Source organism: Mesorhizobium sp. M1078 (assembly GCF_040318615.1).
Lineage (GTDB): Bacteria > Pseudomonadota > Alphaproteobacteria > Rhizobiales > Rhizobiaceae > Mesorhizobium.
On sequence record NZ_JAMYMP010000012.1, the window covers coordinates 112,381 to 170,051 of the forward strand.

Annotated in this window: 46 protein-coding genes and 1 pseudogene (2 of these 47 only partly in view); 21 read left to right on the plus strand and 26 right to left on the minus strand. The window is 63.6% G+C overall.

All coding sequences use genetic code 11. The features are described from left to right. Positions 1 to 630: the 3' portion of a complex I NDUFA9 subunit family protein gene (locus NKH38_RS17645; RefSeq protein ID WP_352762051.1), read on the plus strand. 351 nt of this gene lie to the left of the window's left edge; the window shows 630 of its 981 coding nt (coding positions 352-981); the start codon falls outside the window, past its left edge; the stop codon is at positions 628 to 630. A 15-nt stretch (positions 631 to 645) separates the two neighbouring features. On the opposite strand, the gene NKH38_RS17650 is transcribed toward NKH38_RS17645, so the two are convergent. Beyond that, entirely contained in the window at positions 646 to 2,016 is a 1,371-nt protein-coding gene (locus NKH38_RS17650; RefSeq protein WP_352762052.1) for a cytochrome P450, read from the minus strand. 217 nt (positions 2,017 to 2,233) lie between these two features. On the opposite strand from NKH38_RS17650, the gene NKH38_RS17655 reads away from it, so the two are divergent. The 4 genes from NKH38_RS17655 (at position 2,234) to NKH38_RS17670 (ending at position 10,764) form a co-directional block, all read left to right on the plus strand. Then, entirely contained in the window at positions 2,234 to 2,803 is a 570-nt protein-coding gene (locus NKH38_RS17655) for an NADPH-dependent FMN reductase (protein ID WP_352762053.1), read from the plus strand. Positions 2,804 to 2,879: 76 nt separating this feature from the next. Beyond that, positions 2,880 to 5,510, plus strand: coding sequence for a caspase family protein (locus NKH38_RS17660; protein ID WP_352762054.1), 2,631 nt, complete (start codon positions 2,880 to 2,882; stop codon positions 5,508 to 5,510). A 145-nt stretch (positions 5,511 to 5,655) separates the two neighbouring features. Beyond that, positions 5,656 to 8,127, plus strand: a complete 2,472-nt coding sequence (gyrB, locus tag NKH38_RS17665; protein WP_352762055.1) for a DNA topoisomerase (ATP-hydrolyzing) subunit B — start codon at positions 5,656 to 5,658, stop codon at positions 8,125 to 8,127. A gap of 1,719 nt (positions 8,128 to 9,846) precedes the next feature. Beyond that, on the plus strand, positions 9,847 to 10,764 hold the full coding sequence (locus NKH38_RS17670; protein ID WP_352538000.1) for a hypothetical protein: 918 nt from the start codon (positions 9,847 to 9,849) through the stop codon (positions 10,762 to 10,764). Positions 10,765 to 10,854: 90 nt separating this feature from the next. Here NKH38_RS17670 and NKH38_RS17675 read toward each other — a convergent pair whose 3' ends face one another. The 10 genes from NKH38_RS17675 to NKH38_RS17720 all read right to left on the minus strand — a co-directional run bounded on the left by NKH38_RS17675 (position 10,855) and on the right by NKH38_RS17720 (position 23,146). Continuing rightward, complete coding sequence (locus tag NKH38_RS17675; protein ID WP_023671337.1) at positions 10,855 to 12,252, minus strand: NAD(P)(+) transhydrogenase (Re/Si-specific) subunit beta; 1,398 nt, start codon at positions 12,250 to 12,252, stop codon at positions 10,855 to 10,857. Positions 12,253 to 12,258: 6 nt separating this feature from the next. Next, positions 12,259 to 12,684, minus strand: coding sequence for a proton-translocating transhydrogenase family protein (locus NKH38_RS17680; RefSeq protein WP_502896607.1), 426 nt, complete (start codon positions 12,682 to 12,684; stop codon positions 12,259 to 12,261). Continuing rightward, positions 12,684 to 13,961 (minus strand): Re/Si-specific NAD(P)(+) transhydrogenase subunit alpha, encoded by a 1,278-nt coding sequence (locus NKH38_RS17685; RefSeq protein ID WP_352762057.1) that lies wholly within the window; start codon positions 13,959 to 13,961, stop codon positions 12,684 to 12,686. Before NKH38_RS17685 ends, NKH38_RS17680 begins: the two co-directional genes overlap by 1 nt. A gap of 83 nt (positions 13,962 to 14,044) precedes the next feature. Beyond that, on the minus strand, positions 14,045 to 14,269 hold the full coding sequence (locus tag NKH38_RS17690; RefSeq protein WP_023671340.1) for an aa3-type cytochrome c oxidase subunit IV: 225 nt from the start codon (positions 14,267 to 14,269) through the stop codon (positions 14,045 to 14,047). A gap of 165 nt (positions 14,270 to 14,434) precedes the next feature. Beyond that, entirely contained in the window at positions 14,435 to 14,584 is a 150-nt protein-coding gene (locus NKH38_RS17695; RefSeq protein WP_023729728.1) for a DUF3096 domain-containing protein, read from the minus strand. A 126-nt stretch (positions 14,585 to 14,710) separates the two neighbouring features. Beyond that, positions 14,711 to 15,481: an N-acyl amino acid synthase FeeM domain-containing protein gene (locus tag NKH38_RS17700; RefSeq protein WP_031238378.1), complete on the minus strand. Its 771-nt coding sequence runs from the start codon at positions 15,479 to 15,481 to the stop codon at positions 14,711 to 14,713. A 382-nt stretch (positions 15,482 to 15,863) separates the two neighbouring features. Next, positions 15,864 to 18,179, minus strand: a complete 2,316-nt coding sequence (locus NKH38_RS17705) for a putative bifunctional diguanylate cyclase/phosphodiesterase (RefSeq protein ID WP_352762058.1) — start codon at positions 18,177 to 18,179, stop codon at positions 15,864 to 15,866. Between the two features lie 141 nt (positions 18,180 to 18,320). After that, complete coding sequence (locus NKH38_RS17710) at positions 18,321 to 21,791, minus strand: indolepyruvate ferredoxin oxidoreductase family protein (RefSeq protein ID WP_352762059.1); 3,471 nt, start codon at positions 21,789 to 21,791, stop codon at positions 18,321 to 18,323. A gap of 220 nt (positions 21,792 to 22,011) precedes the next feature. Then, entirely contained in the window at positions 22,012 to 22,542 is a 531-nt protein-coding gene (locus NKH38_RS17715; RefSeq protein WP_352762060.1) for a hypothetical protein, read from the minus strand. Next, positions 22,535 to 23,146, minus strand: coding sequence for a CGNR zinc finger domain-containing protein (locus NKH38_RS17720; protein ID WP_352762061.1), 612 nt, complete (start codon positions 23,144 to 23,146; stop codon positions 22,535 to 22,537). Before NKH38_RS17720 ends, NKH38_RS17715 begins: the two co-directional genes overlap by 8 nt. 89 nt (positions 23,147 to 23,235) lie before the next feature. Between NKH38_RS17720 and NKH38_RS17725 the strand changes: the two genes are divergently transcribed. The 4 genes from NKH38_RS17725 to NKH38_RS17740 all read left to right on the plus strand — a co-directional run bounded on the left by NKH38_RS17725 (position 23,236) and on the right by NKH38_RS17740 (position 27,778). Further along, positions 23,236 to 24,141 carry a branched-chain amino acid ABC transporter permease gene (locus NKH38_RS17725; protein WP_023695936.1) on the plus strand — a complete coding sequence of 302 codons (906 nt, stop codon included), beginning with the start codon at positions 23,236 to 23,238 and terminating at the stop codon, positions 24,139 to 24,141. A gap of 197 nt (positions 24,142 to 24,338) precedes the next feature. Continuing rightward, positions 24,339 to 24,944, plus strand: coding sequence for a TRAP transporter small permease subunit (locus tag NKH38_RS17730; RefSeq protein ID WP_023683517.1), 606 nt, complete (start codon positions 24,339 to 24,341; stop codon positions 24,942 to 24,944). Continuing rightward, entirely contained in the window at positions 24,941 to 26,719 is a 1,779-nt protein-coding gene (locus tag NKH38_RS17735) for a TRAP transporter large permease (RefSeq protein ID WP_352510590.1), read from the plus strand. Before NKH38_RS17730 ends, NKH38_RS17735 begins: the two co-directional genes overlap by 4 nt. A gap of 33 nt (positions 26,720 to 26,752) precedes the next feature. After that, on the plus strand, positions 26,753 to 27,778 hold the full coding sequence (locus NKH38_RS17740; RefSeq protein ID WP_352762062.1) for a zinc-dependent alcohol dehydrogenase family protein: 1,026 nt from the start codon (positions 26,753 to 26,755) through the stop codon (positions 27,776 to 27,778). Between the two features lie 251 nt (positions 27,779 to 28,029). On the opposite strand, the gene NKH38_RS17745 is transcribed toward NKH38_RS17740, so the two are convergent. After that, entirely contained in the window at positions 28,030 to 29,139 is a 1,110-nt protein-coding gene (locus NKH38_RS17745; protein WP_352762063.1) for a TRAP transporter substrate-binding protein, read from the minus strand. Between the two features lie 295 nt (positions 29,140 to 29,434). Between NKH38_RS17745 and NKH38_RS17750 the strand changes: the two genes are divergently transcribed. Next, positions 29,435 to 30,208 carry a gamma-glutamyl-gamma-aminobutyrate hydrolase family protein gene (locus NKH38_RS17750; protein WP_352762064.1) on the plus strand — a complete coding sequence of 258 codons (774 nt, stop codon included), beginning with the start codon at positions 29,435 to 29,437 and terminating at the stop codon, positions 30,206 to 30,208. A 10-nt stretch (positions 30,209 to 30,218) separates the two neighbouring features. On the opposite strand, the gene NKH38_RS17755 is transcribed toward NKH38_RS17750, so the two are convergent. The 5 genes from NKH38_RS17755 to NKH38_RS17775 all read right to left on the minus strand — a co-directional run bounded on the left by NKH38_RS17755 (position 30,219) and on the right by NKH38_RS17775 (position 34,785). Beyond that, positions 30,219 to 30,629: a hypothetical protein gene (locus tag NKH38_RS17755; protein ID WP_023671353.1), complete on the minus strand. Its 411-nt coding sequence runs from the start codon at positions 30,627 to 30,629 to the stop codon at positions 30,219 to 30,221. 82 nt (positions 30,630 to 30,711) lie between these two features. Beyond that, positions 30,712 to 31,692 (minus strand): 2-hydroxyacid dehydrogenase, encoded by a 981-nt coding sequence (locus NKH38_RS17760; protein WP_023703659.1) that lies wholly within the window; start codon positions 31,690 to 31,692, stop codon positions 30,712 to 30,714. Beyond that, on the minus strand, positions 31,689 to 32,711 hold the full coding sequence (locus NKH38_RS17765; protein ID WP_023671355.1) for a LacI family DNA-binding transcriptional regulator: 1,023 nt from the start codon (positions 32,709 to 32,711) through the stop codon (positions 31,689 to 31,691). Before NKH38_RS17765 ends, NKH38_RS17760 begins: the two co-directional genes overlap by 4 nt. 65 nt (positions 32,712 to 32,776) lie before the next feature. Then, positions 32,777 to 33,661, minus strand: coding sequence for a DMT family transporter (locus NKH38_RS17770; RefSeq protein ID WP_352447225.1), 885 nt, complete (start codon positions 33,659 to 33,661; stop codon positions 32,777 to 32,779). 182 nt (positions 33,662 to 33,843) lie between these two features. Then, positions 33,844 to 34,785, minus strand: coding sequence for a LysR family transcriptional regulator (locus NKH38_RS17775; protein ID WP_352762065.1), 942 nt, complete (start codon positions 34,783 to 34,785; stop codon positions 33,844 to 33,846). A gap of 128 nt (positions 34,786 to 34,913) precedes the next feature. Here NKH38_RS17775 and NKH38_RS17780 point away from each other — a divergent pair, with 128 nt between their 5' ends. Further along, on the plus strand, positions 34,914 to 35,702 hold the full coding sequence (locus NKH38_RS17780) for an alpha/beta fold hydrolase (protein WP_023683512.1): 789 nt from the start codon (positions 34,914 to 34,916) through the stop codon (positions 35,700 to 35,702). Here the strand turns inward: NKH38_RS17780 and NKH38_RS17785 are convergent. Then, complete coding sequence (locus NKH38_RS17785) at positions 35,699 to 36,106, minus strand: DUF2000 family protein (RefSeq protein ID WP_023725929.1); 408 nt, start codon at positions 36,104 to 36,106, stop codon at positions 35,699 to 35,701. The two genes, NKH38_RS17780 and NKH38_RS17785, sit on opposite strands and share 4 nt — an antisense overlap. A 46-nt stretch (positions 36,107 to 36,152) precedes the next feature. Here NKH38_RS17785 and NKH38_RS17790 point away from each other — a divergent pair, with 46 nt between their 5' ends. Beyond that, on the plus strand, positions 36,153 to 37,016 hold the full coding sequence (locus tag NKH38_RS17790; protein ID WP_023703657.1) for an AraC family transcriptional regulator: 864 nt from the start codon (positions 36,153 to 36,155) through the stop codon (positions 37,014 to 37,016). A 26-nt stretch (positions 37,017 to 37,042) separates the two neighbouring features. Here NKH38_RS17790 and NKH38_RS17795 read toward each other — a convergent pair whose 3' ends face one another. Next, positions 37,043 to 37,513 (minus strand): MarR family winged helix-turn-helix transcriptional regulator, encoded by a 471-nt coding sequence (locus tag NKH38_RS17795; RefSeq protein ID WP_023694717.1) that lies wholly within the window; start codon positions 37,511 to 37,513, stop codon positions 37,043 to 37,045. A 421-nt stretch (positions 37,514 to 37,934) separates the two neighbouring features. On the opposite strand from NKH38_RS17795, the gene NKH38_RS17800 reads away from it, so the two are divergent. Together NKH38_RS17800 and NKH38_RS17805 are read left to right on the plus strand one after the other, a co-directional pair. Further along, complete coding sequence (locus NKH38_RS17800; protein WP_023703656.1) at positions 37,935 to 38,987, plus strand: CobW family GTP-binding protein; 1,053 nt, start codon at positions 37,935 to 37,937, stop codon at positions 38,985 to 38,987. 249 nt (positions 38,988 to 39,236) lie between these two features. Beyond that, positions 39,237 to 40,211, plus strand: a complete 975-nt coding sequence (locus NKH38_RS17805; RefSeq protein WP_352762066.1) for a WD40 repeat domain-containing protein — start codon at positions 39,237 to 39,239, stop codon at positions 40,209 to 40,211. A 1-nt stretch (position 40,212) separates the two neighbouring features. Here the strand turns inward: NKH38_RS17805 and NKH38_RS17810 are convergent, their stop codons facing one another. Beyond that, complete coding sequence (locus NKH38_RS17810; protein WP_245264500.1) at positions 40,213 to 40,572, minus strand: hypothetical protein; 360 nt, start codon at positions 40,570 to 40,572, stop codon at positions 40,213 to 40,215. Between the two features lie 247 nt (positions 40,573 to 40,819). Here NKH38_RS17810 and NKH38_RS17815 point away from each other — a divergent pair, with 247 nt between their 5' ends. The 4 genes from NKH38_RS17815 to NKH38_RS17830 all read left to right on the plus strand — a co-directional run bounded on the left by NKH38_RS17815 (position 40,820) and on the right by NKH38_RS17830 (position 46,562). After that, positions 40,820 to 42,202 (plus strand): aspartate aminotransferase family protein, encoded by a 1,383-nt coding sequence (locus NKH38_RS17815; RefSeq protein WP_352762067.1) that lies wholly within the window; start codon positions 40,820 to 40,822, stop codon positions 42,200 to 42,202. 35 nt (positions 42,203 to 42,237) lie between these two features. Then, the gene (locus tag NKH38_RS17820; RefSeq protein WP_023822078.1) at positions 42,238 to 43,623 is read left to right on the plus strand and encodes a glutamine synthetase family protein; all 1,386 of its coding nucleotides are present in this window, start codon (positions 42,238 to 42,240) and stop codon (positions 43,621 to 43,623) included. A 231-nt stretch (positions 43,624 to 43,854) separates the two neighbouring features. Further along, on the plus strand, positions 43,855 to 45,090 hold the full coding sequence (locus NKH38_RS17825; protein ID WP_023683504.1) for a putative DNA modification/repair radical SAM protein: 1,236 nt from the start codon (positions 43,855 to 43,857) through the stop codon (positions 45,088 to 45,090). A 2-nt stretch (positions 45,091 to 45,092) separates the two neighbouring features. Beyond that, positions 45,093 to 46,562, plus strand: coding sequence for a UdgX family uracil-DNA binding protein (locus NKH38_RS17830; RefSeq protein ID WP_352762068.1), 1,470 nt, complete (start codon positions 45,093 to 45,095; stop codon positions 46,560 to 46,562). A gap of 138 nt (positions 46,563 to 46,700) precedes the next feature. On the opposite strand, the gene NKH38_RS17835 is transcribed toward NKH38_RS17830, so the two are convergent. The 4 genes from NKH38_RS17835 to NKH38_RS17850 all read right to left on the minus strand — a co-directional run bounded on the left by NKH38_RS17835 (position 46,701) and on the right by NKH38_RS17850 (position 51,360). Beyond that, a complete protein-coding gene (locus NKH38_RS17835) occupies positions 46,701 to 47,981 on the minus strand; it encodes a glycerate kinase type-2 family protein (protein ID WP_031209106.1) in 1,281 nt (426 codons plus the stop codon). 159 nt (positions 47,982 to 48,140) lie between these two features. Then, the gene (locus NKH38_RS17840; RefSeq protein ID WP_352594976.1) at positions 48,141 to 48,647 is read right to left on the minus strand and encodes a heme-degrading domain-containing protein; all 507 of its coding nucleotides are present in this window, start codon (positions 48,645 to 48,647) and stop codon (positions 48,141 to 48,143) included. Between the two features lie 176 nt (positions 48,648 to 48,823). Next, the gene (gene guaD, locus NKH38_RS17845) at positions 48,824 to 50,140 is read right to left on the minus strand and encodes a guanine deaminase (RefSeq protein ID WP_352460337.1); all 1,317 of its coding nucleotides are present in this window, start codon (positions 50,138 to 50,140) and stop codon (positions 48,824 to 48,826) included. Positions 50,141 to 50,142: 2 nt separating this feature from the next. Further along, the gene (locus tag NKH38_RS17850) at positions 50,143 to 51,360 is read right to left on the minus strand and encodes a urate hydroxylase PuuD (protein ID WP_023742584.1); all 1,218 of its coding nucleotides are present in this window, start codon (positions 51,358 to 51,360) and stop codon (positions 50,143 to 50,145) included. Between the two features lie 135 nt (positions 51,361 to 51,495). Here NKH38_RS17850 and NKH38_RS17855 point away from each other — a divergent pair, with 135 nt between their 5' ends. The 3 genes from NKH38_RS17855 to NKH38_RS17865 all read left to right on the plus strand — a co-directional run bounded on the left by NKH38_RS17855 (position 51,496) and on the right by NKH38_RS17865 (position 54,721). Then, positions 51,496 to 52,416 (plus strand): LysR family transcriptional regulator, encoded by a 921-nt coding sequence (locus NKH38_RS17855; RefSeq protein ID WP_023703648.1) that lies wholly within the window; start codon positions 51,496 to 51,498, stop codon positions 52,414 to 52,416. 107 nt (positions 52,417 to 52,523) lie between these two features. Then, entirely contained in the window at positions 52,524 to 53,465 is a 942-nt protein-coding gene (locus NKH38_RS17860) for an LLM class flavin-dependent oxidoreductase (protein ID WP_352762069.1), read from the plus strand. Then, positions 53,462 to 54,721 (plus strand): LLM class flavin-dependent oxidoreductase, encoded by a 1,260-nt coding sequence (locus NKH38_RS17865; RefSeq protein WP_352762070.1) that lies wholly within the window; start codon positions 53,462 to 53,464, stop codon positions 54,719 to 54,721. Before NKH38_RS17860 ends, NKH38_RS17865 begins: the two co-directional genes overlap by 4 nt. Here the strand turns inward: NKH38_RS17865 and xdhC are convergent. After that, positions 54,718 to 55,826, minus strand: a pseudogene (gene xdhC, locus NKH38_RS17870) (xanthine dehydrogenase accessory protein XdhC). The gene NKH38_RS17865 and the pseudogene xdhC sit on opposite strands and share 4 nt — an antisense overlap. Before the next feature lie 74 nt (positions 55,827 to 55,900). Then, positions 55,901 to 57,671 carry the 3' portion of a xanthine dehydrogenase molybdopterin binding subunit gene (gene xdhB, locus NKH38_RS17875; RefSeq protein WP_023694732.1) on the minus strand. The gene runs 596 nt beyond the window's last position, so 1,771 of the gene's 2,367 nt are visible here — the last part of the coding sequence; its start codon lies beyond the right edge, outside the window; its stop codon occupies positions 55,901 to 55,903.

Sequence of the window (57,671 nt, forward strand, 5' to 3'; positions counted from 1 at the left end):
ACCCACATCTCGGCGCTGGGCGCCGACCTCAACGCCGAATCCGACTATGCCCGCACCAAGGCGCTCGGCGAAAAGGCCGTCCTGGAGACGATCCCGGACGCCGTCATCTTCCGTCCGTCGATCAATTTCGGACCCGAGGACAGTTTCTTCAACCGCTTCGCCGACATGGCGCGCTATTCGCCGGTGCTGCCGCTAATCGGCGGCGGCCAGACCAAGTTCCAGCCGGTCTATGTCGGCGATGTCGCCGAAGCGGTGGCGCGTTCGGTCGAGGGGAAGATCAAGGGCGGCCAGATCTATGAACTCGGCGGGCCGCAAGTGCTCACCTTCAAGCAGTGCATGGAAGAGCTGCTCACCGTCATCGAGCGCAAGCGGCTCCTGGTCCCGGTGCCGTGGTGGATGGCCAATCTGCAGGCCTCGATCCTCGGCCTGCTGCCCAACCCGTTGCTGACCAAGGACCAGGTGCTGCTGCTGCGCCAGCCCAACATCGTGTCGGAGGAGGCCAACAAGGCCAACCGGAACCTTGCCGGCCTCGACATCCAGCCGCAGTCTATCGGCACAATCCTGCCCAGCTATCTCTGGCGCTTCCGCGCCGCAGGCCAATTCCAGCGCAAGCCCGCCGGCATCGCGTAACAAGGCGTTGCGCCGTTAAACGCGCCGCGTCACCTGCATCGGCAGGCCGCCTTGCGGCTGTGTCGTCAGTTTCTGCACCGGCCACGGCTTGGTCTCGGCCGTCACGTCGAAGCGGAAGCGCGACAGCATGATGGCCAGCGCAATGATCGCCTCCTGCATGGCGAAGCTGGCGCCGATGCAGATGCGCGGACCGGCGCCGAACGGCAGATACTGGAAGCGGTCGATCTTCTCGCGGTTTCCCGGATGGAAGCGTTCGGGCATGAAGGCGTCGGGCATGTCCCACAGTTTTCTGTGGCGGTGTACGACCCAAGGCATCACCAGTACGGCCGCGCGCTTGGGGAGCACCAGATCGTTCCAGGTCTCCGTCTCGATCGGCTCGCGGTTGATGGACGGCGCCGGCGGATAAAGCCGCAGCGCCTCCTCGAAGGCGGCGCGGGTGAACGGCATTGCGTCGAGCCATTTCGTCGGGTCGGGTTCGCGCGCCAGCACGGCATCGATCTCGCGCTCGACCTTTTCGCGCTCCCACGGCGCTTCGGCGAGGCAGTAGATCGTCCAGCCCAGCGCCCGCGCGGTGGTCTCGTGGCCGGCGCCGATGAAGGTGATGATGTTGTCCTCGACTTCCGCCCGCGTCAGCCCGTCGGGGCCTTCGGCGCGCAGCAGAAGCGTCAGGAAATCCTGCGGCGCGGTGTCGGGGTCGCGCTTCAGCCGCTCCTCGCGCATCTTGACTGTATCGGTGACGATCTTGCGGAAATACGCCATGGTCTTGCGGCCGCGGATGCGGGTCAGCCGCGGCAGCCATTCGGGCGCGCGCAACAGGTCGAGCGGATCGACACGGCCCATGGTTTCGAACAGGCGGTCGATCTCCTGCGCGAAACTGCCGGGCTGGCCCGCAATCTCGCCCGAAAACAGCGTCTCGGCCAGGATATCGTAGGTGAGCAGCGTCATGTCATGGGCGACATCGGTCATGCCGCCTTCGTCATAGCGGGCGACGAACTGCATCGTGCGGCGCAGCATCGGCTCGGCGAAGCCGAAGATATGCCGCGGCGTGAACACCGGTGCCATCGCCTTGCGCGAGCGCTTCCACACCTCGCCTTCGGCGGTCAACAGCCCGTCGCGCAAGATCGGTCGCAGGATCATCTGGCGCACCGTCGCCATCTTGTAGTTCTTGGCGTTGTCGATCAGCACGTGGCGGATAAGGCCGGGATCGTTGGCGACGATCAGATGCCCGCCGACGCCATTCGCCGAAATCCAGGGCTCGTTGTAGGTGTGCTCGCCCCACAGTTCGAGCGGGTTGCGGTAGACGATCCGCATCATCTCCAGCGTCGAAGGCGGCGTCGTGCGCGGCCTGGGCGCCGGCGGCACGAAGGGGACGGGCTGCGTGTCCATGAGGTGCTCCGCTGATAGCTCAGATGTAGTGGCTGGCAATCCGGGCGTCCATGTGACCGAACGGCAAACTGAAACGCTGCAGCGCCCGGTGTGCCCGACAGACGGTGTGTTCATCGGATCGTGACCGCCGGTGAAACGGTTGCGGCTTGTCCGGTTGGACACTCTGCCATAGGTGACAGTTACCAACAGCTACTGCCAATCGCCCAGGAGAGTCCGCTTGAAGCACAAGCTGAACATCATCATCGGCAGCACGCGGCCGGGCCGCGCCGGGCCGGTCTTCGCCCACTGGCTGGAGGATTTTGCCCGCGAGCACGGCAAATTCGAACCGGTGCTGACCGACATTGACACGTTCCATCTGCCGGTTTTGGACGAGCCGCATCACCCCAGGCTCGGCAATTACCAGAACGACCACACCAAAGCCTGGTCGAAGGTCATTGATGCCGCCGACGCCTTCGTGTTCGTGGCGCCGGAGTACAATTATTTCGTGGCGCCTGCGATCGTCAACGCCATCGACTACCTTGCGCGCGAATGGAAATACAAGCCAGCCGCCATCTTCAGCTATGGCGGCGTTTCCGGAGGCCTGCGCGCCGCGCAGGCGCTGAAGCCGCTGCTGACCGCGGTGGGCGTCATGCCCATCTCGGAAGGCGTCGCGCTGCCGATGTATCAGAAACTGCTGGAGAGCGACGGCTCCTTCCAGGCTAGTGAGCAGGTAGAGGGTGGGACCAAGACCATGCTGGACGAGCTCTCGCGCTGGAGCGGGGCGCTGAAGCCGATGCGGGCTACGTAACGCAGCCGGCCCCGGCTTGCTCATGCCATAAAGAGGTGGAATGGTCGGCAGGTGACTGAGCCGGGGGCGGTTCGATTTGCGCCTGTTGTTTGCCTTGCTGTTGATGCTTGCGACCACCGCCACAGCGGTGGCGGAGCGGCGCGTGGCGTTGGTCATTGCCGAGGACGACTACCGGCTGGTGCGGCCGCTGGCCAATCCTGTCAATGACGGCGAGGTGATGGAAGTGGCGCTGAAGAAGCTCGGCTTCGAGGTCGTGGTCGAGACCAATCGTGATCTCAGGCGCATGCGCCGGGCTCTCGACGATTTTCGCGAGGACGCCAAGGGCGCCGACGTGGCGCTGGTGTATTTCTCCGGCCATGGCGTCGAAATCTCCGGCGACAACCGTCTTCTGCCGGTCGATGCCGATGCCTCCTCGCTGGACCGGCTGGAGAAGACCAGCCTGCCGCTGGAGGAAGTGCGCGGTGCGGTTGCCGCCACGGCGAAGGTCGGGCTGATCGTGCTCGACGCCTGCCGCAGCGATCCGTTCACAGGCGGCAGCGGCGACGGACGCGGCGCGACATCGCTGATCAAGGACCTTGTGGACAAGATCAAGCCGGGCCTCGGACGCGTCGGCAAGGCGGAAAACATCCTGTTCGCCTTTTCGGCGGCGCCCGGCGAGACGGCTGCCGACGGAACCGGGGCCAATTCGCCTTTTACGGCGGCGCTGACCAAATATCTCGGCACCGACGGGCTCGAAATCCGCTCGGTGCTGACGCTGGTGCAGCAGGAGGTCTACGACCTTTCGCGCGGGAAACAGCTGCCCTACGTCGAGAGCGGGCTGCCGAAGCTGTTCTTCGCCTCGGCGGCCAAGGAACAATTGCCCGAGCGGGAGCGGCTGTTGCTCGCCATGGCCGATGTGACGCCGGAAATGCGCGGCGCGGTCGAGCGTGTCGCCAGCGATGCCGACATGCCGCTGGCGCCGCTCTATGGCGCGCTGATCAGTTCCGACACCAGCCATCTCTCCGGCGAAAGCCTGGACGCCAAGCTGCGCGAGGCAGCCGACGCCTTCGTCAAGGTGCGCGGCGAGATGAAGACGCTGGCCGCCGACGACCCGCAGGTGACCGAACTGCGCCGCCAGGCCGAGGAACAGTTGGCGCTCGGCGCTTTCGATGGTGCACGCGTGATCCTCGCCAAGGCCGCCGACGTTGACAATGTCTCGCGCCAGGCGTTGAAGGCCAATTTCGTCAGCCGCACCCTGTCCGAAGCCGCGACGCGGTTTCTCTCGGGCGGCGCGGCGCGCGCCACCCTGGACTATGCCACCGCCATCAAGGACTATGAAACGGTGCTGGCGCTCTATGGCGAAGCCGGACAGACCTCGCTTAGCCTGGAACAGGCCGACCGCCAAAGCCGCACGCTGGAAGAGCTCGGCATCCTCTACACAACGATTGGCAAAACCGACGCCGCCGGCCGCGCCTTTGCGGCGCTGGTCGCCAATCTTGAGCAGCGAGCGCGTCAAGAAACCGATCCGAGCGTCAAGCGCGACCTCGCCATCGGCCATATCAAGTTCGCCAACATCAAGATGGCGCAAGGCGATCTGCCGGCCTCCCTGCAAAACTATGAGGCGGCCAGGGACATGTTGCAAGGCCTGACCACAGACGTGCCGGACAAGAAGGACTGGCTCGGCGATCTCGCCATGGCCCATGATAAGATCGGCAATGTGCTGGCCACGCAAGGCGACGTGGGTGCGGCAGCCCAGGCCTACCAGCAAAGCCTGTCCATCAAGCAGCAATTGGCCGATGCCGAGCCGAACAGCGTCTATCTGCTGCGCGACCTGACCATTACCTACGACGAAATCGGCGGCCTTGCCCGCACCGCCGGCCAGCTGGATGGCGCCCAGACTGCATTCGAAGAGAGCCTGAGAATTCGGCTGGCGCTGGCGCAGAACAACCCCGACGACCCCAGGCATCAGCGCGCCGTCTCCGTCAGCTACACAAGGATCGGCGACGTCCTGCGCGAGCGTGGCGACGCTGCGGGCGCGCTCGACGCCTACAACAAGAGCCAAATAATCGCCGAAGCGCTGGTGCGCCGCGACTCAAACGACACCGATTTGAAGCGCGACCTGTCGGTCGGTTACGCCAAGATCGGCAATGCTTACGGCGACCAGAAGGACTGGCCACTCGCGTTGGAGGCCTACCAGCAGGCGCTGGCCACGGCGCGAGACCTTGCCGCCAGCGACCCAGGCAACACCGATTGGCAGCGCGACCTATCGGTCTGTTTGGAAAAAATTGCCGGCGTGTTTGATGCCCAGGGCAATATCGCCGGTGCTTTGCAGAACTATCAGGACAGTCTCGTTATTGCCAACCGGTTGGCAAATCTCGACCCGGGCAATTCCGACTGGCAGCGCGACCTGTCGATCACGTTCGAGGAAATAGGCCTGCTGGAGACCAAGCAGCGCCACTATGAGGGCTCGAAGAAGGCCTTCGAAGCCAGCCTGGCCATCCGCCAGCGGTTGGCCCTGTCCGATCCGGACAATGCGATCTGGCAATTCGATCTGGTACAGGCCTACATCAACTATGCCTATGTGGCGAAGAATCCGAAGGCTGTGTTGTCCCAGGCGTTAGACCTGACGCTGGAGCTTGACCGCACAGGCAAACTGGCGCCGAGGGACAAACCCACGATCAAATATCTGCGCGGTCTTCTGGCCAAATTGAAAGCCGCGAAAAAATAGCCGGCTGCCAGCTCGGGATGCAGCCCTGAAATGCCCGCAAACCTTGGAAAAACCGCCTTTTGCGCCTATATCTAGGACATCAAAGCGGCGTGATTCGAAGCCATTTTTTCGCGCTGAGCATGCGGCATCAATCAGACAGGTTTTCATGAGCGATCAAAGCGACAACGCCAACGGCGCTGAGGCCGAATACGGTGCCGATTCCATCAAGGTTTTGAAGGGGTTGGACGCTGTCCGCAAGCGGCCGGGCATGTATATCGGCGATACCGACGACGGCTCGGGCCTGCATCACATGGTCTATGAGGTGGTCGACAACGCCATCGACGAGGCGCTGGCCGGCCATGCCGACCTCGTCACGGTGACGCTTAATCCCGACGGTTCGGTCACCGTTATCGACAATGGCCGCGGGATTCCGACCGATATCCACACCGGAGAAGGCATTTCGGCGGCCGAAGTGATCATGACGCAGCTGCATGCCGGCGGCAAATTCGACCAGAATTCCTACAAGGTGTCCGGCGGCCTGCACGGCGTCGGTGTCTCGGTGGTCAATGCGTTGTCGGCCTGGCTGAAGCTGAAAATCCGCCGCAACGGCCAGATTTTCGAGATGAGCTTCACGCATGGCAATGCCGATGCGCCGCTCAAGGCCACTGGCAGCTATGAGCAGGACAAGCAGCCCGGCACCTATGAGGGCCGCAGCGGTTCCGAGATCACCTTCTTTCCGTCGTCCGAAACCTTCACCATGGTCGAGTTCGACTTCGGCACGCTGGAGCACCGGCTGCGCGAACTCGCCTTCCTGAATTCCGGCGTACGCATCATCTTGACCGATGCCCGCCATGCCGATCTCGTGCGCCACGAACTGCACTATGATGGCGGCCTGGAAGAGTTCGTCAAATATCTCGACCGGGTCAAGAAGCCGCTGATCGACAAGCCGATCGCCATCAAGGCCGAGCGCGACGGCATCACCGTCGAAGTGGCGATGTGGTGGAACGACAGCTACCACGAGAACGTGCTGGCCTTCACCAACAACATCCCGCAGCGCGATGGCGGCACCCATCTGGCCGGCTTCCGTGGCGCGCTGACGCGCCAGATAACCGGCTATGGCGAATCGTCGGGCCTGACCAAGAAGGAAAAGGTGGCGCTGATCGGCGACGACTGCCGCGAAGGCCTGACGGCGGTGCTGTCGGTCAAGGTTCCCGACCCGAAATTCTCTTCGCAGACCAAGGACAAGCTGGTCTCGTCGGAAGTCCGCCCGGTGGTCGAAGGCCTGGTCAACGAGGCGCTTGGCACATGGCTGGAAGAACACCCGACCGAGGGCAAGGTGGTCATCGACAAGGTGATCCAGGCGGCCGCGGCGCGTGAAGCCGCGCGCAAGGCCCGCGACATCACCCGCAAAAGCTCGCTCGGCGTCACCTCTCTGCCCGGCAAGCTTGCCGACTGCCAGGAACGCGACCCGGCGAAATCCGAAATCTTCATCGTCGAGGGTGACTCGGCCGGCGGCTCCGCCAAGGGCGGCCGTTCGCGCCAGAACCAGGCGATCCTGCCGCTGCGCGGCAAGATCCTCAATGTCGAGCGCGCCCGCTTCGACCGCATGCTCGGCTCCGAGATGATCGGCACGCTGATCACCGCGCTCGGCACCTCGATCGGCAAGGACGAGTTCAACGCCGACAAATTGCGCTACCACAAGATCATCCTGATGACCGACGCCGACGTCGACGGCGCCCATATCAGGACCTTGCTGTTGACCTTCTTCTTCCGGCAGATGCCGGAGTTGATCGAGCGCGGCCATCTCTACATCGCCCAGCCGCCGCTCTACAAAGTGACGCGCGGAAAAAGCTCGCAATACATCAAGGACGAAAGCGCCTTCGAGGAGTTCCTGATCGGCTCCGGGCTGGAAGAAGCGTCGCTGACGCTTGCCTCCGGGGAAGCGCGGGCCGGACAGGATCTGCGCGGCTCCATCGACGACGCGCTGGCGGTGCGCCAGCTGATCAACGGGCTGCACACGCGCTACAACAGGGGCGTGGTCGAACAGGCGGCGATTGCCGGCGCGCTCAATGCCGATGTGCTCAACGACCTCGGCCGCGCCAACGCCATGGCCGAACGCGTCGCCCAGCGCCTCGACATCATCGCCGAGGACACCGAGCGCGGCTGGACCGGCCGGCTGTCGACCTCCAATGAAGGCGTCGGCGGCTACGTGTTCGAACGCACGGTGCGCAGCGTCAAGGAATTCGCGCAGCTCGATGCCGGGCTGATAAATTCAGCCGACGCACGCCAGCTCGACCGCTATGCCCCGCGCCTCATGGAGGTTTATGGCGAGCCGCCGGTGCTGCGCCGCAAGGATGTATCCGAAACCATTTCGGGGCCGCTGGCGCTGCTCAACGCGGTGTTTGCGACCGGCCGCAAGGGCCTGACTATGCAGCGCTACAAGGGCCTCGGCGAGATGAACGCCGAGCAGCTCTGGGAAACCACGCTCGACCCGAATGTGCGCTCGCTGCTGCAGGTCAAGGTGAATGACGCAACCGATGCTGACAGCTTGTTCTCGCGGCTGATGGGCGACGAGGTCGAGCCGCGGCGCGAATTCATCCAGGACAATGCGCTGTCGGTGGCCAATCTGGACATTTGATGGCGGGGGCCTTGCCGCCGAAGCTCCACTCCGGGGTCAACGCCGTTTGCCGTCGATGACCAATAAAGCGTGTGCGTGAAGATACGGCCAAGTGAGCTGCGAAGCTCGATCTGGATGTTCTCCACACCGGGGCCGAAGTTTTCCGTCATCGGACCGGAAATCGGATCGCCTGTCGCCCAGCCATTGCCGCGGTCGTAGACGTTGGTCCAGCGCGTTGCCGCAAACACCGCGCCATGATGCACTGCGCGCTGCGCCTTGCCTTGGCTGTGTCCTTCCCGGTAAAGCACGGTGCCGCCGGGGCGCCCGTCATCGGCAATCGGCGGGCAGGCCGAGAACAGGCGCTCGGCAAGGCCACGCCTGAATTCCGCGAGATTGTAGGTCACCAGGAATTCGCTGTGGGAGAGCGGACTGCCAAGCGTGACGAAATCGCTGATCTTCCAGGGCAGCGGGTGGTCGGCGTCCTTGGCCCGAAGCTGCTGGTAGAGCGCCCATTGGCCGCGCCGGAACCCGGCGAGGTCTTCAAGGTTCTTTGGCCACGCTGATCCATCAGAGCCGAGCGTTGCCTTGTCGATGGCCTCGACCGCCGCCAGTTTGGCCTCGTCGCGGACCGCTTCCAGCCTTCGCGGCCGGAACTCGGCCCACAGGATCTGCAGCAAATCATAGGCGATGATCGACCCCAGGCTGTGCGAGACTAGCACGATGCGGTCGTAAGCATCGTCCTTCATCAGCGTCTTGAGCAACGTCAGGCCGCGGTCGCGGATCAGCGCACGCTTCTCGATCGTCGCCGCCTCGGCGCGCACATAAGCGGCGACGTCACCGAAATAGGGCAGGGCGAACTGATCCACCGCCCAGATGACAAAAGAAGCGAGGGTGGTGATCATCAGGCCGGTCGTCAAGGTAACGGCCTGTTGCCAGACCGATGTTGCCAGCACGAGTGCTGCGCCCAGAATGTCGATAACGATCAGAAGTGTGGCGACGTAAAGCTTGCGGGCGTCGAGCGGAATGTCGGCGGGCTTGCGCCACAACAGGTTCGTAACCCAGGCGGCCAGCCGGCCGCGCGTCGTGCCTTGCGTGATGTCGGCCCAATAAAGCTCGTAGAAATCGGTACGGCGGCCATCGACGTCGTAGGGCGTGGTGATGCGGCGCAGCTCGTGTGACTTGGTCCGGCTGTCGGGCGTGATCCAGCTCTGGTTGATCGTGGCGCCGGAAACGGCCGGATCGGGAATCTGGGCGTAGGGTGGAGCACGGGTGGGATCGCTGCTCCAGACCGCCTGGACGAATCCCCTCAGCGTACCCATCGGCCGCTGCTCGCCCATGCCGTGCACGATCACCACCGCCTGGCCGGGCTGCGCCTTTTTGTAAGCCAGCGATGCGACAGTCTTGGGCATCAGCGTCTCCGTTGACGACATCCGACGGCGGGATCGCTCATGCTACCCCCGGCTCACCGAGCCAACAATACACGGCAGCCCATGTGGAACTCCGTGAACCAATCCACAGTTTCGCAGTCGTGCCTCGGGCCGCGCGGAAAATGGTTCCGTTCCCGGCAAGCAAATCATTTCATTGCCCTTCGGAACGGAAATCGCTCAGGAACATTGTGACGACATCGATCAATTTCTCGCAGGGAGGCTCTTTATGGGACGCGGTATTTTGCTCTGGTTGCTCGGTATTCCGATCCCGATCATCATTCTCATCATGCTGTTCGTACGGTAGGAGGCGTCGATGCAGTCCACCGTATCGGCTGTCGACGTATCCGCCTCAACAGAATCCTCCGCCCCGGCCGTCAGCTGGGGTCCGATCATCGCCGGCGCCTTCGCGGCCTCGACGCTGACCTTCATCCTCATGCTGCTCGGTTCGGGGCTGGGGCTGACCATGGTCTCGCCGTGGTCCGGCGCCAGTGCCTCGCTGACCACCTTCGCGGTGTCCGGCGCCATCTGGCTCATCATCGTGCAATGGCTGTCCTCCGGGGTCGGTGGCTATCTTGCCGGACGCCTGCGCACCAAATGGGTCGGCATCCACACCGACGAGGTCTATTTCCGTGACACCGCGCACGGCCTCCTCGCCTGGGCGCTGGCGACATTGCTGGTCGTCGGCATTCTCGGGTCGGCGCTGTCGGCAGTGCTTGGTTCAGGCGTGCAGGCGGCTTCTACTGTTGCCTCGGGCGCCGCCATGGGTGCTTCGGCCAGCGCGTCCGCCAATGCCGGCAGCGCACCGGCCGACAATGCGACATCCTATCTCGTGGATACGCTGTTCCGTCCGGCTGATGCCGCCAGGCTCGCGGCGGCCAATCCGGACAGCGATGCGGCTGCGGCCGGGCAGGCTTCGCGCATCCTCATCGCCAGTGCGGCGGCAGGCGAAATTTCGGCTGACGACAAGACCTATCTGTCGCAGCTCGTCGCCGCCCGCACCGGGCTTTCCGAGGCTGACGCCAAGGCGCGTGTCGACGCCCTGGTGGCCAGGGTCGAGGACGCCAAGGTCAAGGCCAAGCAGGCCGCCGACGCCGCCCGGAAAGGCAGCGCCACCTTCGCACTGCTTGGCGCCCTGTCGCTGGTTATCGGCGCCTTCATCGCCAGCGCTGCGGCAGCACTGGGCGGCAGGCAGCGCGACGACGAGGAAGCGGTTTTCCTGACCAGCCGCTGAACCGGTCTTCAACATAGAAAAGCCCGGTCGAACCGGGCTTTTTTGTTTCCGATGATGGACCAAACCTTCCAGTGGAAGGTTGCGGCGGGATCAGTGATCCATCGCCTTGACGATTTCCTCGGTCATCTTCTTGGCGTCGCCGAGCAGCATCATGGTGCCGTCCTTGTAGAACAGCGTGTTGTCGATGCCGGCATAGCCGGAGCCGAGCGAGCGCTTGACGAACAGGCAGGTGCGGGCCTTGTCGACGTCGAGGATCGGCATGCCGTAGATCGGCGACGACTTGTCGTCGCGGGCGGACGGATTGGTGACGTCGTTGGCGCCGATGACATAGGCGACATCGGCCTGCGCGAACTCGGAGTTGATGTCTTCCAGTTCGAACACTTCGTCATAGGGAACATTGGCTTCGGCGAGCAGCACGTTCATGTGGCCGGGCATGCGGCCGGCCACGGGGTGGATGGCGTATTTGACATCCACGCCATTGGCCTTGAGCTTGTCGGCCATTTCGCGCAGCGCGTGCTGGGCCTGGGCGACCGCCATGCCGTAGCCCGGCACGATGATGACCTTCTGTGCGTTCATCATCAGATAGGCAGCGTCGTCGGCCGAGCCCTGCTTGACCGTGCGTTCGATGCCGTCATCGGCAACCGCCGCGGTCTCGCCGCCGAAGCCGCCGAGGATGACCGAGATGAACGACCGGTTCATGCCCTTGCACATGATGTAGGACAGGATGGCGCCGGACGAGCCGACCAGAGCGCCGGTGATGATCAGCGCCAGATTGCCAAGCGTGAAGCCGAGTGCGGCCGCCGCCCAGCCGGAATAGGAATTCAGCATCGAGACGACGACCGGCATGTCGGCGCCGCCGATCGGGATGATCAAGAGGACGCCGAGCGCCAGCGACGCCGCGACGATCAGCCAGAACACCAGCTTGGCCTCGGTGGTGACCAGAAGCACGATCAGCACGATCAGCGCGATGCCGAGGACCGCGTTGATGATGTGACGGCCGCCGATCATGATCGGCTTGCCCGACATGCGGCCATCGAGCTTGAGGAAGGCGATGACGGAGCCGGTGAAAGTGATGGCGCCGATGGCAACGCCAAGGCTCATCTCGATCAGCGCCTGGGCGTGGATGTCGCCATTCGTGCCGATGCCGAAACTTTCCGGCGCGTAGATGGCGGCTGCCGCGACCATGACGGCGGCAAGGCCGACCAGCGAGTGGAAGGCGGCGACCAGCTGCGGCATCGACGTCATGGCGATGCGGCGCGCTGTAACGGCGCCGACGCCGCCGCCGATGGCTAGACCAAGCACGATCAGGCCGAAGCGCCCGGCGGACGGAGTCGCCAGCGCCAGCGTGGTGGCGATGGCAATGCCCATGCCGATCATGCCGTAGAGATTGCCTTGGCGGCTGGTGGTCGGATGAGATAGGCCGCGAAGCGCCATGATGAACAGGACGCCGGAGACCAGGTAGAGGAAGGACGCGAAGTTGGCGTTCATGGCGCTCTACCGGTCCTTCTTCTTGTACATGGCCAGCATGCGCTGGGTGACCAGGAAGCCGCCAAAGATGTTGACCGAGACCAGCATCAGCGCGACGAAGCCGAAGCCGGTGGCAATGCCGGAGGCCGAGATGCCGACGGCCAGCAGCGCGCCGACGACGATGACCGAGGAGATGGCGTTGGTGACCGCCATCAGCGGCGTGTGCAGCGCCGGCGTCACCGACCAGACGACGTAGTATCCGACGAAGATCGCAAGTACGAAGATGGCGAAGCGGAAGACGAAGGGATCGATGGCGCCGCCGGACAGTGCGTGCGCGGCATCGCCCGCCGCATCGGCGCCACCGGGCGCGTTGGCCAGGTTCTGCACAGCCAGCCGGACGTCGGCACTTGCCTGGTCGAGCTGATCGAGGGCTTTCTGCAAGGTCTGATCCATCACGCGATCCCCTTCGGCTTGGCGGCGGACTTGCCGGCAGTGGCTTTGTCGGACGCCTTTTTCGGTGCAGCCTTCTTCGGCGTGGCATCAGCCACCATGGTCTCCGCCGGAATGGCCGCCGGTTCGACATGGGGCTGTTCCGCCGCCTTGGCGAAGGCCGGATGCACCACGCGGCCAGCGTCGGTCAGCATCGTCGCCTTGACCAGATCGTCTTCGCGGTTGATGGCGAGCGTCTTGCTGGTCTTGTCGACCAGCGTCTCGAGGAAGGCGAACAGGTTCCTGGCGTAGAGCAGCGAGGCCGATGCGGCGACGCGGCCGGGCACGTTGAGGTGGCCGACGATCTTAACGTTGTTGGCCGTCGTCACCACCTGACCCGCAACCGCGCCTTCGACATTGCCGCCGCGCTCGACGGCGAGGTCGACGATCACCGAACCCGGCTTCATCGAGGCGACCATCGCCGCCGACACCAGCTTCGGCGCCGGCCGGCCGGGGATCAGCGCCGTGGTGATGACGATGTCCTGCTTGGCGATGTGCTCAGCGGTGAGCGCTGCCTGCTTGGCCTGGTACTCCTTCGACATTTCCTTGGCGTAGCCGCCGGCGGTCTCGGCCGCCTTGAACTCCTCGTCCTCGACGGCGAGGAACTTTGCGCCGAGCGACGCCACCTGTTCCTTGGCGGCGGGACGAACGTCCGTGGCGGTGACGACAGCGCCGAGACGGCGCGCCGTGGCGATCGCCTGCAGGCCGGCAACGCCGACGCCCATGATGAAGATCTTCGCCGCCGGCACGGTGCCGGCCGCAGTCATCATCATCGGCAGCGCGCGGTCATACTCCGATGCGCCGTCAATCACGGCCTGGTAGCCGGCGAGATTGGCCTGCGACGACAGCACATCCATCGACTGGGCGCGGGTGATGCGCGGCATGAATTCCATCGAGAAGGCGGTGACCCCAGCCTCGGCAAGCGCCGCGACCGCGGCATCATTGCCGTAGGGATCCATGATGGCGATGACCGCCGCACCCGATTTGTAGCCCTTCATCTCGGCGTCGGTCGGCCGGCGCACCTTCAGCACCACATCCGCCCGGCTCGCATCCGAAGCCTTGCCGATCGCGGCACCCGCCTTGGCGAACTCCTCATCGGGAATGCGCGACCTGGTGCCGGCGCCCGTCTCGACGGTGACGTCGAAGCCCAGCGCCGCCAGCCGCTTCACGGTATCGGGCGAGGCCGCGACACGAGGCTCGCTGGCATCGAGCTCGCGAGGGATGAAAACCGTCTGTCCCACCGCATGATCCTTTCGGCTGGAACCTGTTTGCGCAAGAGTGCGGCCGGATATCCGGCTACGCCCTGGCAAGGGGTCTGTATAGACTATCGGAGAATGAAGGCGCCGAGGGCGAGGATCAGCACGAACAGGATGGTCGCGGAGAAGAAGCCGCCTGCGAAGAAGCCGAAAGCCATGGCCAGGAGCAGGGCGCCGCAGAACAGCGAGCCGTATTTGGCCAGCGCCAGAAAGCCATGATAGGTGCGGTCATGTTCGGCATAGTCCATCTTCGCGCCCAGTTCGACAGGACCGGTCGGCGTGTGATCAGCCATAGGAATACCCCTTCGAAGACATCTTTGAGGCACATAGCGAAAAGCCGGGCCAAGAGCAATGGCGCTATTGCCGCACGACCAGTGACGATAGCCTCAAAGGAATGTTGAAAGCCGGCGGTATGGGCTTGTCGCCGGCCTGGCGTCCAACGTTGAGGGTTTTGCGTTTCAACCGGCCAGATGCGGGAACAGCCCGAGCAGTCCGACGACGATCAGATAGAGCGCGACGATGTAATTAAGGAGCCGCGGCATCACCAGGATCAGCACACCGGCGATCAGGGAGATGAGCGGGGTAAGCGCGAGAGAGTGGATAGTCATGTCGGCATGCTTTCGCGTGAACAATTCGGAGGTACCGCAGGGCTACGGCAGCACCAGGAATGCGGCGCGGCAACCGATAACGACGAAGCCAGCGGAAAGATCCATGGCGCGAGAATGAACATCCGTTCAGGCGGCGTCGCGGTAGTATTTCGCCGTTGGCAGAATGGACAAAGGTGTCAGCCGGTTGATAGCCGGATTGCCAAACATCAGCCTTTGCTCCGTTGCTGTCGATCTGAAGAACGGCAACCGGTGGAGTATCCGTTGAACATTCTCTTCATTACCGGGAATTTCGAACAATGCGAGCGGAGGGAGAACGCCCGGAAACGCCTTGCCCGCGGTCCTCTGCGTGGCGCTGAAGAAGCGGGCATAAAAAGCGGAATGCTCCAACTTAATCGGGATAAACATCGCGGTCTGGCGAAAATAACAGTAGGCCGCCATGCAAATCCTGAGCGTCAGGAAAGGCAGCACTCCGGGCGCCGGCGCGCTGTCCGGATCTGTCGCGAAGCGAGTTCCGTCGATGAACGTTTCCCCGCGGGCAAGCCGGGGAAGCAATACTTCGGGATAGGCGTCGACCGAAGGCGAGTACGGCTGGTCTGTGGAAATATAGTGGAGGCGCACTGTACTGACCAACTCGCCGTAGCAGTAGACACCGAACCGATAGGAATTAGGCAGATTGTCCCAGCGATCCTCGAACATGCCGCTGGCGATCGGGCTGCACATACCTGAGCGCAGATAGGACTTATAGCGGAGTCGGTAGATCGCCTCCAGATCTTCGCCCCCGGTAATGAGACGATATTCGACATGATCCAGCAATTGCATCATGGATCGGTTGAGAGCCGAGTCGATCCTCGCGCTGGCCTCAGCCGACGCACTCTTCATCGCAGTATTCATTGCCATTCCTCGAATTCCGCCTGGAAGTAGGCTATTCGAGTTGAAATGAGACACAAGCTGAAAATTCGACATTGCTTGTTTACCGCTTGTTAACCTTAATGAGCGCGGTCGTTCACCGGTCTTACACGAGAAAACAGACGGCGCAGCGGGTGGTTGCCTGATCCGGTCTGGCGGCGGTCATCGAAATGATTCTGAAGTCAGATCTTGAAAGCGCCAAGACGTCGCGGGCTTGAACGACGCCTGAGCGGTCATCATTTCATCAAGTGAACAATTGCTGCGTGTTTTTAAATGCAATTCAAGTGGAGAACCGCTCGCACTTTTCCTGGATTGCTTTTGCTCAGGCGCGATTCCGACGGAAAACCGCTTCGCATTTTTCCTGGGATTGCGTTTAGCTGGCTGTCCGTTTGCCGGCGATATGCAGGTCAGCGGCGAACGGCCATGTGACGCTCGACATCGTCTCGATGCCCGATGCGCTGAGCGCGGCGCCGAACAGGAAGCCCTGCACGAAGTCCGGCTTGACCAAATGGACCAGCGTCTTCAGCTGCTCGAAGGTCTCGACCCCTTCGATGGTGACCGAAAGGCCCAATGTCCGGGACAGGCCGACGATGCCCTTGAGTAGGTCGAGCGACCGCCGGCTCTGGTTCACATCGACCAGGAATGAGCGGTCGATCTTGATCTTGTCGAGCGGCAGCTTGTGCAGATAGCTCAGACTGGAGTAGCCGGTCCCGAAATCGTCAAGCGCGATGCGCGCGCCGAGTGCCTTCAATTCCTCGATCGACTCGCGCGTCAGCGACTTGTCGTCGAGCAGGGCGGTCTCGGTGACCTCGATTTCGAGCCGGTGCGCCGCAAGGCCCGACTTGGCCAAGGCATTTCTGACCTTCTCGACGATATCGCGATTGCGGAAGTCCTTGGCCGAAAGGTTGACCGACACGCTGGTCTGGGTCGGCCATTTCGAGCATTCGGCGCACGCGGCCTCCAACACGAAAGTGCTTATGTCGGAAACAATACCCATCTCCTCGGCCAGTGGGATGAAGACACTGGGTGAGATCGGGCCGAGATCCGGGTGGTCCCAACGGCAGAGCGCCTCGCAGCTGGCGATGCGCATGGTGTTTACAGCCACGATCGGCTGATAGACGACGCGTAATTCCCTGGCCTGCACGGCGTTGCGCAGATCGGCCTTCATCATCTGGCGATTGCGGAAGGCGGCGTCCATTGCCGCCTCAAACAGCCTCCAACTGTTCTTGCCGAGCTCCTTGGCCTTGTAGAGGGCAAGGTCGGCTTTGACGATCATTGCATCAACTTCTGTGTCCTTGACCTTGGACAGCACCGCACCGCCGCTGGCCTGGATGCGCAGGTCGTGGCCGGCGACGTCCACCTCACCCTGCAGGTTCGCGAATATATGGTCGAGGAGAGGGCTGAGATGGCTCTCGTCCTCGACACGGTCGAAGAAGATCATGAACTCGTCGCCGCCGAAGCGGCTGACCGTGATGCCAGGTCCGGCAATCGCCGCGAGACGTTCTGCCACGGCGTAGATCAACCCGTCGCCCACAGGATGGCCGAGGGTGTCGTTGACGCTCTTGAAGTCGTCGAGATCGAGCACCGCCAGACCGCAGAGCCGCTCCTGCTCGCCGGAGGCCATGGCTTCACGGACAAGTTCGTGGAAATAGGCGCGGTTCGGCAGGCCGGTCAGACTGTCGTAGCGCGCCATAAAGCGGATCTTTTCCTCCGCCTCGACGCGGGCCGTCACGTCCTCGAATGTAATGACGCCCAGTTCCTGGCTGCCTTCACGGGCGGAGAATTCGTAGTGCTGGCCGTTGGCGAGTGAGACCAGTACCTTGCGGTCGCGGCCTTCGCGCAGGGCGCGCGTCAGTTGTGCCTCGATGTAGCGGCAGTCCTTCGGGGCCAGCATGCCGCCGGCAACGCCGCGCATCAAGAGGCCGTGGATCGACCGCCCCAGCAGCGTGCCCGGCGATTTCAATGACATCAAATGTGCTGCCTCGGCGTTGGCGACGACCACCTTCTCGTTCGAGTCGAGCATGACAAGGCCATGCGACATGGTATTTAGTGCCCGATCGAACTTTTGCGCCAACTCCTTCGCCTGCCTGTGACCGATGACCGCCGAGAACAGAACGTTGCGGACATGGTCGGCGCTGCTGATGGTGACGATTGTCGTCGGGATGATCATCAGCCCGAGGACGAAGTCGGGGACGCCCATGCGCAGGAAGAGCGCAAGTGCTGCTGGCCCAATGAGGGTCACGGAAAAAATCTGCACCATGCGCCTGGATCCGTAGCTTCGGCCGACAACCGTGAGCAGGGTGGTCAATGCCAACGACACAGACGCCACTTCGGCGAAGTCATCGGGACGCAGGTAGATCGACACGAAACACAACGACCCCAACGCGAGGCCCTGCGCACTGCCTTTCAGAATGTAACCGCGTTCCCACGCCTCTGCCTTTTCGACAGTGGTTATAGGGCTGCCTCCCCTGTGGAAGCTGCGGATGCTGAAGTAACGCCAAAGGCTGATCGACAACAGAAGGAACGCGAAGCCAAGATACAGCGGATCGTGCGTCCGCAGGTAGATCGTCAATCCGAGGATCCAGTAGCATACGCCGCCGACCACCAGCATGTAGGCGTTGTCGGATAACGCCCGCACAAACTGGATATAAACATCCGCCGGGATGTCTTCGGTCTTTGCTCTGTCCATACCGTTGGCCCAACGCTAAGCCTTGTCATGCCACACCAGCCTTAAGAAAGGCTTAGAACAGCGGTTTTGGCCCGTTTGCCGAGGGCGGGCGAATGCAGTGCAGATTGGGAAATCAAGCTTCAGGTAAACAAGGCGTATCGATCACTCGGCGGCCTGAAGTTCAGGCCGCGCCGGCGTGTTGGCCAGCCGCTCGACAAGTCTTGTGCGCTCGCCCTCTGCCTTTTCGGCGCTGGCCTGCCTCACATGGCCGTAGCCGCGAATGAGCGCCGGCACCGAGGCAAGGGCGATGGCGGCCTCGATCCTGCCTGGCGCAAGTGCCTTGGCGACAAGCTCCAGATCGGCCTCATAGCGGGCCAGAAGCTGCCGCTCCATGCGCCGCTCGGCGCTGTAGCCGAACACGTCGAAGGCCGTGCCGCGCAGGCTTTTCAGCGCCGCCAGCAGGCGAAAACCCTTCATCATCCACGGGCCGAAGCTCGATTTCCTCGGCTTGCCGTCATTGCCGCGCCTGCCCATGATCGGTGGCGCCAGATGAAATTCGAGTTTGTCGTAGCTCTGGAATTGTTTTGAGAGCTCCATAGCGAAGGAGCCGTCGGTGTAGAGCCGCGCCACCTCATATTCGTCCTTGATCGCCATCAGCTTGAACAGGTTTCTGGCGGCGGCCTCGGTCACCGCGGTCGAGCCAGGCACGGCCTTGGCCTCGGCAGCACGCAAAACCGCCAGCTTCTCGACATAGCGCCTGCCATAGGCGGCATTCTGATAGGCAGAGAGGAAAGCGACGCGGCGGGCGATGATATCGTCCAGCGTCTCGGCGATCTCAGTGGCCTTGCCCGGTTGCGCGATGAGGCCGCGCACAAAGTCCGGCTGATGCGCGGCGCGCCGGCCCCAGCGGAAGGCGGCGATGTTCATCGCCACCGCCTCGCCGTTCAATTCAATCGCTCTTTCAACGGCTTGCGCCGACAGCGGCAGCCCGCCATGCTGGAAAGCGAAGCCGAGCATGAACATGTTGGCGCCGAGTGAATTGCCGAACAATTGGGTGGCGGTGCGCGTGGCGTCGAAGAAATGCGTCTTGTCTTCGCCGGCGGCAGCACGGATCGCCTTCTTCAGGCGCTCGATCGGCAGCGAGAAATCGGCCGAACGGGCGAATTCGCCGGGCATGATCTCGGCGGTGTTGGCGAGGAAGATGGTATGGCCTTCGCGCACTGCGGCCAGCACCTTCTTGGCGCCCGAGACGACGAGGTCGCAGCCGAGCACCAGGTCCGCCTTGCCGGCCGAAACGCGGATCGCGTGGATGTCGTCCGGAGTGCGGGCGATGCGGACATGGGTGAACACCGAGCCGCCCTTCTGGGCGAGGCCGGCCATGTCAATCATGCCGCAGCCCTTGTCCTCGAGATGGGCGGCCATACCGAGCACAGCACCTATGGTGACGACGCCGGTGCCGCCGACGCCGTCGATGATCGCCGCCCAACCCTCGCTGCCGAGCGGGAATTCGGCTGGCACCGGCACGCCGTCAAGCGGGTCGGAGCGCCCGGCAATGCCTTCGGCCTTCCTGATCTTGGCGCCGTGCACGGTGACGAAGGACGGGCAGAAGCCGTTGACGCAGGAGAAGTCCTTGTTGCAGCTCGACTGGTCTATTCTGCGCTTGCGGCCGAACTCGGTTTCGACCGGCTGGATCGAGACGCAGTTCGATTGCACCCCGCAATCGCCGCAGCCCTCGCAGACCAGTTCGTTGATGAAGACCCGCTTGTCGGGATCCGGGAAGGTGCCGCGCTTGCGGCGGCGGCGCTTTTCGGCCGCGCAGGTCTGGTCGTAGAGCAGCACCGAGACGCCCTTGACGTCGCGCAGCTCGCGCTGGACGAGGTCGAGGTCGTCGCGGTGGTGGATGGTGGCGCCGGAGGGGAATTCGGCCTTCCCCGCATATTTGTCCGGCTCGTCGGTGACGATGGCGATGCGCTCGACGCCTTCGGCGCGCACCTGCCTGGCGATCATGTCGACAGTCAGGCCGCCCTCATGCGGCTGGCCGCCGGTCATGGCGACGGCGTCGTTGTAGAGGATCTTGTAGGTGATGTTGGCATCGGTCGACAGCGCGAAGCGGATCGCCAGCGTGCCGGAGTGATTGTAGGTCCCGTCGCCGAGATTCTGGAAGATGTGGCCGCGCTTGGAGAATGGCGCCTGACCGACCCATTGTGCGCCCTCGCCGCCCATGGCGGTGAAGCCGACCGTGTTGCGGTCCATCCACAGCGCCATGAAATGGCAGCCGATACCGGCGGCGGCGATCGAGCCGTCCGGCACCTTGGTCGAGGAATTGTGCGGGCAGCCGGAGCAGAAGAACGGCGTGCGCGAACCGATATCGCTGGTGTCGGCAAGCATCGCCTGGAACTGGCGCAGCTTTGCCACCTTGGCAGTGATCTCTTCCGAAGGGCCGATTGTGCGCAGGATGCGCTCGCCCAGCGCAATGGCGATCTCGTTGGGGTCGAGCGCGCCCTTGGCCGGGAACAGCCAGTCGCCGCGCTCGTCCTTCTTGCCGACGATCGTCGGCTGGGTGGCGGTGCCGTAGAGGTTTTCGCGCAGCTGCACCTCGATCAGCGAGCGCTTCTCCTCGACGACGACGATGGTGTCGAGGCCGCGGGCGAATTCTGAGATATGCTGCAGGTCGAGCGGCCACGGGCAGCCGACCTTGAACAGGCGGATGCCGATGCGGTTGGCGGCGGCCTCGTCGACGCCGATGTCTTCCAGCGCCTGGCGGACATCGAGATAGCTCTTGCCGAGCGTGATGATACCGAGCTTCGGCGCCCGGCCGCCCGAATAGACGATGCGGTTCAGGCCGTTGGCATGGATGAAGGCGGACGCAGCGGCGCGCTTGTATTCATGCAGGCGCTCCTCCTGGCCGAGCATGTCGATCTCGTCGCGGATGTTGAGGCCGCCGGGCGGCATATCGAACTCCGGCACGACGATGTTCAGGCGCTCGAGCGCGGCATCGACCGAGGCCGTCGATTCGATGTTGTCCTTGACGCATTTGATAGCCGCCCAGGTGCCGGCGAAGCGCGACATGGCAAAGCCGTAGAGGCCGTAGTCGATGATCTCCTGAACGCCGGCCGGGTTGAGGATCGGCACCATGGTGTCGACGAACAGGAATTCGGTGGCGTGCGCATTGGTCGAGGATTCGGCCATATGGTCGTCGCCCATCAGCGCAAGCACGCCGCCATGCTTCGACGATCCCGCGAGGTTGGCGTGGCGGAAAACGTCGCCGGAGCGGTCGACGCCCGGCCCCTTGCCGTACCAGACCGAAAACACGCCGTCATGCGTGCCTTCACCCAGCAATCCCGTCTGCTGAGAGCCCCAGCAGGCGGTGGCGGCAAGCTCCTCGTTGAGGCCGGGCTGGAAGACGATGTCGGCCTGCGCCAGCTGCTTTTTCGCCCGCAACAGCTGCATATCGAGGCCGCCGAGCGGCGAGCCGCGATAACCGGACACGAAGCCGGCCGTGTTGAGGCCGGCCCGGCGGTCGCGTTCGCGCTGCATCAAAAGCATGCGGATGACCGCCTGTGCGCCGGACAGGAAGATGCGCTCCTTACCAAGATCGAACTTGTCGTCGAGCGCGACGTCGTGCAGCGTCATCAGGCATTTCCTCTGCGGAGACAGCACCGGGGCGCGCAGCCAACGTAGGAGTGAGATGGCGCAGTCTTTCTCCGCTTGCAAGGCAGGTCAAACGAAATCGAAAGTGCCAGGCAAAGCGCAACGAACGATCCGCTGCCGTCGCGTATCTGGCACGAAATCGGTCCGCGGCGGTTGTCCGGCGACCAAAAATTTCCACGCAGTCGCGCCGGGCAAAGACGCGTCAGCCTTTCGAGCAATCCGGCTTCGGCTCACCCGGCAGCTTGCCGTCGGGATGGCCGGCAAGATCGGGATTGGCCGTATAGAGCTGGTCGACCACCAGCGGCCGGTCGGGAAGGATCGACTGGTCCTCGCTCGACATCAGCGTCGTGTCGATCTTCTGCAGGAACGTGCCGTCAGGACCCCTGATGCTGATCGAAATCGCATAGGGCTTGTCCTTGACGATACAGGTCAGCGCCGGGCTTTCCAGGCTGACCTTGTCGAGCTTCGGCCAGACCTTCTGCTCGATCACCAGGGGAGGGCCGCCGGCAGGATTCTGGAAGCTGGCGACCGCCACCTGGCCTTCACCCATCGGCTGCAGGGGCCGCAGCGTCACGACATAGGTTGCCCGGGCGAGGCGATAATTGAAGACGACGACCTTGCCGGAAACCTCGAACAGCTTGCCGTCGCCGCTGGTGTCGCGGCAGGCGCCAAGCGCTACGGCTGCGATGAGCGCCGCACCGACAAGGATCGAACGAAAAACACCGCTAGGCATTGTTGACCTCATGGGGCGCCGTGCGGCGGCGGCGATAGTGACGGCTTGCTTTCTGGCGGTTGCCGCACACAGCCATATCGCACCAAAGGCGGCTGGAATTGCGGCTCCTGTCGACGAACAGCCAGCTGCAACTAGGACAGATCCTGAGCCTGGCGACCGTGTCGTCGCGCAGCAGCGACAAGGCCGAAACCGCCAGCGCCGCCTCGAACGCGATCGGCGTCGATGGGTCGCCGAACGGTCTACCCGGTGCGCCGATTTCGGCCGGGCTCCGATCGAGGCCGTTGGCGCAGGCCTTGAGAAAAGCGGCGAGGTCGCCGGCGGCAAGCGCACCTTTCGACACCGCGCCGCGAAACAGGCGGTCGGTCGTCTCGCGGATCGCCAGCACCACCGGGGCGATCCTGTCCGGCGAGGTCGCCTCCAGCGGTCTGCCGCCAAGCTCGGCACCGCGAAAGCCGCTTGCGGCATCGGCGAAGCGCGCGATCTCGGCCGGATCGTCAAAACGGTCGAAGGTCTTTTCCGGATCGTTGCGCAACACCACGGTGTTGGCCGTATCGAGCGCAAGAATGCCGCCGGTGAAGCGATGCGGGGTCCAAGATACCGTCATATCAGAAATCTAACCGATAAACCGCATTTGACAAGTTAGATTTTACGATGCAAACATTGGCGCGGGCTCCAGCGCCCGGAAAGCTGTCTATGCTCTATTTCTTCCAGCAGGTGCTGAACGGGCTGCATTCCGGCGCGCTCTATGCGCTGCTTGCCTTCGGCTACGTGCTGACCAACGGCATCCTGCACCGGACCAATCTCGCCTATGGCGCGCTGTTCGCCTTTTGCGGCCAGACGATGATCCTGACCGTGGCCTTCGGCTATCAGGTATTGTGGCTGACCTTGCTGGCGGCAGTGGTGCTCGGCGTCGTCACGGCTTTCCTTTATGCCGCGCTGATCGGCCACGTGCTGTCGCGCAGCGTCTTCGAACCGCTGGCCGACCGCACGCCCAATGCCATTGTGGTGACGACGCTCGGCATCCTGCTGGTGCTGTCGGAAGCAAGCCGTATCGCCGCCGACACGCATGACTGGTGGCTGCCGCCTATGCTGGCGCAACCCATTGTCTTCGCTCAGGATGCCGGCTTCCAGGCGACGCTGACGCTGATCCAGCTCATCGATTGCGCGGTGGTTCTGGCGGCAATCATGCTCGCCGCATGGGCGTTCGCCCGCTCGGGCTTCGGCCGCCGCTGGCGAGCCGTCTCCGACGATCCCAAAGCGGCTGCCATGTGCGGCGTGGACGTGCGCGCAGTGTTCCGGCATGCGGTGTTGTTTGGCGGTTTCTGCGCCGCGCTGGCCGGAATCATGGCCGCCCTTTACTACGGCAATGTCAGCTTCGGCTCGGGCCTCGTTTACGGGCTGAAAATCCTGTTCGTGACGGCGGTGGGCGGCTATCTCTCGCCGCCTCGGGCCGCGCTCGGTGCGGCCGCCTTCGGCATGGCCGAATCGCTATGGGCCGGCTATTTCCCGATCGAATGGCGCGATGGCTGGATGTATCTGTTCCTGGTCGCGGCACTTGTGCTGATCGGTCCCGGCCGCGACCAGCAGAAGATCGCCTGATCGCCGCATCCGCTGTCAGACTTTGGTTGCATGACGCAGCAGCCGGTCGGCACTTATCCCCTGCCTCCCGTCACGACGGCGTTGATCGCGCCCATGCCATGTTGACCCGCCGAACCACGCACGGCATACCGTTGGGCCACAGCGGCGCGACGGAAAATAGGGGAGCCGGCGCGCCTTCGACCTCAGGGAGGAAATGCATGGCAGGGCTGCTCGCTCTATCCAGAACGATCGACCGTATGAACGAGTTCATCGGCCGGTGGATATCGTGGCTGATCCTGCTGGCAATCCTGGTCAGCGCCGCCAATGCCATCATCCGCAAGGTCTTCGACGTGTCGTCGAATGCCTGGCTGGAACTGCAGTGGTACCTGTTCGGCGCCGCCTTCATGCTGGCCGCCGCCTATACGCTGAAGCAGAATGACCATATCCGCATCGACATCGTCTACGGCATGTGGTCGCGCCGCGTGCAGCACTGGATCGACCTGCTCGGTCATGTCTTCTTCCTGATGCCGTTCGTGACGCTGATGGTGATCTATTTTGTCCCCTACGTGTCGCTGTCGTTCCGCAGCGGCGAAATGTCGAACAATTCCGGCGGCCTGATCATCTGGCCGGCCAAGGCGATCCTGCTCGTCGGCTTCTTCCTGCTGGCGCTGCAAGGCATCTCCGAGATCATCAAGAAGATCGCCATCATGCGCGGCGACATGGACGATCCCAATCCGTTCATCTCGGTGCACGAACAGGCCGAGCTCGAGGCTAAAGCCCTTGCTGAAGAGGCCAAGGCGCTCGCCCAGGAGGCGCGCCCATGATCGAGTTCATCGCCCAGAACATGGCGCCGATCATGTTCGCTTCGCTGATCATCTTCCTGCTGATCGGCTATCCCGTCGCTTTTTCACTCGCCGCAAACGGCCTGATGTTCTTCTTCATCGGCGTCGTGCTGTCGCCCTATTCGGGCGGCTCGATCAACCTGGCGTGGCCGCTGCTGCATGCGCTGCCCGACAATTTCTACGGCAGCCGGGTGATGTCGAACGACACGCTCTTGGCAATCCCGTTCTTCACCTTCATGGGCATCGTGCTGGAACGATCGGGGATGGCCGAGGACCTGCTCGACACGATCGGCCAGCTGTTCGGCCCGGTTCGCGGCGGCCTTGCCTATGCGGTGATTTTCGTCGGCGCGCTGCTTGCCGCTACCACGGGCGTGGTCGCGGCTTCGGTCATCGCCATGGGCCTGATCTCGCTGCCGATCATGCTGCGCTACGGCTATGACCGACGACTGGCGTCGGGCGTCATCGCGGCATCCGGCACACTCGCCCAGATCATCCCGCCGTCGCTGGTGCTGATCGTTCTGGCCGACCAGCTCGGCCGTTCGGTCGGCGACATGTATGCCGGCGCGCTGATCCCCGGCCTGGTGCTGACCGGCCTTTACACTCTCTACATCCTGATCATGTCGATCGTCCGGCCGAACTCGATGCCGGCGTTGCCGCTGGCGGCCCGCACGCTTGGCCACGGCGTGCTGTCGCTGCTCGCGGCACTGCTGGTGGCAGTCGCGGCTTCCTATGCGGCCTATCGCTACCTTGCGCCGGCGCATGGCGACAATGCCGATATCCTTGGCGCCAGCATCGGGGTGATCCTGATCTATATCGTGGCGATCGCCGACAAGGGCCTGAACATCAACATGATGTCCAGGTTGGCGCAGCAGGTGATCATCGTTTTGATCCCGCCTCTGGCGCTGATCTTCCTGGTGCTGGGCACCATCTTCCTTGGCATCGCCACCCCGACGGAGGGCGGCGCCATGGGCGCGGTTGGCGCCCTGGCGATGGCAGCCATGAAGGGGCGGTTGTCGCTGGATGTCATCAAGCAGGCGCTGGCGTCAACGACCAGGCTTTCCTCCTTCGTGCTGTTCATCCTGATCGGCGCGCGGGTGTTCTCGCTGACCTTCTACGGCGTCAACGGCCACGTCTGGGTCGAGCATTTGTTGACGTCGCTGCCGGGCGGCGAAGTCGGCTTCCTGATCGGCGTCAACATCCTGGTCTTCGTGCTCGCCTTCTTCCTCGACTTCTTCGAGCTCGCCTTCATCATCGTACCGCTCTTGGCACCGGCTGCCGATAAGCTCGGCATCGACCTGATCTGGTTCGGCGTGCTGCTCGGCGTCAACATGCAGACAAGCTTCATGCACCCGCCTTTCGGCTTTGCGCTGTTCTACCTGCGCTCTGTCGCCGCGCGCGTGCCCTATCTCGATCGCCTCACCGGCAAGCAGATCGCGCCGGTGACCACCGGCCAGATCTATTGGGGCGCCGTGCCCTTCGTCTGCATCCAGGTGATCATGATCGGGCTGACCATCGCCTTCCCGCAAATGGTCATGCGCTACAAGGGTGCGGCCGTCGATCCGGGAGCGATCGAGATCAACTTGCCTGATATGCCGGGCCTTGCGCCTCTCGGCACACCACCACCAGCCAACGGTGGCGCGTCACCCGCGGCGCCACCGTCGAACGATCTCTCGCAGCCGCCGAATTTCGGCGAGACGCCGCCCGCCAAGCCGGCGGCGCCGGCGACCGACCTGTCGCAGCCGCCGAACTTCAACTGATGTGTGAACACTGGGAACCTGAGTGAGGATGTTATGAGAGCCGTGCGCCTGGAAGCCGTGGGCAGCATTGCGCTACGGGAGGTCGACAAGCCTATTGCGGGACCGCAGGACGTTCTGGTGCGCGTCGAAGCCTGCGGCGTTTGCGGCACCGACCGTCACCTCCTCCACGGCGAATTCCCTTCGAGCCCGCCGGTGACGCTTGGTCACGAATTCTGCGGCATCGTCGAGGCCGTTGGAGACGCGGTTTCCGGCATCGCCGTCGGCGACCGTGTTACCGGCGATCCCAACATCTTCTGCGGGCGCTGCAGTCATTGTCGGGCCGGCCGGGTCAATTTGTGCAGCAATCTCAGGGCTATCGGCATCCACCGCGACGGCGGCTTCGCCGACTACGTCGTGATGCCGCAGAGCCAGGCCTTCCTTCTGCCTGCGAACCTCAAGCCAACGCATGGCGCCTTCTGCGAGCCGCTGGCCTGCTGCCTGCACGCTGTCGACCTCGCCGGCATCAGGCCTGGCGCTGCCGTCGTGGTGCTTGGTGGCGGCGTCATCGGCCTGCTTACGGTGCAATTGGCGAGGCTCGCAGGAGCGGCGACCATCCTGTCGACGCGGCAGGCCTCCCGCCGTGCGCTCGCCGAAGAGCTCGGTGCAACGGCGACGGTCGACCCAAGCGCGGTCGACCCGATCGAGGCGATCGCCGGCCCAGCCGGCCTTGTGCCCGGCGGGGCCGACGTGGTGCTCGAATGCGCCGGTGTCCCCGATACCGTCGAACAATCGGTGAGGCTGGCGAAGTCCGGCGGCACGGTGGTGATCGTCGGCGTGATGCCGCAAGGCGTGAAAGTGCCCTTCGAACCGTTCGACATCCTGTTTCGCGAACTGAAGGTTCTCGGCTCGTTCATCAATCCCTTCACCCACAGGCGGGCAGCGGACCTTGTCGCGTCCGGCGCAATCGAGATCGACAAGCTCATCTCAAGGCAGGTCGGCCTGGAGGAAGCCGCCTCGGTGATCGCCAACCCGGCCGCCCCCGGCGAGGTCAAGGTGTTGGTGGTGCCGGGCAGGGATTGAAGGGCAGCCTCAATCCTGCGACGTTGGCGATTGGCGAAACGGCGATGACCGCGCCCCTCTCCCCGTCACTATACGGGGAGAGGATGCCGGCAGGCAGGTAAGGGGCAGCGTCAACGCTTGGATGGATAAGGTATAATTTCGGGCTCAAGGCGCCTACCAGGCCCAAGGCGATCGCCGAAGTTTGCGCCGCCCCTCATCCCCCTGCCGGGACCTTCTCCCCGTATAGTGACGGGGAGAAGGGGCTAATGTTCCTACAGCTTGCCGTTGCGCTGCTGGACCATCATGAAGGTATCGTAATTGTACTCGGCCACCTGGGCCCACAGATAGTGCTCCTTGCGGAAGCCCTTGATCGAGTCCCAGATCTTCTTAAACGGCGCGTTGGTGGCTTCCATTTCGGTGTAGACCTCATTGGCCTTCTCGAAACAGGCGGCCATGATGTCCTGGCTGAACGGGCGCAATTTCGCGCCGCCGGCCACCAGCCGCTTCACCGCTGCAGGATTGAGATAGTCGTATTTCTGCAGCATGTTGGCGTCTGCCGCGTGCGCGGCCGTGTGCACCAGCGACTTGTAGGCCGGCGAAAGCTCTTCGTACTTCGCCTTGTTGAACAGGAGATGGACGGTCGGACCGCCTTCCCACCAGCCGGGATAGTAGTAGTAGGGCGCGACCTTGTAGAAGCCGAGCTTCTCGTCATCATAGGGGCCGACCCATTCGGCGGCGTCGATGGTGCCCTTTTCCAGCGCCGGATAGATGTCGCCACCGGCGATCTGCTGCGGCACGACACCGAGCTTCGAGACCACTTTGCCGGCAAAGCCGCCTATGCGCATCTTGAGGCCGGAGAGGTCGGCGACGGTGTTGATCTCCTTGCGGAACCAGCCGCCCATCTGCACGCCGGTGTTGCCGCCCGGCAGGCCGAACAGGCCTTGCGTGGCAAGAAACTCGTTGAACAGGTCGATTCCGCCGCCATGATAGTGCCAGGCATTCATGCCGCGCGCGTTGAGCGAGAACGGCACTGCCGCACCCAGCGCCCATGTCGGGTCCTTGCCCCAGTAATAGTATGACACCGTGTGGCAGGCCTCGACGGTGCCGGCCGTGGTGGCGTCGGCCGCCTGCAGGCCGGGCACGAGTTCGCCGGAGGCGAAGACCTGGACCTGGAAATTGCCGTCCGTCGCCTTAGACAGCATCTTGGAGAAGACTTCCGCGCCGCCATAGATCGTATCGAGTGACTTGGGGAAGGATGACGCCAACCGCCACGTCACTTTCGGATTGGACTGGGCGATTGCCGGTGCGGCTAGCGTCGCGGCAGCCGCCGCAGCGCCCACGCCGGTGACCCCGGCCTTGCGGATGAATGAACGACGATCCATGCAGAACCTCCCTTTTGGACCAACAAACCGACATCAGGGACATCTCCTCGCGCCCGGTATCGATTTGCCGAAACAATACACGGGCAAGGGGTCGAGTCCAGCATGGCAGCGGGATTTGACGGCGGCGCTGGCGACAAATCCGCGGGCCGGCCAGCCAGCCTGCAACTATAGTCTAACGTTCGCCGCGTGGCCCATGCGAGATGGCGAAACTTGCCATGGAAAAGCGCCTTCGGATCGCCTATTTTGCAGGCACAATAGATTATTCGCTTCGCTCCAAATGGAATCCGGACCCAAAATGCACCAGCCGCTCGTCGCCATATCGACCGACGTCCGTCAGTTCGACAACTACACCTGGCATGCCGTCCCGCAGCAATATATCGAGGCAGCACTTTCCGGCGCCGGCGTGTTCCCGCTTTTGGTGCCGTCCTTCGGCGACCGGCTCGATTTCGACGAGCTGTTGTCTTCGGTCGACGGTGTCATGGTCACCGGCTCCAAGTCCAACGTGCATCCATCACTCTATGGCGGCGACGCCAGCGAAGCCAACGGCCCCTATGACCCGGCGCGCGATTCCACCACGCTGCCGCTGATCCGCAAGGCGATCGAGCGCGGCGTGCCGCTGCTTGCCATCTGCCGCGGCATCCAGGAGTTGAACGTGGCGCTGGGCGGCACGCTTGGCACCGAGATCCAGGAGCGCGAAGGTTCGCTGGACCATCGCGCGCCCGTGAGCGACAACCAGGACGAACGTTTCGCCATTCACCAGACCATTTCGATCAAGCCGGGCAGCTGCCTGGCCGGTGTATTCGGCGCCAGCGACATCAAGGTCAACTCGCTGCACCGCCAAGGCATCGACCGGCTCGGCTCGAAGCTGCAGGTCGAGGCGGTTGCCGGCGACGGCACGGTGGAGGCGGTTTCGGTGAAGGACGCCCGCGCCTTCGCCGTCGGCGTGCAATGGCACCCCGAATACTGGGTCAAGTCGGACGGCAACTCGGCCAAGATCTTCCGCGCCTTCGGCGATGCGGTGCGGCTGCATGCGGCGGCGAAGGCCGGTGCACGGGCGGCGGCGGAATAAATCCCGACGATCAATTGCCGGCGGATTGATCCCGTTCGCCGGTTGTCGCCAGCGACAGCAGCGGCGTGGCCGGAGCGTAGGATTCGTAGCCGTCGCCATCCGCAACCGAGAAGGTGACGATCGGGTCGGTGCCGTCGGCGCTGAACGCGATCGTGCCGTCCTCGCCCTCTCGCCAGAATTTTGCCCGCTCGATGCCGGGCAGCAGCCCGCGGCAATTCGGCGCCACGGTCAACAGCGACAGGCCATCGTCAATCGCGGCGCCGCGGCTAACCGCGCAGTCGCCTTCGTCGCCATTGGCGACCAGCCTGAAGGTGGTTGCCGGCCTTGCTTCATTGGCCGAACTTTCACTGCTGCCGCCGTGAAACAGCTGAAAGCCGGCGAAAAGTGCCGCTGCCGCAATCGATGCCGGAAGTTTCGTCATCTTGCACTCCGCGCCCCCCGGCGCAGATGCAGAATGATTCCAAAGCGTTAAGCCGACGTTAACGAGCGTGGCAGAGAGCCGCTCAGCTTCGTGGCTTGACTTGCGCCGTCTCAGGCACCGGGGTCAGTGGCCGGCGCTCGCTGAACCAGGATACCAGATTGTCGACGCACAGATCCGCCATGGCGCGGCGCGTATGGTGCGAGGCCGAGCCGACATGGGGCAAAAGCGAGGTTGGCGCCTCCAGCAAAGCCTTGGGCACATTCGGTTCATCGGCGAAAACATCGAGCCCGGCCGCGGCGATGGTGCCGTTGGCAAGCGCTGCGGCGAGGTCTGCCTCGTCGACCGTGCTGCCACGGCCGATGTTGACGAAAACGCCGTTGGCGCCAAGCGCCGCCAGGATTTCGGCATTGACCGCCTTCTCCGTGGAAGCGCCGCCCGGCACTACGGAAATCAGCGTATCGACCGCTTCGGCAAGGCCCTTCAGCGTCGGGTGGTATTCATAAGCCAGACCTTCGACCTTGCGCCTGTTGTGGTAGGCCACCGGCAGCCCGAACGCTTCCAGCCGGCGCGCAATGGCAAGGCCGATGCGGCCCATGCCGAAAATGCCGACATGCCGACCGCGCAAGGTCAGCCGGCTCAGGGGATAGTTGCCCTTCTTCACCCAACTGCCGTCGCGCAGCCATTTCTCGGCCTTGTAAAGTTCACGCACGGTGTTGAGCAAAAGGCCGATCGTGGTGTCGGCGACCTCCTCGGTCAAAACATCGGGGGTGTTGGTGACCATGATGTTTTTCTTGGCCGCATGGCCGGCATCGACCGAATCATAGCCGACGCCGAAGGAGGCGATGAGTTCGAGGTTGGGCAATGCATCCATCAATGCCGCATTGACGCCGGCGAAGGACGCAATGGCGCGCACGTCATGGCGCATCTCGTCGGTGACCAGGGCGGGATCGGCGCGCTCTATCTTGACCCGCTTGAAGGTGCGGTCGATGCGCTCGACCGCATGGTCGTTGAAATGTCCTGGCACCAGAACGGCGACGGTCTGCAACGCATCAGTCTTGGTCATGCACGCTCCACCGGCTTGCCGGTCGACTGGCGCACATGCAGTTCCGGCTTGATCAGTTCCTGTGACGGCCGTACCGCCTGTCCGTTCAGCTTGTCGAGCAGCGCGCTGGCGGCACGGCGGCCGACCTCGCGCTGGCCATTCCAGACCGTGGTGAGCGCCGGTGTCGCGATTGCCGCCTCCTCGAGATCGTCATAGCCGGTCACCGAGATGTCGGCGCCCGGCACCAGGCCGGCGCGGGCAATGCCGTTCATCAGGCCGATGGCGACCAGATCATTCCAGCAGCAAGCGGCGGTTGGCTTGTCTTTAAGCGCCAGAAACTGTCCAGCCGCCTCGAATCCGCCCTGCTTGGTGCGCGGCCCGGCGATGCGCCAGGACGGCCTGACCTCAAGCCCGGCGGCCTCCATGGCGTTGAGATAGCCCTGGTAGCGGTCGCGCCCGGTCGAGGTCTGGTCGGTGCCGCCGATCATGGCGATGCGCTTGTGCCCGAGCGAGATCAGATGATTGGTGGCAAGTGCCGTGCCATAGGCATCGTCGCCGCGAAACACCGGCACGTCGGCGCCTTCCACGCTGCGTGCGATCAGCACCGCCGGCAGGCCGTTTTCCTCGGCCATGACGATGTCAGAGGCCGGCGTGCCGATGGCCGGGGACATGATGACGCCGTCGGCGCCGAGCTGCAGCAGCGTATCGATGAAGGTGCGTTGCTTTTCCAGCTGGTCGTAGTGATTGGACAGGATGAAGGTCTGCCGGCTGCGGTCGAGTTCGCTCTCGATCGAGCGCAGGATCTCGGCGAAGAACGGGTTCATGATGTCATGCACGACGACGCCGACAATGCCCGAGCGCGAGGTGCGCAGTGAGGCGGCGCGGCGATTGTAGATATAACCGATGGCCCGCGCGTGCTCCTTGATGCGGTCACGCGTGGCGCCTGCGACCAGCGGGCTGTCGCGCAAGGCGAGGGAGACGGTGGCCGTGGAGACGCCAAGCGCATCCGCGATCGTCGAAAGCTTGATCTTTTGTGCCAGCCCTTGGCTCCCCGAGTTTTTTAAATTTTTTAAATGCGGCGTTATGCCATCGGATTCGGAGCAAATCAAAGTTTTTTCGCCAGAGCCTCCGCCTCGACATCGACGGTCGTGCGATTGCGCAGCCGCAAACGGTGCTCGCGATGGATGATGTAAAGGCCGCTGGCGACGATGATGGCTGCACCCACCAGCGTCCAGCGGTCGGGGAACTGGTGGAAGATGATCCAGCCGGACAGGATCATCCAGACCATCTGCGAATAGGGGTACGGCGCCAGCGCCGTGGTGGTCGCCAGGCGGTAGGCCTGCACCAGCAGCCAGTGGCCGCCGGCGCCGAACACGCCCAGCATCACCAGTATGAACCAGTGCCAGCCATCCTGCGGCAGCCCATGCGAGAACGGCAGCATCGGCAGAAGCAGCACGGCCGGCGCCAGCGCCGAAAACAGGATCAGGCTTTCCGAGGTTTCGCTGGCTGACATCCGCCGCGTCATGATGACGTAAAAACTGTTCGACAGCATCGAGCCGAGCGCGAAAAGATGGCCGATGCCGAACACGCCGATGCCCGGCCTTGTAATGACGAGCACGCCGACAAAGCCCGACAGGATTGCCAGCCAGCGCCGCCAGCCGGCCCATTCACCAAGCAGCGGTCCGGCAAGGGCGGTGATCACCATCGGCCCGAAGAAGTAGATCGAGGTGGTCTCGGCCAGTTGAAGCGTTTTGAGCGCCATGACGTTGCACATCGTCGAGCCGAACAGCAGACCGCCGCGCAGGATGTGGGCCGGCAAATTGTTGGCGCGGAAGCGCGACGGCTCGCGCCAGCCGCGCAGGAAGACGCCGACAAGCAGGACATGGACGGTGAAGCGGGCCCAGGCGACGATCAGCGCCGAGACGCCGGCCAGCACCAGATATTTGCTCGATGTGTCGAGAAAGGTGAAAAAGACATAGGTGGACAGCATGAACAGCATCGCCGCGGGCGGCGTTGCGCTTTCGTCTGATCTTGCGGGAACGTTCAAATGTCAGGCCGGGCAGGGAGGATCAACGCTTAACCTTTGCGGCAATCTCCAGCGCCCGGCAAGCCAAAAGCGACTGGCACAACAGGCGTCTGAGACAGGTTCAGCGCAGGCCGATCCGATGCCAGCTAAGGCGCTTTGCGTTCCGCTGCGACGTTCTGACATCCCGGTGCTTTGCCGTCGGATGCCACTTGCGCCTGGAGATGAAGCCACAACGCCTCGGTGACGGGTCCATGCGGTCGGTCGCGCCGGCGCACCGCCGCCAAGATCTCCGTCCGGCCGGGCAGATGTGCACCAGCGATCGAGATCAGCCTCCTATCCCGCAGTTCGTCCTCGATCAGCCATGCCGGCAGATGGCCCCAGGCCAGTCCGTGAAGGATCAGTTCCTTCTTCATCAGATGATCCGGCGCCGAGCACTGATGCGCACCGTCGATGAGGAAATAGCTCTCCGGCGATGGCCGCCGCGCCGTGTCGCGGATCACGCACTGGGTGAAGGGCCGCATCTGCTCCGGCGCAATCTCGCGGCCAGGCGCGAACGGAAGGAACCCAGGCGCCACCACCGGCACGAGGGGCACCGCGCAGAGATCGACCCGCTCGAGATGCGGATCGGAAGGATCCGCGCGATGGAAGATGAGGTCAGCCGAGCCTTCCATCAACCGTTCGAGCGGACCGCCGACCGCCTCGTACTCCAGGTGCAGGCGTGTCCCGGTGCGTTCGGCAAAGAAGCCGCTGAGCATACGCAGGATTTGCGGTCGCGGGCAGAGATCACCCATGACGACACGCAGGACCGTCTCCTCGCCGCTCGCCAACTGGCCCGCATAGGTTCGCAGATGGTCGAGCTCGCGCAATGTCAGCTGCGCTCGCGCGTGAAACTCGCGGCCCGCCTCCGTCAGCCCCACCCGATATCCGCTGCGGTCGAGAAGTGTGAGCCCGAGCAACTGCTCGAGGCGTGCGACAGCGGCGAAGACGGATGGATGCGATCGATTCAAGGCGAGGGCGGCCGCCTGGAAGCTGCCCTCGCTTGCCACGGCGTCAAAGCACCGTAAGTCGTGGAGTTTCAGACCATTCATTATCGTAAAAACCTACTGAGATCGTCCAATCATAGTAATTTTCCTGGATAATTACGAGGCCTAGAGTGGCTCATTCAAAGGGCGGCGGGAGCATGGAACTCCTTTCGCCAGGGTGAGATGAGGACCAGATGACTGACACGCTTTATTTTACGACGGGCGACGGCTGCCGGATCGCCTATCAGCTGGCGGGGGCCGGCCCTGTGCTTGTGCTCTCGAATTCCATTGCGACGAACCTGCATATGTGGGACCGGCAGCTAGCGGAACTTGCCGGATCTTTCCGGGTGCTGCGCTATGATCTGCGCGGCCACGGCAGTTCCGATGCTCCGGCCGGAGCCTATTCGCTTGATCGGCTGGGCCGCGACGTCCTTGAGCTGCTGGATGCGCTTCAAATCGCCCGCGTGCATTTCTGCGGGCTGTCGCTGGGCGGCTTCGTAGGGCAGTGGCTGGGTATCCATGCCTCGGAGCGCATCGAGCGTCTCATCCTTTCCAACACCTCGCCGCATCTCGGGCCGGCTTCTTACTTTGATGAGCAGATCAGGACTGTCCTTGCAGCGAGCAACATGTCGGCCACCGCGGACATGTTCATGCACAACTGGTTTCCCGCCTCGATGCTTGCCGGCCCAAACGAAACCGTCGACGCGTTCCGCGCGATGGTCCTGGCGACGCCGCCCCAAGGTCTCGCGGGATGCTTCGCCGCCGTACGCGATTGCGATCTGCGCCGGACTGTCTCCCTCATTACCGCGCCCACCCTGGTGATCGGTGGAGAAGACGACAAGGTAACGCTGGCAAGCCACAGCGAGGCGATCGCAGCCAGCATCCCCGGCGCCACGCTTACACTGCTTCCGGGCGTCCATATGCTGAACGTCGAGCGGCCGACTGAATTCATGAGCGCCGTTACACGCTTCCTGCTGAATTAGGCGTGCATGCGGGCGCCCTTGGTGATCTTGTCGACGAGTTTCTTGTCGGCACGCAGCGCGATGCCGACGATCTTGGCGTCCTCAGGCCCGAACTCGGCGAAGACCGCGCGGTTGGCCGCATCGAAGCCGGTGGCAAACATCTCCTCGACATAGGCTGACCCCGTCACGCCCCGCTCCAGCGCCTTCCGGTGGATGGAGTTGAGCGTCGGCCCATCGGCCGAAAGCACGATGACCGGCTGGATCGACAGAGGATTGTAAAGGTTGCCGGCGCGGTCGCGGTAGGGTTCGCCGATAATGTCGGGGAATTGCGCGACGACGCCGCTGGTCAGGAAGGCCGTGACGTTGAGCTTTTGCCAGACGGCGAGATCGTCCCGCAGCACGATTGCAAATTTCGTATCGAACACCAAAATGAGGACTCCGGAGCACGCCCATGAAGGGCAGGGATAGGTGATGACGCACGATCTAGACGGTGAGGCGACACAGGGTCTTGGACGTTCGTGCGCGGATGAAGACCGGATCGTCTCGGCGCCAGGCAGCACCGGCATCGAGCGCATCGAGGCGCATTTCCATGGCAACGCCTTCGACCTACACCGTCATGATACACTTGCCGTCGGCGTGACGCTTTCCGGTGTGCAGCGCTTCCACTACAGGGGCACTGTCAACCACAGCCTGCCCGGCCAGGTTATCGTGCTGCATCCCGACGAAGTGCACGATGGCGGCGCCGGGACCGAGGATGGTCTGCGCTACCGGATCCTCTATCTGGAACCCTCACTGCTGCTCGACTGCCTCGACGGCGCGCCGCTGCCTTTCGTCAGGGATGCTGTGGTCAGCGATCCTGCCTTGCGTGGCACGCTGCTTTCGGCCCTGTCGCCGCTCGATGAGGAACTGGACGAGCTGTTCGTCGCCGATTTCGTTGCGGAGCTGGCGCAGCATCTGGGGCGTCATGCGGGACAGAAAGCAAAGCCGATGGGGAAGTCGGCCTCGCGTGCGGCAGCGCTGGCGCGCGGCTATCTCGAGGAGAATGCCGAGCGGTCCGTTCGTTCCGATGAGCTGGAAGCCGTCACCGGGCTCGACCGCTATGCGCTGTCACGCCATTTTCGCGCGACCTATTCCACCAGCCCGCATCGGTTCCTGCTGATGCGCCGGCTGCAAAAGGCAAGACGGATGATCGAGGTGGGCGAGCCGCTGGCCGAGATTGCCGTTGGCGCCGGCTTCAGCGACCAGAGTCATTTCAACAGGCATTTCAAGAAAGCATTCGGCCTGACGCCCGGCCGCTGGTCGGCGCTGGTGCGCGGCCCTTCGGTGGCGGCCTAGCTCAAGACACGCGGCCGCCGTGCCGGTCAGTCGTCGATGTCGGCGTCGTCGTCGACGAGCACCAGCTCCTCGTTCGACAAATTGGCCTCGATGCGGGCGAGCAGCTTGAACAGCGTCTTCTGTTCTTTCTTGTCGAGGCCCTTCAAGGCCTGCTTTTCGGTCTTCTTCACCGACTTCTCGATGGCGTGGATGATCTCGCGGCCGGTGTCGGTGAGAAAGATATGCGCCTGGCGTGCATCCGCGGAAGAGGCGCGCTTTTCCAAAAAGCCCTGGGCCTGCAGCCGGTTGATGGTCTTGGTGATGGTCGGCGGGCGCACGCCGAGGCGGCCGGCGAGATTGCCGGGCGTCTGGCCGTCCTCGCGGTCGAGCGTCAGCATGATCTGGTCCTGGCCGGCATAGAAGCCGTGCGCCAGAAGCCGCGCCGCCAGCGCGGTCCTTGCCAGCCTTGCCGCCGAATGCAGCCGGCTCATCGTTGCAGTCTTGTCCGCCTTGGCCATGGTGATCCCTCTTCGGCCGTACCGGTGCGTGCAGCATAGACGCAGCCGGCCGGTTGGCAATCGACGATCCAAAAGATTCCGGCTTTCGAAACAGCTTTGCCGGCAAGCATTTGTGGTGCTCGAAATGGTGATGCCAGATGTTTATTTCAGTTAGATGACAAACGAGTTTCCGCCAAGGCGATTGCAACGGTTTGACGCGGCGCGGCTCAGCACAGGTCAACGAAGAGGCGTTTCCGGCGACACGTTGATGGTCGGCATCCCTCGCACTCGGCCTCTCGGGTCTACCCATCCGCTTCGTCAATCCTGGGTCAAACACCCAGGCGGTTTGCCTCGTGCAAAAGGCCGGCACACATCCTATATCAGGCCAACAATCCCTTCTTGCGGCCCGCAATTCCGTGGCCCAGCCATTTCGAGGCAAGATATGAGCGAAGCACAGACGCAAATCCCCGTGACCGTTCTCACCGGCTATCTCGGCGCCGGCAAGACGACGCTGCTCAACCGCATCCTGTCGGAAAACCATGGCAAGCGTTATGCCGTCATCGTCAATGAATTCGGCGAGATCGGCATCGACAATGATTTGATCGTGGAATCCGACGAGGAAATCTACGAAATGAACAATGGCTGCGTCTGCTGCACGGTGCGCGGCGACCTGATCCGCGTCGTCGAAGGCCTGATGCGCCGTCCCGGCCGCTTCGACGCCATCGTCGTCGAGACCACCGGCCTCGCCGATCCTGTGCCGGTGGCGCAGACCTTCTTCATGGACGACGACGTGCGCTCCAAGACCAAACTCGACGCTGTCGTGGCTCTGGTCGACGCCAAGCACCTGCCGCTCAGGTTGAAGGATTCCAAGGAAGCCGAGGACCAGATCGCCTTCGCCGATGTCGTCGTGCTCAACAAGACCGACCTGGTGACGCCCGAAGAACTGGCCAAGGTCGAGGCCACCATCCGCGCCATCAACCCGGCGGCCAGGATCCACCGCACCACGCGCGCCGGCGTGGCGCTGTCCGAAGTGCTCGACCGCGGCGCCTTCGACCTGTCGCGCGCATTGGAAAACGACCCGCATTTCCTTGAGGCGCACGATCATGATCACGACCACCATGATCACGACCACGATCACCACGACCATGATCACGACCATCATCATCACGGTCACGCGCATCCCTCCGACATCCATGACGTGACCGTGCAGTCGGTGTCGCTGCGCGGCGGCGAGATGGACCCGAAGAAATTCTTCCCGTGGATCGAGAAGATCACTCAGATGGAAGGTCCCAACATCCTGCGGCTGAAAGGCATCATCGCGCTCAAGGGCGACGACGAGCGCTATGTCATCCAAGGCGTGCACATGATCATCGAAGGCGACCACCAGCGCGCTTGGAAAGACGGCGAAAAGCATGAGAGCCGGCTGGTGTTCATCGGCCGCGAGCTTGACGCCGAACGGCTGAAGAAGAGCTTTGACGCCTGCCAGGCGGCTTGATTTCCGGACTCTATGGCGCTAGCGCTGCCCGCTCTTCCTTCTCCCCTTGTGGGAGAAGGTGGCCTCGCGAAGCGAGGTCGGATGAGGGGTGCTCCAGCTCGGCACCGACGGCGATCCGTTCAACACCCCTCATCCGTCTCGGCGCTGCGCGCCGATCCACCTTCTCCCACAAGGGGAGAAGGTTGACGCCAGGCCTGGCCGCCTCAGTGGCTTCCCGGGAGTGGTGACAGCTTCATTGGAATGGTCCTGATGCCCACAGTTGCTCCCCTCGACCTGGAAGGTCACTGCCTTGCCGCCGTCTTCCTCGACAACGTGCCGCATTTTGCGCTCGCCGATGGGACAGTTCATAGGCTCGACAACGGCCACAAGACAATTCAGGCCAATGACGGCCTGCTCTCCACGTTCCATGACGCCGCCAACGACCGCCTGATCACCGGCGGCGAGGACGGCAAGATTTTTGCCGTTGCCGCCGGCGGCAATGTCAGCGAACTCGCCAGCGCCGGCAAGAAGTGGATCACCAGCGTCGCCGCCGGGCCGCAAGGCGCTATCGCCTATGCCACAGGCAAGACTGCGTTCGTGCGCTTTGCCGACGGCAAGACCAAAGAGTTTGCCCATCCACGTTCGGTCGAGGGGCTGGCCTTCTCCCCCAAGGGCATGCGCTTCGGCGTCGCCCGCTACAATGGCGCGACGCTGCATTTCCCGGCCGCCGAGGGCAGACCGGTGGAGCTGGAATGGGCCGGCGCCCATACCGGCGTGACCTTCTCGCCGGATGGCGCCTTCCTCGTCACCACCATGCAGGAAAACGCGCTGCATGGTTGGAAGCTCGCCGACGGCAAGCACATGCGCATGACCGGCTATCCCGGCAAGGTCAAAAGCCTGTCGTGGAGCGTGAAGGGCAAGTGGCTGGCGAGTTCCGGCGCGCCGGCGGCGATCGTCTGGCCGTTTTCGGGCAAGGACGGCCCGATGGGCAAGGCGCCGCTGGAGCTCGGCACGCGCGGCAACGCCATGGTGACATCGGTTGCCTGCCGTCCGAGCCAGGATGTCGTCGCCGTCGGCTATGATGACGGCATGGTCATGGCGGTGCGCTTTACCGATGCCAAAGAGGTGCTGTTGCGCCGCCCGGGCATGGGCGCCATCACCGCGATGATGTGGGACAAGGAAGAGCGCCGGGTCGCCTTCGGCAGTGCCGCCGGCGACTGCGGCGTCATCGATATCTCGGCGTGACCTATTCGGCTCCGCACGACACCTTGCCGGTCAATTCTTTCGGCTTGCCGTCCTGTTCCGTGTCGGCGGCGTTGTCGTAGACGGCAAGCGTGTACCGGCCGTCATAGACGCCCTCGTCACTGGTCTTGGTCAGGATCGTCAGTTCGACAGAGTTGAATTTATCTCCGAGCTGATGCTCGTGGTAGACGTTCAGCCGCAACTCCTTGTCGTCCAGCCAGTACTGGGTGAGGTCGGAATCCTCGAAGACGGTCTTGCGCAGACTGTCGCCTTCCGGCCGGCCAAGTATCTCGAGATCGCCGCGAAAATTGAAGGTCGGGCCGCCCATACCTCTGGTGACCCCGGCGCCGACCTCGAATTGCACCGCTTTGTCATCGACGGAACACCAGACGCCGCCCGATGCGGAAGCCGCAGCGGCCGACAAGAGTAGCGCAATAGCGCAATGATCGTCCGCATTTTTCTCCCCAAACCACAGACCCGATCGCATTGGCGCCCGACTGCGCCGGAAGGTCAAGTCTGCCGAACTTGCTGCTGACCCAATGCAGCGCACCAACACGGCCAATTGCGGTTGCCGTCGCCAATTGGGTAGTGTGCCGGCCGAGAGGGATTTCATGTACAGCACGAACAGTTCAAAGGCGTCCATTGGCGGTATCAGCCGTGACCGCATCGCTGCATTGCGGACAAGCGAGGCGAACACCTTCCGCAAGGCGCGGCCGAAATCGCAGGCCAAGGTCGGTAACGGCCTGCCAGGCTTCTTCGGCGGTGTGCCGATGCACTGGATGAACGACTGGCCGACGCCATTCCCGATCCTGGTCGAAAGCGCCAAGGGCGCCGCCATCACGGATATCGACGGCAACAGGCTGGACGATTTCTGCCTCGGCGACACCGGTTCGATGTTCGGCCATTCGCCGCCGCCGGTGGCGCGCGCCATCCGCCGCCAGGCCGGGCGCGGCCTGACCTATATGCTGCCTTCGGAGGATGCGCTGGCCATCGGGCCGCTGCTCACACAGCGTTTCGGTCTGCCGTTCTGGCAGATCGCCACCAGCGCCACCGACGCCAACCGCTTCGCGCTGCGTGTTGCCCGCGCTATCACCGGTCGGGAAAAGATCCTGGTCTTCAACGGCTGCTATCACGGCTCGGTCGACGAGACGATGGTCCGGCTGGTCGACGGCAAAGCTGTCAACCGGCCGGGCCTGGCGGGCGAATTCCGCGACCTGACCAGGACGGCGAAGGTCATCGAATTCAACGATATTGCTGCACTGGAAGCGGCGCTCGCCGACCGCGATGTCGCCTGCGTCATCGCCGAGCCGGTGCTGACAAATTCCTGCATGGTGCTGCCCGATCCGGGTTTTCACGACGCCTTGCGCAAACTGACGCGCGCGGCCGGAACGCTGCTGCTGATCGACGAGACCCACACCATCTCGACCGGCCCAGGGGGCTACACCAGAAAATTCGGGCTGCAGCCCGACCTTTTCGTGCTGGGCAAGCCGATCGCCGGTGGCGTGCCGGCAAGCGTGTGGGGCATGAGCGACGAGGTCGCCTCGCGCTATGCCGACTACAACCGAACCAAGGAGCCGGGCTATTCCGGCATGGGCACGACGCTGTCGGCGAACCCGCTGCAGTTCGCAGCCATGCGCGCAACGCTCGAAGAGGTGATGACGCAGGAGAATTATGCCCGGATGGATCGCCTTGCCCTGCGGCTCGATGCCGGGCTGACCGGCGTCATCGATCGCTACAATCTGCCCTGGCATGTCGCCCGCGTCGGCGCCCGCGTCGAGTTCATCTGCGCCCCTGGCCCGCTCAGGAACGGCGCCGAAGCCGAGACTGCCCATGCGCCGGAGCTTGAGGCGGCTATCCATGTCGCGCTGGTCAACCAGGGCGTGCTGATCGCGCCCTTTCACAACATGATGCTGATCTCACCGGCCACCACCGGCGCCCAGGTCAACCGGCTGATCACCGCCTTCGCCACGGTTGCGGCAAGGCTGACGGCATGAGACAAGCTGCCAAGCCAAACTCGAGTACACTAATCATGACTTCACCTTCGGGCTCGACGCCCGCCGAGGCGCAAGCCTTTCTCGACGCCCATCCCGAAATCGAAGCCTTCGATATCGTCTTGACCGACGCCAACGGGGTCGGCCGCGGCAAGATCGTGCGCCGGCATGAGCTGAAAAGCATCTTCGAGGGCGGCCGCCACATGCCGATCTCGATCCTCGGCCTCGACATCACCGGCGAGGATGTTCACGAAACCGGGCTGATCTGGACGACCGGCGATGGCGACCTCAGGGCCTGGCCGATCCCCGGCACCCTGGTGCCGCTTTACGGCACGAACCCGCCGCGCGGCCAGTTGCTGATGGCGATGTACCATCTCGAGGGACAGCCTATGTCGTCGGACCCACGGCTGGCGCTGGCCAGGCAGGTCGACATCTTGGCGGCCAAGGGCCTCTATCCCGCCGGCGCCTTCGAACTCGAATTTTTCCTGCTTGCCAATGAGCGTGACGCCGACGGCAAGGTAAAGCCGGCGGACGCCGTGCTCGACGGCCGCCGCTCGGCCAAGACGGAAGTCTATTCCGTCGACCATCTGCACGGCATGGAGCCGCTGTTTTCCGACATCTATGCCGCGGCTAAGGCGCAAGGCATTCCGGCCGAAACGGTGATTTCCGAATACGCGCCCGGCCAGTACGAGCTGACGCTGAACTATCGCAAGGATGTCATGCGGGCGGCCGACGACCTCGTCATGTTGAAGCGGCTGGTGCGGGCGCAGGCGCGCCGCCATGGTGTCACCGCCTGCTTCATGGCCAAGCCGATCGAAAAATACGCCGGCTCCGGCATGCATTTCCATGTTTCGTTGCAGGACAAGAACGGCCGCAACGTTTTTGCCGAGGCTGGCGGCGAAAGCTGGTCGCTGCCGCTGCTGCAGGGGCTCGGCGGGCTGATCCAGACCATGGCCGAATCGATGCTGGTGTTTGCGCCGCACGCCAATTCCTGGCGGCGCTTCGTCTCGCAGTCCTATGCGCCGGTGGCGCCGACCTGGGGCGTCAACAACCGTTCGGTGGCGCTGCGCATCCCGGCGGGCGACGCCAAGAACCGGCGCATCGAGCACCGGCCGTCGGGCGTCGACGCCAATCCCTACCTGATCGCGGCAACGGTGCTGGCCGGCATCATCAAGGGTCTGGACGAAGGCCTCGACCCCGGCCCTGAAACCACTGGGAATGGCTATGAAGCCGCTGTCACGCGCACGACCATGCCGGTCGACTGGCGCGCCGCGATCGAGGCGGCGCGGGCCTCGAGCTTCCTGAAAGAGGCGCTTGGCGAGGATCTGCATCGCACCTTCGTGGCGATCAAGCAGTCGGAGTATCTGCGCGTCGCGCGTACGGTGAGCGAGCTGGACTACCACCTCTACCTGCACGAGGTCTGAGAGACCGTTTCGAAATTCTACTCCGGCGGCCATCGATGGTGGTTTCTGCGCTTCCGATGCTCACGGACCAAATGTCCGCTGCGCTTCGGTTCTCGAAACCACCACCATATGACTCGCCAGAGCGAATTTCGAAACGGTCTCTGATTGCCCTGACGGCGGGCGGCGATCACTTTTTCGCCGCCTGCATCAAATGAGGTGGCGCTGCAGCCTTCAAGAACATATCATGAACAGATGAGCGCGCCCACCGTCCGTGAAAAGCTGGCAATCCTGTCTGACGCCGCCAAATACGACGCCTCCTGTGCTTCGTCCGGCTCGGCGAAGAAGGATTCGCTCCAATCCGGCGGTATCGGCTCCACAGAAGGCATGGGCATCTGCCATTCCTACGCGCCGGATGGCCGCTGCATTTCGCTCCTGAAAATCCTGCTCACCAATTTCTGCATTTACGATTGCAGCTACTGCATCAACCGCTCGTCATCGAATGTGCGCCGCGCCCGCTTTAGCATCGACGAGGTGGTGAAGCTGACCATGGACTTTTATCGGCGCAACTACATCGAAGGCCTGTTCCTGTCCTCCGGCGTCATCCGTTCGCCCGACGAGACCATGGCCGAAATGGTGGAAGTGGCGCGGCGGCTGCGGCTGGACGAAAAATTCTCCGGCTATATTCATCTGAAGACCATTCCGGAAAGCTCGGCCGAACTGGTCGAGCAGGCCGGGCTCTACGCCGACCGGCTGTCTATCAATGTCGAACTGCCAACCGATGAGGGCGTGAAGAAACTAGCGCCGGAGAAGAAGCCGCAAACGATCCGGCTTTCCATGGCGAACCTGCGCCGGAAGATGGAGGAAAAGGCCGAGCCGACGTTGCGGACCAAGAAGCGCGAACGCTTTGCGCCCGGAGGTCAGTCGACGCAGATGATCGTCGGCGCCGACAAGACATCCGACGACGGTATCTTGCACTCCAGTGCGCGGCTCTATGGCAGCTACCATCTGCGGCGCGTCTATTACTCCGCCTTCAGCCCGATCCCGGATTCGTCATCGTCGCTGCCGCTCCAGAAACCGCCGCTGATGCGCGAGCACCGGCTCTATCAGGCCGACTGGCTGATGCGCTTCTACGGCTTTTCGCAGCCGGAAATCCTCGCCGGCAGCAGCGACGGCATGCTCGATCTCGCCATTGACCCCAAGCTCGCCTGGGCTTTGCGCAATCGGGCGAGGTTTCCCGTCGACATCAACCGCGCCGATCGGGAAGCGCTGCTGCGGGTTCCGGGTCTGGGCACCAAGGTGGTGGCGAAGATCCTTGAAACCCGCCGCCACCGACGTATGCGGCTGGAAGATGTCGGACGGATCTGCCATTCGATCGCCAAGCTGAGGCCCTTCATCATCGCCGAAGGCTGGTCGCCGGGCGGACTCACCGACAAGACAGGCCTGCGCGATACGATCGTAAAGTCCTGCGAACAACTGTCGCTGTTTTGACCATGCAGCCGGCCCAGCTCCACCTTGCCCGATACACTGTCCGGCTAGCGAGCCAGACCGATTTCGCCGGTTGGCGCGATGCGGCACGGCGTCTGACGCTGAATGAGGTCCGGCCTGAGGATATTAGTTGGGGTGTCGGGTCCGACGCCAATGATCCTCGAGATGCCTTGCCGGCGGTGCCAGAGGGCGCGCAGCTTACCGTCCCGCGCGAGTTCATCGCCCATGCCGAAACCGCCTTCTGCCACTCCGACCCCGGCCGGTTTGCCTTTCTCTACTGGATGCTTTGGCGCCTGCGCACCGAGCCGAAACTGCTGGCGATCGCATCCGATCCCGACACCAGGCGGCTCGAAGCCATGGAAAAGGCGGTGCGGCGCGACGGCCATAAGATGCATGCCTTCGTACGCTTCCGGAAGATCGGCTACGGCGAGGACGAGCGCTACGTCGCCTGGTTCGAGCCGGAGCATTTCATTGTCGAGCGCAACGCGGATTTCTTCGTCCGGCGGTTCACCGGCATGCGCTGGACCGTCCTGACGCCCTATGCCTCCGCCGACTGGAATGGCGAAAGGCTGGCGATCGGCCCGGGTGCGGCCAAGGGCGATGCACCCGATCAGGACGACACCGAGGCGTTGTGGCTGACCTATTTCCAGAACATCTTCAACCCGGCGCGGCTCAAGGTGAAGGCGATGCAGAAGGAGATGCCGAAGAAATATTGGCGGAACCTTCCCGAGGCCTCGCTCATTCCAGATCTGATCGCAGGAGCGGACGAGGCCGCTATAGCCATGATTGCCAGACAACCGACGACGCCGGCGCCGCACCACGCCAAGCTGCAGGCAAGACATTGGCCGAAGCCCGAGCCGGCCGAGGCGCCGGATGAAGACGATGCCAAGACGATTTCCGATTTGCGCGAGGCTGCAAAGGGTTGTCGTCGCTGCCCGCTCTGGCGCGACGCGACACAGACCGTGTTCGGCGAGGGGCCGGATGACGCCAAGGTGGTCTTCGTCGGCGAACAACCTGGCGATCAGGAAGATCTCGCCGGCAAACCTTTTGTCGGGCCAGCGGGCAAAGTGTTCGATGCAATTCTCGATGACGCAGGCGTCGACCGGCAAAAAGTCTACGTCACCAACGCCGTCAAGCACTTCAAGTTCGAGCCGCGCGGCAAGCGCCGCATCCACTCGAAGCCAAATACCGGCGAAGTCCAGGCCTGCCGCTGGTGGATCGGCCGGGAGCTTGAGCTGATCAAGCCGGACCTCGCCGTGGCGCTTGGGGCAACGGCGGCGTTGTCGCTGCTGGGCAAGGCCATTGCCGTGACGAAAATGCGCGGCCAGTTGATCGAACGCGAGGATGGCTTGCGCGTGTTCATCACCATCCACCCGTCCTTTATCCTGCGCATTCACGAGCCGACGGACAAGGAGGCTGAGCGCGAGCGGTTCCTAAAGGATATGAAAGAGGTGAAGCGGCTGATGGGGTCGTGAGATGAGCGAAAGCCTCAGCGACATCGTCATCCGCGGGCGGAACAAGGAGCTTCGCTCCTGCTTCGCCCAGGGATGACGAAGCTGAGTGGCTTCACGGTCGTGAATCCAACGTTGGAAACTTCGGCCGCCACGGCCGAATTAACTGATCAGGATTGCCCTCAGATCATTCACATTCGTACCCGTCGGCCCCGGCACGAACAGATCGCCGATCGCGTTGAACGCCGTCCAGGCATTGTTGCCGGCCAGCATCGCCTTGGCGCCGACGCCGGCGGCACGCATGCGCGAGACGGTCGAGCCATCGGCAAAGGCGCCGGCATTGTCTTCCGAGCCATCGATGCCGTCGGTATCGGCGGCCAGTGCATGAATACCTTCCGCGCCGCTGATGCCGATGGCAAAGGCGAGCAGGAATTCGGAGTTGCGGCCGCCCTTGCCCCTTTTTCCGTCAACAGGGGCCCGCAAGGTCACGGTCGTCTCGCCGCCGGACAGGATCAGCACCGGCTTTTTGAACGGCCGGTTGCGCGTCGCCACTTCGCGCGCAATGGCTGCATGCACGCCACCGACCTCGCGCGCCTCGCCCTCGATGGAATCGGAGAGGATGACGGCTTCGATGCCCTGCCGTTTTGCCTCAGCGGCTGCCGCTTCCAGCGACACGCCAGCCGAGGCGATCAGGTGCACTTCATTGCGTGAAAAGCGCTGGTCATCCGGATCTGGCGCATCGGCCTCTGGCGAGTTGATGTGCGCCATGACGGCGTCGGGCAGTTTCATGCCGTAGGCCGCTATCGAGGCCAGCGCATCGGCGCGGTTGCCGGAGTCGGGCACGGTCGGGCCGGAGGCCACCAGCGCCGGGTTGTCTCCGGGAATATCAGAGACAACCAGTGATACCAGTTTGGCCGGCCAGGCGGCAGCTGCCAGCCGGCCGCCCTTGATGGTCGAGAGATGCTTGCGGATTGTGTTCATCGCCGCAATCGGCGCGCCGGAGGCAAGCAGCGCCTCGTTGACGGCGATTTCGTCGGCGAGCGTCAGGCCGGGGGCAGGCGACGGCAGCAGCGCCGATCCTCCTCCCGATATCAGCGCCACTACCAGGTCGTCCGCAGTCAGCCCTTGCACCTTTTCGAGCAGGCGCCGCGACGCCTCAAGACCGGCAGCGTCCGGTACCGGATGTGCCGCCTCGATGATTTCGATGCGCTCGCATCTGGTGCCATAGCCGTAGCGGGTGACGACCAGCCCTTCGATCGGCCCGTCCCACACCTTCTCGAATGCCGCCGCCATCTGCGCCGATCCCTTGCCGGCGCCGATGACGATGGTGCGGCCACTGGGCCTCGCCGGCAGATGATTCCGGATGGTCCGTTCAGGATCGGCAGCGGCAACAGCGGCATTGAAGATCGAGATGAGAAAGGATTTTGGGTCGAGCACGGTTATCCTTGGCCGTAACTGGCGGTTTTCAAACTGAGCAAACGTTGGCGCTGCCCCTCTCCCTTATCCTTTCCCCGTGAAAGACGGGGAGAGCGGGCTTGTCCCTTCTCCCCGTCACTATAGGGGGAGAAGGTGCCGGCAGGCGGATGAGGGGCAGCGGTAGCGTCACGATTTATCTTCCGGCGGCAGCGCCAATTGTGTCCGATCGAGGCCGAGATGATCGCACAGTGCATCGACGACGACGCCGTGGTCCTGGCGTTCCGGCAGGCCGGAGACGGCGATGACGCCGATCACGCCAGCCCCCTTTACAGTCACCGGAAACCCGCCGCCGGCCAGTACGTAATCAGCAATATCCAGCCCCTCGCCGACCTTGAAGGTGCGGTCCGGTCGCTGCTGCTCCAGCACCAGGCGATAGGTGCTCCTGAGGTAGCGCTTGACCACATTGATCTTGCGTCGCGCCCAGTCGGGGTTGGAGGCGTTCGAACCCGGCAGCGCGGCATAGAACAGCGGCCGATCCCACAGCCTGATATCGACAATGATGGGCAGCTTTTCGGCCAGCGCCCGCTCTCGGATCGCCGCGCCGATCTTGAACGCGACGGCCTCGTCGAAGGCCGGGAAGACCAGTGTCTCTTCCTGTTTCTGGATCAGAGCGATGTCGTCGGCAGCGGCCATTTTGTTCTCCGAAATCGTCACAAATCGTGTGTACGACAAGCTCCGCCCGGTCAAGGTCTCGTCGCGGTGGTGGTCTTGCCCCGCCAGGGTCGCCCCCCACTCCGTCGAGCTTCTCTCGACACCTCTCCCCCGATCGACGGGGTAGAGGAAGGGCGCCATCCGCGCGGTGATGGGTCCTAGCCGGCGATTATATCACTCTTGGCCGGCCGCCCCGCGACATAGACCTCGCGCACCGCGCGGTCGTCGCCCAGCGTCTGCAGCAGGAACAGCTCCTCCGCCAGCGTCTCCACAGTCTCCATCCTCAGCCGCATCGCCGGTGTGGCGCGGGCGTCGAGCACGGTGATATCCGCGTCGGTGCCTTCATCCAGCGTGCCGACCTTCTCCGCCACAGACAGCGCCTCGGCATTGCCACGCGTTAATTGCCAGAAGGACTGGAACGGGTTCAGCTTTTCGCCAGTCAGCGCGATCACCTTGTAGCCCTCGTCCATGGTGCGCAGCATCGAATAGTTGGTGCCGCCGCCGACATCGCTGGCCGCGGCGATGCGCAGCGGCTTGTCGCGGCGCCGAAAGCGCTGGTAATCGAACAGGCCGGAGCCGAGGAACAGGTTCGAGGTCGGGCAGAACACCGCCACCGAGCCGCTGTCCGACAGCGCATCGGCCTCGCGTTCCGAGAGATGGATGCAGTGGCCGAACAGGCTCTTTGGCCCCAGCAGGCCATACTGCTCGTAGACATCGGTGTAGTCGCGCGCCTGCGGATAGAGTTTTTGCGTGAAGGCGATTTCGGCGTGGTTTTCCGACAGATGCGTCTGCATATGCAGATCGGGATGCTCGCGGCAGAGCGCGCCCGACATCTCCAACTGTTCGGGCGAAGAGGTGATGGCGAAGCGCGGCGTGATCGCATAAAGCTGGCGGCCCTTGCCGTGCCATTCCGCAATCAGCGCCTTGGTGTCGTCATAGCCCGATTGCGGCGTGTCGAGCACGCCTGCCGGCGCGTTGCGGTCCATCATCACCTTGCCGGCAATGTTGAGCATGCCGCGCGCGTGCGATTCGGCAAAGAACGCCTCGGCCGAGGCCTTGTGCACCGAGCAATACGCGGCGACCGTCGTCGTGCCGTGGCGCACCATTTCATCCAAAAACAGCCGCGCGATGCGGCGGCCGTGCTGGGCATTTGCGAATTTGGTCTCTTCGGGAAAGGTGTAGGTGTTCAGCCAGTCGAGCAGTTCGGCGCCATAGGAGGCGATGACCTGCATCTGCGGAAAATGCGCGTGCGCGTCGATGAAGCCTGGCAGCAACAGATGCGGCCGATGATCGATCTTTTTCGCACCGTCGCCAGCCTGCCTTTCCACATCAGCGTAGGCGCCGGCGGCAACGATTCGGCCATCGCGGATCAGCAGGCCGCCATCCTCCTCATAGCGCCAGGCGGCATGGTCGGTGATGGCTTCGGGCAAGCGCAAAAAGCTCAGCGTGCGGCCGCGCAGAAGTGTCGAAGTCATGCTTATTTCCCTGCGCCTTCGAACCAGGCGACCAGCAGCGCCCGTTCCTTGTCGCTGATCTGGGTGACGTTGGCGGGCGGCATGGCGTGGCTGCGCCCGGCCTGCAAATAGATTTCACGCGCATGCTCGGCAATGCCGGCGTCGGTGTCGAGCATCACGCCCTTCGGCGCATGGTAGATGCCTTCATAGACCGGCTCGGCCGTATGGCACATCGAGCAGCGGCCAAGCACGGTGTCGCGCACCGCCGGGAAATGCGACGAGGCGATATAGACTTCGGCCGCGGCGGATGCCTTGGGCTCGCCGGTCAGTATTTTCGGCGCTGTCGACAGCCACATGATGATGACGAACAGCACCGCAGCCGCCATCCAGGTCCAGTGGGGGTTGCCGGCACGCTTATGCACGGTGTTGAAATAGTGCCGGATCAAGACGCCGATGATGAACACCAGCGAGGCGATGACCCAGTTGAACTCCGTCGCAAACGCCAGCGGATAGTGGTTCGACAGCATCAGGAACAGCACGGGCAGCGTCAGGTAATTGTTGTGCAGCGAGCGCTGCTTGGCGATCTTGCCGTATTTCGGGTCGGGCTTGCGGCCGGCAATCAGGTCGGCGACGACGATCTTCTGGTTTGGAATGATCACCATGAAGACATTGGCCGACATGATCGTGGCGGTGATGGCGCCCAGATGCAGGAAAGCGGCGCGGCCGGTGAACAGATGCGTCAGACCCCAGGCGATGAACACCAGCACGCCATAGAGCACCAGCATCAGTCCGGTGTCACTTTTGCCGAGCGGCGAGCGGCAGAGCAGATCGTAGACTACCCAGCCGACGCCGATGGTGGCCATCGACAAAAGGATGCCGACCGGCACCGACATCGGCAGCACATTGGGGTCGATCAGGAACAAATCGGCGCCGGCATAGTAGACCACGCACAGCATGGCGAAGCCGGACAGCCAGGTGGCGTAGGATTCCCACTTGAACCAGGTCAGGTGTTCCGGCATTTCGGCCGGCGCCACCAGATATTTCTGGACGTGGTAGAAGCCGCCGCCATGCACCTGCCATTCCTCGCCGAATGCGCCGACCGGCATGCCGGGGCGCTGGCGCAGGCCAAGGTCGAGCGCGACGAAATAGAAGGACGAGCCGATCCAGGCGATGCCGGTGACGACGTGCAGCCAGCGCACGGCGAAACTCAGCCAGTCCCAGAAAATCGCGAAATCCATCATGTGAAATCGTCCCTGCCGATCGGCTGACTTTACGGTGTGGGGCGCAAACGAAAAGAGGCGAGGTGTACGATGACTTTCAAAAAAAAATGGAAAATACTAGGCTGACCACGTACGCCGCCACATAAAGAGCCACGAATGGCCTATCTCGACAACATCGCCGTCTTCGTCCGCGTCGTCGAGCTTGGCAATCTCTCGGCGGCGGGCCGCGACATGCGCATTTCGCCGGCGGTCGCCTCCAACCGCATCAAGGAGCTGGAAAAACACCTCGGCGTGCGGCTGTTCAACCGCACCACACGGCAATTGATGCCGACGGAGCATGGCACGGTGTTCTACTCCGGCGCCAAGCAGGTGCTGGAGGCGATCACCGAGGCGGAAGCCGCGGTCTCGGCTCTTTCCGGCCAGCCGCGCGGCACCATCAAGGTGACCGCCCCGCTCGGCCTTGGACGGCGGCTGGTTGCGGCGGGCATTCCGGATTTCCACGACAAATACCCCGATATCGAGGTGCGGCTGAGGCTCTCCGACCACAATATCGACATCATGAAGGAAGGCATCGACGTCGCCTTCAAGCTCGGCATCATCGAGGATTCCAGCCTGCGGATGCGCGGCATCATGGAATGTGAACGCGTGCTGGTGGCGGCACCGAAATATCTCGAAGCGCGCGGCGAGCCGGTGGAGCCACAGGAGCTGATCGGCAAGAAGCACGACTGCCTGATGCTGCGCTATTCCGGGGCGCGCGAATATGTCTGGACGCTGCAGACGCCGTCCGGCCCGCAGAAATTCGAGGTGCACGGCCCCTACGACACCGACGATGGCGATGTGCTGACCGGCTGGGCGCTGTCGGGCCGCGGCATCATCAACAAGCCGCGCTTCGAGGTCGAACCCTTCATCCGCGACCGGCGGCTGCAGGTCATCCTGGCCAGCACGCCGCCAACGCCGGTGCAGTTCGCCGCCGTCTATCCGCACAAGAAGCTGCAGGACCCGAAGGTGCGGCTGTTGCTCGACTTCATGGCCGAGCGTTGCCAGCGGCTGATCAAGGATTTGCTGGCCGGCAAGTGAGGGGCTGTTGGCCCAGTCGCCAGGGTTGTCTTACAAGCAGGTGACCTAAGGTTCGCATACGCCGCCCTATGATCGATGGTCCCATGCCGACTGACCAGCAAGCCACAATGCATCTTGCCGTTTCGCTCAACATTACTTCCGGGCAGCCGCTCGGGTTCAGCGACCTGGCCGGCTTTGCCAAGCAAGCGGAAGCGGCGGGGCTGGACATGATTGTCCTCGATGATTCCGCGCCGAACAGCGCCGGGTCGAGTTCTTTCGAAGCGACGACCTTGCTGGCGGCGCTGGCGACGGTGACAAGTCGGATCGGCCTTGTCGCTGCAGCCTCGACGGTGGCTCACCAGCCGTACAATCTGGCGCGCCGTTTTGCTTCGCTCGACATCATCAGCCATGGCCGCGCCGGCTGGCACGCGACCATGGCGCAGGCGCCACGGGAAGCCGCCAATTTCAGCCGGCCGGATGGATTTTCCGACGATGTGTTCCGCCGCCGCACGCAGGAATACATCGGCATCGTTCAGCGCCTGTGGCAGGGCTGGGATGCCGGCGCGCTGCTGTTCGACAAGGCCGGCGGCCGCTTCCACGATCCCGAAAAAATGCACCTGCTCGACCACAAAGGCGAATTTTTCTCCGTGCGCGGGCCGCTGAACGTCGCGCGCTCGCCGCAGGATACGCCGGTGCTGGTGCTGTCCGGCCTGTCCGAGGCCGACCTGGATATCGCCGCCCGCACCGCCGATGTCGTCCTGCTGGACAGACCCACAGAGGACGCCAAGGCGCGCCATGACGATCTCAAGCGCCGCGTTGTGGCCTGCGGACGCGATCCGGGTGCGGTCAAGCTGCTGCTGAACGTTGGCGCAGATGTCGCTGCTAACGCGCTCGAAACATTGTTCAGCTCGCAAAGCTGCGACGGGTTCAACATCGCAATACCGCCTGCCGCGATTGACGGTTTCATCGGCCGCGTGCTGCCGGAATTGCAGCGCCGCGGGCTCGTCCGCCCGGATTATCCCGGCACCACCTTGCGCTCGCATCTCGGACTTGCCGGAGGAGCGCAATGACCCGCCAGATGAAGCTTGGCGCCTTCCTGTGGGCGACGGGCCACCACATCGCCGCCTGGCGTCACCCCAAGGCGTATGTCACGGCAGGCATCGACATCGATCATTACATCCGGCTGGCGCGCACGGCGGAGGCGGCGAAGTTAGACATGGTGTTCTGCGAGGACGCCGCCGGTCTGCGCGAAGCCAATGTCGGCACCGCCAGCCAGACCTCACGCTCGATCGGCTTCGAGCCGATCAGCCTGCTGTCCGCGCTCGCCGTGCAGACCAGCCGCATCGGCCTCGTTTCAACGGCGTCGACCAGCTACAACGAGCCCTACGGTCTGGCGCGCACCTTTCTGTCGCTCGATCATCTGAGTGGTGGCCGGGCTGGCTGGAACCTGGTGACGTCGGCCAGCCCCATCGAAGCAGCCAATTTCGGCGCGACGGGCCTGAAACCCCATGCCGACCGCTACGAGCGGGCGCGCGAATTCGCCGAGGTGGTATCAGGACTTTGGCAAGGCAGTGGCTTTCACGGTCACAACGGCCAGAGCTTTTCGGTGCGCGACCCGCTCGACCTGCCGCGCTCGCCGCAGGGCGCGCCGGTGATGGTGCAGGCCGGCGCCTCGGATGTCGGCCGCGACCTTGCCGCCCGCACCGCCGACGTCGTGTTCACGGCGGCGCAGACCCTCGAGGAAGCCAAGGCCTTTTACGACGACCTCAAGGGCCGTATGGCGGGCTATGGGCGGGAACCCGACGACATCAAGATCATGCCCGGCGTCTCCCCGGTGGTGGCAGACACCGAGGCCGAAGCGCGGGAGAAACAGGAGGAATTGCAGGCGCTGATCCCCGACGATGTCGGCGTGGCGCTACTGTCCAGCTATCTCAGCATCTCCGATCTCGGGAGCTATCCGATCGACGGACCGATGCCCGAACTGCCGGAGACCGAGGGCATGAAAAGCCGCCAGGCGCTGGTCATCCAACAATCGCGCCGCGACGGCCTGTCGATCCGCCAGCTTGCGCGCCATTTCGCCGGCGCACGTGGCCATTGGCGTATCGTCGGCACGCCGGCGCGGATCGCTGACGAATTGCAGGCGCGGTTCGAGGGCGGCGGCGCGGACGGCTTCAACGTCATGCCGTCATACTTCCCCGGCGAGCTCGATGCCTTTGCCACGCTGGTGGTGCCGGAACTGCAGCGGCGCGGACTGTTCCGTCGGGAATACGAAGGCAGCACCTTGCGAGATCATCTTGGCCTGAAGCGGTCGGATAAAAAAGATTAGCCGGCTACCTCTTGGCCTTGCCGCGCCTGCTGGCTTACCGCCGGTGCCGCGCCGTGCGCGACCAGCGCCGTCATGATCTCGGCCGCGGCCAGCGCAGCTATGACCGGTGGGCGCTTGTCCTTGACCGCATCGCCGCCGATCGGCGAGACGAGGCGGGCGAACTCAGCCTCCGTGCCCTCCGCCGATTTCAGGAACCAGTTCCTGAACGTCGCTCTCTTGGTTTTCGAGCCGATCATGCCGACATAGGCCGCGTCGTCGCGCTTCAGCGCTTCGGCGACGATGAGGAAATCCAGCGCATGGTCGTGGGTGAGGATGGCGAAGGCGGTGCCGGCGGGGGCGTTTCGCACCTCGGCCTCGGGCATCGGCGTCAGCCGCGTCTCGACGGTTTCCGGCATGCCTTCCAGCGCTTCGGCCCGCGTCTCGATGACGACACCATGCACGGGAAGAAGTGCTACCGTCGCGGCCAGCGCCCGGCCGACATGGCCGCCGCCGAAGATATAGACATGCGGCAGGTGGGCTTCCTCGGCTTCTGCGGCCGCGATCAGCTCGGCAGTAAGCGCGGCATCGACGACACGGATCAAGACTTCGACGCGCCCGCCGCAGCACTGGCCGATCTCGGGGCCTAGCGGCACGTCAAGCGTGGCGCAGACTTCGTCGAAGCCGATGCGGGCTTCTTTACCCTCCCCCTTGTGGGGAGGGTCGGTGAGCGGACGCCGTGTGGCGGCGTCAGCGAAACGGGGTGGCTTGGCACGATCGTCCGCGGCGCCCCCCCCCCCCGGGGGGGGGGGGGGGGGGGGGGGGCGGCCCCGCCCCCCCCCCGGGGGGGCGGTCCCCCCCCCCCCCCCCCCCCCCCCCGCGCCGGCCCCCCCCCCCCCGACCCTCCCCACAAGGGGGAGGGTGAAGACCCCACCATCTGCCTCGCCTTGTCGATCGCCATGTACTCGAGCTGACCGCCGCCGATCGTGCCAAAAATCGCCGCCTGCGATACGAGCATGAAGGCGCCCTTCTCGCGCGGGGTCGAGCCTTTGGTGCCGGCCACTTCGACCAGAGCAAGCCGGCCGGCGCTGGCGAGAAAAGCTCTGAGCCTTTGCACTTTCGACTTCATATTTCGCATTCCCGTACGGGAAATATAGGGTTTTTCAGTCTGAATTGCACGTTTTGCCAGAATCCAGGTCAGAGTCAGGCGCTATTCTTGGCTTCACCCTTCAGCCGTTCGATCGCCATCAGCACCCGTTCTGGTGTTGCAGGAGCGTCGAGACGCGGACAGACCTTATGATCGGCCACACTTGCCACCGCGTCCGACAGCGCATGCAGCACAGACATGCCGAGCGGGAAGGGCGGTTCGCCGACCGCCTTGGAACGGTGCACCGTCGGCTCGTTGGCCTCCGGCCAGTCGGCCAGCGTGACGTTGAATATCTTCGGCCGGTCGGACGCGAGCGGGATCTTATAGGTCGACGGCGCATGCGTGCGCAGCCGGCCCTTGTCGTCCCACCACAGCTCCTCCGTCGTCAGCCAGCCCATGCCCTGGATGAAGCCGCCCTCGATCTGGCCGAGATCGATGGCGCGGTTCAGCGAGCGGCCGGTTTCATGCAATATGTCGGTGCGCTCGACGACATATTCGCCGGTCAGCGTGTCGACCGAGACTTCCGAGCACGAGGCGCCATAGGCGAAATAATAGAACGGACGGCCCTCGCCCTTGTCACGGTTCCAGTGGATTTTCGGCGTCTTGTAAAAACCCGCCGCCGACAGTTGGATGCGGGCCATATAGGCCTGCTTGACAAGGTCGGTGAAGGCGATCTCCTGGTTGCCGATGCGCACCCGGTTGGGCAGGAAAAGCACCTGCTCGCGCGGCACCTGGTATTTTTCGGCGGCGAAGTCGGTCAGCCGTTCCTTGATCTGGCGGGCGCCGTTCTGCGCCGCCATGCCGTTGAGGTCGGTGCCGGACGACGCCGCGGTGGCCGAAGTGTTGGGCACCTTGCCGGTGGTCGTCGCGGTGATCTTGACCTGGTCGAGGTCGATCTGGAACTCTTCCGCCACCACCTGCGCCACCTTGACGTAGAGGCCTTGCCCCATCTCGGTGCCGCCGTGATTCAGATGCACCGAACCGTCTGTGTAGACATGCACCAGCGCGCCGGCCTGGTTGTAGTGGGTGGCTGTGAAAGAGATGCCGAATTTGACCGGCGTCAGCGCCAGGCCGCGCTTGATGAAGCGGCTGTTGGCGTTGAAGGCCTGGATGATGCGGCGGCGCCCCGCATAGTCGGCGCTCGCCTCCAGCTCGGCGACGATGCGGTGGATGATGTTGTCCTCGACCGTCTGGTGATAAGGGGTGACGTTGCGGCCCCCGTCTTTATCACCACTGGTGCCATAAAAATTCTGCTTGCGGATTTCGAGCGGGTCCTTGCCGACGGCAAAGGCAACCTCGTCGATGACCCGTTCGGCGCCGACCATGCCCTGCGGGCCGCCGAAGCCGCGAAACGCCGTGTTCGACACGGTGTTGGTGTAAAGCGGCGCCGATTGCGCATGCACCGCCGGCCAGAAATAGGTGTTGTCGCAATGGAACAGCGCGCGGTCGGTGACCGGTCCGGACAGGTCCGAGGAAAAGCCGCAACGCGCCGCGAACATGAAATCGACGCCTAAAATGTTGCCGTCGTCGTCGAAGCCAACGTCGTAGTCGACAAGGAAATCATGGCGCTTGCCGGTGGCGATCATGTCGTCGTCGCGGTCGGGCCGGATTTTTACCGCGCGATGGTGTTTCTTGGCGGCGATCGCAGCCAATGCCGCAAACTGGTTGCCTTGCGTCTCCTTCCCGCCGAAGCCGCCACCCATGCGGCGGATTTCCACTGTGATGGCGTTGCTCGGCACGCCCAGCGCATGGCTGACCATATGCTGCACTTCGCTCGGATGCTGGGTCGAGGAATAGATGGTGACGTCCTGGTCCTCGCCGGGAATG

Coding starts and splice junctions, on each gene's coding strand:
- NKH38_RS17740 (WP_352762062.1), top strand. CDS start 26,753: ATGAGAGCCGTGCGCCTGGAAGCCGTGGGCAGCATTGCGCTACGGGAG.
- NKH38_RS17795 (WP_023694717.1), bottom strand. CDS start 37,513: ATGGCCAAGGCGGACAAGACTGCAACGATGAGCCGGCTGCATTCGGCG.
- NKH38_RS17715 (WP_352762060.1), bottom strand. CDS start 22,542: ATGCCTAGCGGTGTTTTTCGTTCGATCCTTGTCGGTGCGGCGCTCATC.
- NKH38_RS17745 (WP_352762063.1), bottom strand. CDS start 29,139: ATGGATCGTCGTTCATTCATCCGCAAGGCCGGGGTCACCGGCGTGGGC.
- NKH38_RS17820 (WP_023822078.1), top strand. CDS start 42,238: ATGACTTCACCTTCGGGCTCGACGCCCGCCGAGGCGCAAGCCTTTCTC.
- NKH38_RS17780 (WP_023683512.1), top strand. CDS start 34,914: ATGACTGACACGCTTTATTTTACGACGGGCGACGGCTGCCGGATCGCC.
- NKH38_RS17750 (WP_352762064.1), top strand. CDS start 29,435: ATGCACCAGCCGCTCGTCGCCATATCGACCGACGTCCGTCAGTTCGAC.
- NKH38_RS17720 (WP_352762061.1), bottom strand. CDS start 23,146: ATGACGGTATCTTGGACCCCGCATCGCTTCACCGGCGGCATTCTTGCG.
- NKH38_RS17680 (WP_502896607.1), bottom strand. CDS start 12,684: ATGGATCAGACCTTGCAGAAAGCCCTCGATCAGCTCGACCAGGCAAGT.
- NKH38_RS17690 (WP_023671340.1), bottom strand. CDS start 14,269: ATGGCTGATCACACGCCGACCGGTCCTGTCGAACTGGGCGCGAAGATG.
- NKH38_RS17705 (WP_352762058.1), bottom strand. CDS start 18,179: ATGGACAGAGCAAAGACCGAAGACATCCCGGCGGATGTTTATATCCAG.
- NKH38_RS17805 (WP_352762066.1), top strand. CDS start 39,237: ATGCCCACAGTTGCTCCCCTCGACCTGGAAGGTCACTGCCTTGCCGCC.
- NKH38_RS17770 (WP_352447225.1), bottom strand. CDS start 33,661: ATGCTGTCCACCTATGTCTTTTTCACCTTTCTCGACACATCGAGCAAA.
- NKH38_RS17725 (WP_023695936.1), top strand. CDS start 23,236: ATGCTCTATTTCTTCCAGCAGGTGCTGAACGGGCTGCATTCCGGCGCG.
- NKH38_RS17825 (WP_023683504.1), top strand. CDS start 43,855: ATGAGCGCGCCCACCGTCCGTGAAAAGCTGGCAATCCTGTCTGACGCC.
- NKH38_RS17675 (WP_023671337.1), bottom strand. CDS start 12,252: ATGAACGCCAACTTCGCGTCCTTCCTCTACCTGGTCTCCGGCGTCCTG.
- NKH38_RS17830 (WP_352762068.1), top strand. CDS start 45,093: ATGCAGCCGGCCCAGCTCCACCTTGCCCGATACACTGTCCGGCTAGCG.
- NKH38_RS17860 (WP_352762069.1), top strand. CDS start 52,524: ATGCATCTTGCCGTTTCGCTCAACATTACTTCCGGGCAGCCGCTCGGG.
- NKH38_RS17840 (WP_352594976.1), bottom strand. CDS start 48,647: ATGGCCGCTGCCGACGACATCGCTCTGATCCAGAAACAGGAAGAGACA.
- NKH38_RS17775 (WP_352762065.1), bottom strand. CDS start 34,785: ATGAATGGTCTGAAACTCCACGACTTACGGTGCTTTGACGCCGTGGCA.
- NKH38_RS17865 (WP_352762070.1), top strand. CDS start 53,462: ATGACCCGCCAGATGAAGCTTGGCGCCTTCCTGTGGGCGACGGGCCAC.
- NKH38_RS17760 (WP_023703659.1), bottom strand. CDS start 31,692: ATGACCAAGACTGATGCGTTGCAGACCGTCGCCGTTCTGGTGCCAGGA.
- NKH38_RS17650 (WP_352762052.1), bottom strand. CDS start 2,016: ATGGACACGCAGCCCGTCCCCTTCGTGCCGCCGGCGCCCAGGCCGCGC.
- guaD (WP_352460337.1), bottom strand. CDS start 50,140: ATGACTTCGACACTTCTGCGCGGCCGCACGCTGAGCTTTTTGCGCTTG.
- NKH38_RS17730 (WP_023683517.1), top strand. CDS start 24,339: ATGGCAGGGCTGCTCGCTCTATCCAGAACGATCGACCGTATGAACGAG.
- NKH38_RS17755 (WP_023671353.1), bottom strand. CDS start 30,629: ATGACGAAACTTCCGGCATCGATTGCGGCAGCGGCACTTTTCGCCGGC.
- NKH38_RS17800 (WP_023703656.1), top strand. CDS start 37,935: ATGAGCGAAGCACAGACGCAAATCCCCGTGACCGTTCTCACCGGCTAT.
- NKH38_RS17855 (WP_023703648.1), top strand. CDS start 51,496: ATGGCCTATCTCGACAACATCGCCGTCTTCGTCCGCGTCGTCGAGCTT.
- NKH38_RS17790 (WP_023703657.1), top strand. CDS start 36,153: ATGACGCACGATCTAGACGGTGAGGCGACACAGGGTCTTGGACGTTCG.
- NKH38_RS17735 (WP_352510590.1), top strand. CDS start 24,941: ATGATCGAGTTCATCGCCCAGAACATGGCGCCGATCATGTTCGCTTCG.
- NKH38_RS17695 (WP_023729728.1), bottom strand. CDS start 14,584: ATGACTATCCACTCTCTCGCGCTTACCCCGCTCATCTCCCTGATCGCC.
- NKH38_RS17815 (WP_352762067.1), top strand. CDS start 40,820: ATGTACAGCACGAACAGTTCAAAGGCGTCCATTGGCGGTATCAGCCGT.
- gyrB (WP_352762055.1), top strand. CDS start 5,656: ATGAGCGATCAAAGCGACAACGCCAACGGCGCTGAGGCCGAATACGGT.
- NKH38_RS17710 (WP_352762059.1), bottom strand. CDS start 21,791: ATGACGCTGCACGACGTCGCGCTCGACGACAAGTTCGATCTTGGTAAG.
- NKH38_RS17850 (WP_023742584.1), bottom strand. CDS start 51,360: ATGATGGATTTCGCGATTTTCTGGGACTGGCTGAGTTTCGCCGTGCGC.
- NKH38_RS17670 (WP_352538000.1), top strand. CDS start 9,847: ATGCAGTCCACCGTATCGGCTGTCGACGTATCCGCCTCAACAGAATCC.
- NKH38_RS17700 (WP_031238378.1), bottom strand. CDS start 15,481: ATGGCAATGAATACTGCGATGAAGAGTGCGTCGGCTGAGGCCAGCGCG.